General features: G+C 74.4%; 48 protein-coding genes and 1 pseudogene. 26 read left to right on the top strand and 23 right to left on the bottom strand.

The genetic code is table 11. The features are described from left to right. The 4 genes and pseudogenes from ABD249_RS15880 to ABD249_RS15865 all read right to left on the bottom strand — a co-directional run. Window positions 1-187 (bottom strand): annotated as a pseudogene (locus ABD249_RS15880) (hypothetical protein); the annotation flags it as partial. A 131-nt stretch (window positions 188-318) separates the two neighbouring features. Further along, entirely contained in the window at window positions 319-1,737 is a 1,419-nt protein-coding gene (locus ABD249_RS15875; protein ID WP_344345090.1) for a hypothetical protein, read from the bottom strand. Beyond that, on the bottom strand, window positions 1,734-2,828 hold the full coding sequence (locus ABD249_RS15870) for an NAD-dependent epimerase/dehydratase family protein (protein ID WP_344345087.1): 1,095 nt from the start codon (window positions 2,826-2,828) through the stop codon (window positions 1,734-1,736). Before ABD249_RS15870 ends, ABD249_RS15875 begins: the two co-directional genes overlap by 4 nt. Next, a complete protein-coding gene (locus tag ABD249_RS15865; protein WP_344345084.1) occupies window positions 2,825-3,661 on the bottom strand; it encodes an MTAP family purine nucleoside phosphorylase in 837 nt (278 codons plus the stop codon). Before ABD249_RS15865 ends, ABD249_RS15870 begins: the two co-directional genes overlap by 4 nt. Window positions 3,662-3,867: 206 nt before the next feature. Between ABD249_RS15865 and ABD249_RS15860 the strand changes: the two genes are divergently transcribed. From ABD249_RS15860 to ABD249_RS15850, 3 genes are read left to right on the top strand one after another with little or no spacing between them, the layout of a single operon-like run. Continuing rightward, complete coding sequence (locus tag ABD249_RS15860; protein ID WP_344345081.1) at window positions 3,868-4,584, top strand: cytochrome b/b6 domain-containing protein; 717 nt, start codon at window positions 3,868-3,870, stop codon at window positions 4,582-4,584. Further along, window positions 4,581-5,189, top strand: coding sequence for a molybdopterin-dependent oxidoreductase (locus tag ABD249_RS15855; RefSeq protein ID WP_344345078.1), 609 nt, complete (start codon window positions 4,581-4,583; stop codon window positions 5,187-5,189). The genes ABD249_RS15860 and ABD249_RS15855 overlap by 4 nt, the downstream gene beginning before the upstream one ends. After that, complete coding sequence (locus tag ABD249_RS15850; RefSeq protein ID WP_344345075.1) at window positions 5,186-5,635, top strand: hypothetical protein; 450 nt, start codon at window positions 5,186-5,188, stop codon at window positions 5,633-5,635. Before ABD249_RS15855 ends, ABD249_RS15850 begins: the two co-directional genes overlap by 4 nt. On the opposite strand, the gene ABD249_RS15845 is transcribed toward ABD249_RS15850, so the two are convergent. The 4 genes from ABD249_RS15845 to ABD249_RS15830 all read right to left on the bottom strand — a co-directional run bounded on the left by ABD249_RS15845 (window position 5,580) and on the right by ABD249_RS15830 (window position 9,572). Then, the gene (locus ABD249_RS15845) at window positions 5,580-6,242 is read right to left on the bottom strand and encodes a class I SAM-dependent methyltransferase (RefSeq protein ID WP_344345072.1); all 663 of its coding nucleotides are present in this window, start codon (window positions 6,240-6,242) and stop codon (window positions 5,580-5,582) included. The genes ABD249_RS15850 and ABD249_RS15845 overlap by 56 nt on opposite strands. Window positions 6,243-6,252: 10 nt before the next feature. Further along, window positions 6,253-6,981 (bottom strand): TIGR04282 family arsenosugar biosynthesis glycosyltransferase, encoded by a 729-nt coding sequence (locus tag ABD249_RS15840; protein WP_344345069.1) that lies wholly within the window; start codon window positions 6,979-6,981, stop codon window positions 6,253-6,255. Further along, window positions 6,978-7,655, bottom strand: a complete 678-nt coding sequence (locus ABD249_RS15835; protein WP_344345066.1) for a glycosyltransferase family 2 protein — start codon at window positions 7,653-7,655, stop codon at window positions 6,978-6,980. Before ABD249_RS15835 ends, ABD249_RS15840 begins: the two co-directional genes overlap by 4 nt. A gap of 201 nt (window positions 7,656-7,856) precedes the next feature. After that, a complete protein-coding gene (locus ABD249_RS15830; protein ID WP_425546348.1) occupies window positions 7,857-9,572 on the bottom strand; it encodes a ribonuclease J in 1,716 nt (571 codons plus the stop codon). Between the two features lie 286 nt (window positions 9,573-9,858). Here ABD249_RS15830 and ABD249_RS15825 point away from each other — a divergent pair, with 286 nt between their 5' ends. Next, window positions 9,859-10,041, top strand: a complete 183-nt coding sequence (locus ABD249_RS15825) for a hypothetical protein (RefSeq protein ID WP_344345063.1) — start codon at window positions 9,859-9,861, stop codon at window positions 10,039-10,041. An 88-nt stretch (window positions 10,042-10,129) separates the two neighbouring features. Here the strand turns inward: ABD249_RS15825 and ABD249_RS15820 are convergent, their stop codons facing one another. Continuing rightward, window positions 10,130-11,449 (bottom strand): ArgE/DapE family deacylase, encoded by a 1,320-nt coding sequence (locus ABD249_RS15820; protein WP_344345060.1) that lies wholly within the window; start codon window positions 11,447-11,449, stop codon window positions 10,130-10,132. A 74-nt stretch (window positions 11,450-11,523) separates the two neighbouring features. Between ABD249_RS15820 and ABD249_RS15815 the strand changes: the two genes are divergently transcribed. Next, window positions 11,524-12,420 (top strand): LysR family transcriptional regulator, encoded by an 897-nt coding sequence (locus ABD249_RS15815; protein WP_344345057.1) that lies wholly within the window; start codon window positions 11,524-11,526, stop codon window positions 12,418-12,420. A 46-nt stretch (window positions 12,421-12,466) separates the two neighbouring features. Here the strand turns inward: ABD249_RS15815 and ABD249_RS15810 are convergent, their stop codons facing one another. Both ABD249_RS15810 and ABD249_RS15805 read right to left on the bottom strand, forming a co-directional pair. Beyond that, window positions 12,467-13,408 (bottom strand): SRPBCC family protein, encoded by a 942-nt coding sequence (locus ABD249_RS15810; RefSeq protein ID WP_344345055.1) that lies wholly within the window; start codon window positions 13,406-13,408, stop codon window positions 12,467-12,469. Then, the gene (locus ABD249_RS15805) at window positions 13,405-13,785 is read right to left on the bottom strand and encodes an ArsR/SmtB family transcription factor (protein ID WP_344345052.1); all 381 of its coding nucleotides are present in this window, start codon (window positions 13,783-13,785) and stop codon (window positions 13,405-13,407) included. The genes ABD249_RS15810 and ABD249_RS15805 overlap by 4 nt, the downstream gene beginning before the upstream one ends. Window positions 13,786-13,893: 108 nt before the next feature. Between ABD249_RS15805 and ABD249_RS15800 the strand changes: the two genes are divergently transcribed. Continuing rightward, on the top strand, window positions 13,894-14,730 hold the full coding sequence (locus ABD249_RS15800) for a phosphatase PAP2 family protein (protein ID WP_344345049.1): 837 nt from the start codon (window positions 13,894-13,896) through the stop codon (window positions 14,728-14,730). Here ABD249_RS15800 and ABD249_RS15795 read toward each other — a convergent pair. Both ABD249_RS15795 and ABD249_RS15790 read right to left on the bottom strand, forming a co-directional pair. Next, window positions 14,720-15,226 (bottom strand): hypothetical protein, encoded by a 507-nt coding sequence (locus ABD249_RS15795; protein WP_344345046.1) that lies wholly within the window; start codon window positions 15,224-15,226, stop codon window positions 14,720-14,722. The genes ABD249_RS15800 and ABD249_RS15795 overlap by 11 nt on opposite strands. Window positions 15,227-15,329: 103 nt before the next feature. Continuing rightward, window positions 15,330-16,130, bottom strand: coding sequence for an AraC family transcriptional regulator (locus tag ABD249_RS15790; RefSeq protein ID WP_344345043.1), 801 nt, complete (start codon window positions 16,128-16,130; stop codon window positions 15,330-15,332). A 49-nt stretch (window positions 16,131-16,179) separates the two neighbouring features. Between ABD249_RS15790 and ABD249_RS15785 the strand changes: the two genes are divergently transcribed. Both ABD249_RS15785 and ABD249_RS15780 read left to right on the top strand, forming a co-directional pair. Continuing rightward, window positions 16,180-16,602: a DUF2000 family protein gene (locus tag ABD249_RS15785; protein WP_344345040.1), complete on the top strand. Its 423-nt coding sequence runs from the start codon at window positions 16,180-16,182 to the stop codon at window positions 16,600-16,602. Window positions 16,603-16,704: 102 nt separating this feature from the next. After that, window positions 16,705-17,181, top strand: coding sequence for a hypothetical protein (locus tag ABD249_RS15780; RefSeq protein ID WP_344345038.1), 477 nt, complete (start codon window positions 16,705-16,707; stop codon window positions 17,179-17,181). A gap of 22 nt (window positions 17,182-17,203) precedes the next feature. Here the strand turns inward: ABD249_RS15780 and ABD249_RS15775 are convergent, their stop codons facing one another. Continuing rightward, window positions 17,204-17,689 carry a hypothetical protein gene (locus tag ABD249_RS15775; RefSeq protein ID WP_344345036.1) on the bottom strand — a complete coding sequence of 162 codons (486 nt, stop codon included), beginning with the start codon at window positions 17,687-17,689 and terminating at the stop codon, window positions 17,204-17,206. Between the two features lie 182 nt (window positions 17,690-17,871). On the opposite strand from ABD249_RS15775, the gene ABD249_RS15770 reads away from it, so the two are divergent. The 6 genes from ABD249_RS15770 to ABD249_RS15745 all read left to right on the top strand — a co-directional run bounded on the left by ABD249_RS15770 (window position 17,872) and on the right by ABD249_RS15745 (window position 22,026). Further along, window positions 17,872-18,699 carry a DUF4397 domain-containing protein gene (locus tag ABD249_RS15770; protein ID WP_344345034.1) on the top strand — a complete coding sequence of 276 codons (828 nt, stop codon included), beginning with the start codon at window positions 17,872-17,874 and terminating at the stop codon, window positions 18,697-18,699. A gap of 80 nt (window positions 18,700-18,779) precedes the next feature. After that, window positions 18,780-19,478, top strand: a complete 699-nt coding sequence (locus ABD249_RS15765) for a class F sortase (protein ID WP_344345032.1) — start codon at window positions 18,780-18,782, stop codon at window positions 19,476-19,478. 28 nt (window positions 19,479-19,506) lie between these two features. Beyond that, window positions 19,507-20,088, top strand: a complete 582-nt coding sequence (locus tag ABD249_RS15760; RefSeq protein ID WP_344345030.1) for an RNA polymerase sigma factor — start codon at window positions 19,507-19,509, stop codon at window positions 20,086-20,088. Beyond that, the gene (locus ABD249_RS15755; protein ID WP_344345028.1) at window positions 20,069-20,899 is read left to right on the top strand and encodes an anti-sigma factor; all 831 of its coding nucleotides are present in this window, start codon (window positions 20,069-20,071) and stop codon (window positions 20,897-20,899) included. The genes ABD249_RS15760 and ABD249_RS15755 overlap by 20 nt, the downstream gene beginning before the upstream one ends. A 70-nt stretch (window positions 20,900-20,969) precedes the next feature. Continuing rightward, entirely contained in the window at window positions 20,970-21,233 is a 264-nt protein-coding gene (locus ABD249_RS15750) for a hypothetical protein (protein ID WP_344345026.1), read from the top strand. A gap of 304 nt (window positions 21,234-21,537) precedes the next feature. Continuing rightward, window positions 21,538-22,026 carry an FBP domain-containing protein gene (locus ABD249_RS15745; RefSeq protein ID WP_344345024.1) on the top strand — a complete coding sequence of 163 codons (489 nt, stop codon included), beginning with the start codon at window positions 21,538-21,540 and terminating at the stop codon, window positions 22,024-22,026. 37 nt (window positions 22,027-22,063) lie between these two features. Here ABD249_RS15745 and ABD249_RS15740 read toward each other — a convergent pair whose 3' ends face one another. From ABD249_RS15740 to ABD249_RS15730, 3 genes are read right to left on the bottom strand one after another with little or no spacing between them, the layout of a single operon-like run. Further along, the gene (locus ABD249_RS15740; protein ID WP_344345022.1) at window positions 22,064-23,353 is read right to left on the bottom strand and encodes a glycosyltransferase family 2 protein; all 1,290 of its coding nucleotides are present in this window, start codon (window positions 23,351-23,353) and stop codon (window positions 22,064-22,066) included. Further along, window positions 23,350-24,321 (bottom strand): glycosyltransferase family protein, encoded by a 972-nt coding sequence (locus tag ABD249_RS15735; protein ID WP_344345020.1) that lies wholly within the window; start codon window positions 24,319-24,321, stop codon window positions 23,350-23,352. Before ABD249_RS15735 ends, ABD249_RS15740 begins: the two co-directional genes overlap by 4 nt. Further along, window positions 24,318-25,211 carry a WcbI family polysaccharide biosynthesis putative acetyltransferase gene (locus ABD249_RS15730; protein ID WP_344345018.1) on the bottom strand — a complete coding sequence of 298 codons (894 nt, stop codon included), beginning with the start codon at window positions 25,209-25,211 and terminating at the stop codon, window positions 24,318-24,320. The genes ABD249_RS15735 and ABD249_RS15730 overlap by 4 nt, the downstream gene beginning before the upstream one ends. Window positions 25,212-25,369: 158 nt before the next feature. Between ABD249_RS15730 and ABD249_RS15725 the strand changes: the two genes are divergently transcribed. The 4 genes from ABD249_RS15725 to ABD249_RS15710 are packed head-to-tail and all read left to right on the top strand — an operon-like array spanning window position 25,370 to window position 29,359. Then, entirely contained in the window at window positions 25,370-26,446 is a 1,077-nt protein-coding gene (locus ABD249_RS15725) for a glycosyltransferase (protein WP_344345016.1), read from the top strand. Next, a complete protein-coding gene (locus tag ABD249_RS15720) occupies window positions 26,443-27,573 on the top strand; it encodes a glycosyltransferase (RefSeq protein ID WP_344345014.1) in 1,131 nt (376 codons plus the stop codon). The genes ABD249_RS15725 and ABD249_RS15720 overlap by 4 nt, the downstream gene beginning before the upstream one ends. Window positions 27,574-27,599: 26 nt before the next feature. After that, on the top strand, window positions 27,600-28,529 hold the full coding sequence (locus tag ABD249_RS15715) for a glycosyltransferase (protein ID WP_344345012.1): 930 nt from the start codon (window positions 27,600-27,602) through the stop codon (window positions 28,527-28,529). Continuing rightward, the gene (locus ABD249_RS15710) at window positions 28,526-29,359 is read left to right on the top strand and encodes a glycosyltransferase family 2 protein (protein WP_344345010.1); all 834 of its coding nucleotides are present in this window, start codon (window positions 28,526-28,528) and stop codon (window positions 29,357-29,359) included. The genes ABD249_RS15715 and ABD249_RS15710 overlap by 4 nt, the downstream gene beginning before the upstream one ends. Here the strand turns inward: ABD249_RS15710 and ABD249_RS15705 are convergent, their stop codons facing one another. Continuing rightward, on the bottom strand, window positions 29,360-29,908 hold the full coding sequence (locus tag ABD249_RS15705) for a TetR/AcrR family transcriptional regulator (protein WP_344345008.1): 549 nt from the start codon (window positions 29,906-29,908) through the stop codon (window positions 29,360-29,362). A 58-nt stretch (window positions 29,909-29,966) separates the two neighbouring features. On the opposite strand from ABD249_RS15705, the gene ABD249_RS15700 reads away from it, so the two are divergent. From ABD249_RS15700 to ABD249_RS15690, 3 genes are all read left to right on the top strand, one after another. Beyond that, complete coding sequence (locus tag ABD249_RS15700; RefSeq protein ID WP_344345006.1) at window positions 29,967-30,614, top strand: SDR family NAD(P)-dependent oxidoreductase; 648 nt, start codon at window positions 29,967-29,969, stop codon at window positions 30,612-30,614. Window positions 30,615-30,623: 9 nt separating this feature from the next. Then, entirely contained in the window at window positions 30,624-30,794 is a 171-nt protein-coding gene (locus tag ABD249_RS15695; protein ID WP_344345004.1) for a hypothetical protein, read from the top strand. A 111-nt stretch (window positions 30,795-30,905) separates the two neighbouring features. Then, complete coding sequence (locus ABD249_RS15690; RefSeq protein ID WP_344345002.1) at window positions 30,906-31,082, top strand: hypothetical protein; 177 nt, start codon at window positions 30,906-30,908, stop codon at window positions 31,080-31,082. Between the two features lie 78 nt (window positions 31,083-31,160). Here ABD249_RS15690 and ABD249_RS15685 read toward each other — a convergent pair whose 3' ends face one another. Then, on the bottom strand, window positions 31,161-31,409 hold the full coding sequence (locus tag ABD249_RS15685) for a hypothetical protein (protein WP_344345000.1): 249 nt from the start codon (window positions 31,407-31,409) through the stop codon (window positions 31,161-31,163). Window positions 31,410-31,651: 242 nt separating this feature from the next. Next, on the bottom strand, window positions 31,652-34,066 hold the full coding sequence (locus ABD249_RS15680; protein ID WP_344344998.1) for a M1 family metallopeptidase: 2,415 nt from the start codon (window positions 34,064-34,066) through the stop codon (window positions 31,652-31,654). A 313-nt stretch (window positions 34,067-34,379) separates the two neighbouring features. Here ABD249_RS15680 and ABD249_RS15675 point away from each other — a divergent pair, with 313 nt between their 5' ends. Beyond that, window positions 34,380-35,366, top strand: a complete 987-nt coding sequence (locus tag ABD249_RS15675; protein WP_344344996.1) for a LacI family DNA-binding transcriptional regulator — start codon at window positions 34,380-34,382, stop codon at window positions 35,364-35,366. Window positions 35,367-35,901: 535 nt separating this feature from the next. Beyond that, on the top strand, window positions 35,902-36,531 hold the full coding sequence (locus ABD249_RS15670) for a sigma factor-like helix-turn-helix DNA-binding protein (protein WP_344344994.1): 630 nt from the start codon (window positions 35,902-35,904) through the stop codon (window positions 36,529-36,531). A 372-nt stretch (window positions 36,532-36,903) separates the two neighbouring features. Here ABD249_RS15670 and ABD249_RS15665 read toward each other — a convergent pair whose 3' ends face one another. The 3 genes from ABD249_RS15665 to ABD249_RS15655 form a co-directional block, all read right to left on the bottom strand. Then, window positions 36,904-39,372, bottom strand: a complete 2,469-nt coding sequence (locus ABD249_RS15665; protein WP_344344992.1) for a glycoside hydrolase family 65 protein — start codon at window positions 39,370-39,372, stop codon at window positions 36,904-36,906. Between the two features lie 11 nt (window positions 39,373-39,383). Next, window positions 39,384-40,142: an HAD family hydrolase gene (locus tag ABD249_RS15660; protein WP_344344990.1), complete on the bottom strand. Its 759-nt coding sequence runs from the start codon at window positions 40,140-40,142 to the stop codon at window positions 39,384-39,386. A gap of 117 nt (window positions 40,143-40,259) precedes the next feature. Continuing rightward, entirely contained in the window at window positions 40,260-41,627 is a 1,368-nt protein-coding gene (locus ABD249_RS15655) for an aldehyde dehydrogenase family protein (RefSeq protein WP_344344988.1), read from the bottom strand. Window positions 41,628-41,734: 107 nt separating this feature from the next. Between ABD249_RS15655 and ABD249_RS15650 the strand changes: the two genes are divergently transcribed. The 3 genes from ABD249_RS15650 (at window position 41,735) to ABD249_RS15640 (ending at window position 44,752) form a co-directional block, all read left to right on the top strand. Further along, complete coding sequence (locus tag ABD249_RS15650; protein WP_425546347.1) at window positions 41,735-43,027, top strand: CaiB/BaiF CoA transferase family protein; 1,293 nt, start codon at window positions 41,735-41,737, stop codon at window positions 43,025-43,027. 26 nt (window positions 43,028-43,053) lie between these two features. Further along, on the top strand, window positions 43,054-44,181 hold the full coding sequence (locus ABD249_RS15645; RefSeq protein ID WP_344345138.1) for an acyl-CoA dehydrogenase family protein: 1,128 nt from the start codon (window positions 43,054-43,056) through the stop codon (window positions 44,179-44,181). 94 nt (window positions 44,182-44,275) lie between these two features. Continuing rightward, window positions 44,276-44,752 carry an SRPBCC family protein gene (locus ABD249_RS15640; RefSeq protein ID WP_344344984.1) on the top strand — a complete coding sequence of 159 codons (477 nt, stop codon included), beginning with the start codon at window positions 44,276-44,278 and terminating at the stop codon, window positions 44,750-44,752. Window positions 44,753-44,754: the final 2 nt, after the last annotated feature.

Below are 44,754 nucleotides of genomic sequence, written 5' to 3'. Positions count from 1 at the left end.
CCTGGTCGAGCGTGACCTGCGTGTCCACGCCACCGAGGTCGTCGATGACGGCCGTCGGGTCGGGCGTCTCGGACGAGGCGCTGGACTCCGCCGGCTCCTCGGCCGGCGTCGAGCAGGCGGCCATCGAGAGGGCGAGAGCGCCAGCGGCGAGGACGCCGATGGTGCTCTTGCCGAGCGTGCTGTTCATGATCTTCATTGCAAGTCCTTCCAGTGGCGGCGCTGGCCTCGGGGCGAGCACCGCGTCGTGCCCAAGGTTCGCAGCACCCCCGTCCGGCGGATGGGCCGGCCCTGTTCGCTCTCGCCGAACGGGCCGGATCGTCACCACTGGGAGAAGACGATGTGCTGCATGAGCAGCGCCGTGCCGAGCTGCACGGCGAACGTCGGCAGGCGCAGCCACCTCGGCAGCAGCGCCGTGCCGAGCAGCACCCACGGCACGAACGGCAGCCAGATGCGCTCGACCTCCGCCTTGCTCATCCCCGAGACGTCGGCGACGAGCACCATCGCGATGCCTGCGATGGCGAGGACGACGAGCACGCCCAGCGCGCCGCCGTCGCGGATCGCGCGCAGCCGCGACGCGGCGAGGGCGACCGCGGCGCCCGCCGCGGGCCCGGCGCTGAAGCCGAGCACGGCGAGGTTCGCCCACACCCAGTACGAGTAGGGCCGCTCGCTCGCGATGCCGGCGTAGTAGCGCTCGACGAGCACGGGATACGCCTCCCACCATGCGAAGCCGCCGACGGCGAACGCCGCGACCACCACGAGCGCGCCGCCGACCGCCCACGGCAGCGGCCGCCAGGCGCGTGCGGCGACGAGCACGCCGACGGCGAGGACGCCGAGCAGCAGCAGACCGTACGAGAGGAAGACGCACCAGCCGTAGAGCAGGCCGGATGCGACGCCGAGCGCGGCACCCGCCCACCAGCGCCGAGCCGTCGCTGCGGCGGCGAGCAGGCACGTCGCCCACGCGGCCACGGCGGCGAAGAGCGCATCGCCCGACACGGCCATCCAGATCGCAGCCGGTCCGGCGACGAGGAACGGGGCGGCGAGGCGCGCGTACCGCTCGGCGCCGAGGATGCGCAGCGTGAGCATGACGGCGACCGGGATGGAGGCTGCGAGCACCATGACGACGATGCCCGCCGCACCCCCGGTGCCGAGCCCGAGACGGACGAGCAGCACGAACGTGAGCAGGGCGCCCGGCGGATGCCCTGCGACGTGCACGGGCCATTGGCCCTCGGAGCCCGCGGGGATGCGCGACACGAACTCGCGCAGCGTCGCTCCGACGTCGTCGACCTGCCGCGCGGTCTGCAGGTACTCGATGTCGGACTCGAGGACGTCGGCGATGCCCGCCCAGCCGTCGACGAGGGCGAGGCACAGCATCCATGCGAACGCCGCGACGGCGCTCGCCACGAGCAGTCGCCGCCACGGCCACGTGCGCGCCACGCGCTCGCCGACGACGAGCAGCAGCAGCGCGGTGGCGATCGCGAACGGCGTGCCCGGGCCGGTGCGCGGCATCCACGTGGCATGGAGCGGCGGGTAGTTGCGCGAGCGCACCGTCCAGTCGAGCTCCTTCGGGAGCACGTGCGCGAGCACCATGAGCAGGATCGCGACGGCGATGCCGCCGATCGCGAGCGCCTCCGAGCGCCGGACCCACCGGATGCCGCGCCCGCGCGGTCGCGCGTCGTCGGGAGGCGACGCCTCCGGCGGCGATGCGCCCGCGGGCGTCGAGGGGGTGCTGGGCGTCATGCCCGCGATCCGTCCCGACCCGCCGGCGGTCGCTGCGGCGCGTGCGCGAACTCCTCCATGCCCTCGGCGAACCCGATGCGGGCGCGCCAGCCGAGCTCGTCGGCGGCGCGGCTCGACGAGGCGGTGACGTGACGCACGTCGCCGAGGCGGTAGTCGCCCGTCACGACGGGAGCGGGGCCGCCGAACGCGTCCGCGAGCGCCGTGGCCATCTCGCCGATGGTGTGCACCGTGCCGCTGCCGACGTTGAACGCGCGCGATGCGCCGACGGGCTGCTCGAACGTCCAGTCGGCTGCGGCGAGGTTCGCATCGGCGACGTCGCGCACGTGCACGAAGTCGCGGCGCTGGCCGCCGTCCTCGAACACCCTCGGCGCCTCGCCGCGCTCGAGCGACGAGCGGAAGATCGACGCGACGCCCGCGTACGGGGTGCCCATGGGCATGTGCGGCCCGTAGACGTTGTGGAAGCGCAGCGAGGCGGCCGAGCCGTCGCCGCCGCGCGCCCATGCCGCGGCGAGGTGCTCCTGCGCGAGCTTCGACGCCGCGTAGACGTTGCGGGGATCGCTCGGCGCCGACTCGTCGACGAGCAGCGGCTCCACGGGCTCGCCCGTGCGCGGCGACACCGGCTCGAAGCGGCCGGCCTCGAGGTCGGCGACGAGGCGCGGCGGCACGGCGAGGGGCCCCTCGGCGTCGCGGTACGCGCCCTCGCCGTACACGACCATCGACGACGCGAGCACGAGGCGGCGGACGCCCGCGACGCGCATGGCCTGCAGCAGCGTCGCGGTGCCGGTGACGTTGCTCGTCACGTAGTCGGCGGCGTCGGCGAAGTCGACCCCGAGGCCCACCTTCGCCGCGAGGTGGCAGACGACGTCGACGCCCTCGAGCGCGCCGGCGACCGCGTCCTCGTCGGCGAGGTCGGCGACGACCATCTCGAGCCCGTCCTGCGCGGGCACGCGCATCGTGCCGTCGCCGTGCACGTCGGCGCGCAGCGAGTCGAGCACGCGCACGCGCCAGCCCCGCGCGAGCGCCGCCTCCACGACGTGGCTGCCGATGAAGCCCGCACCGCCGGTGACGAGCACCGTCGTCGCGGCGCTCATGCCGTCGCCCTCGGCGCGAGGGCGAGCACGGCGTCGATGGCGTCGCGCGCGATGCCCGTCGACACGGCCACGTCGTCCGGGATCGCGGCGGCGATCGCCGCGATGGCGGCGACGATGCGCGGCTGCGCCCGGCTGAGACGCTCGAAGACCCGCGACGCATCGACGGCATCCTCGTCGACGTCGGCCGCCGCGACCCCGGCGTCGGTGTCGGTGACGAACGAGAGGTTCACGTAGCCGAGGCCGAGCTCGGCCGCGAGCGCCGACTCCGGGTACTGCGTCATGTTCACGATGTCGCCGCCGAGCGAGCGGAACCACTGCGACTCCGCGCGGGTCGAGAAGCGCGGGCCGTCGATGACGACGGTCGTCGCCGGGCTCACCGCCGTCTCGCCGATGCCCGCGAGCGCGTCGAGCGCGATGCGCACGAGGGACGGCGTGAACGGATCGGCGAAGGTCAGGTGCTCGACGACGCCCGCGCCGTAGAACGTGTCGCGACGCACGGCATCCGAGCCGCTGCGGATGCGCGTCTGGTCGATGAGCTGGTCGGGCACGACGAGGCTGCCCGGCGGCAGGTCGGGCCGCAGCCCGCCGACCGCCGTCGAGGACACGATGGCGCGCACCCCGAGGCTCGCGAGCGCCCACACGTTCGCCTTCGCCGGGATCTCGTGCGGCGCGACCGAGTGGCCGCTGCCATGCCTCGCGACGAACGCGACGGGCGTGCCCTCGAGCGTGCCGACGGTGATCGGCCCCGACGTGGGCCCGAACGGCGTCGCGACGTCGAGCTCGTCGCCCGCACCCTCCGCGAGCAGGCGCTGCAGCCCCGATCCACCGATCACGCCGATCCTCGGAACGATCCCCGTCGTGCTCACGCTGCCCACCTTCGTCGATGCCTCGATGCCGTCGCGCCCCAGTCTGCCGGTGCGCGCGGCGCCCGGTCACGCGCTTGCGCGCAGGCGCCCGATCCGCCGTCGACGAGGGTTCGCCGCGGACGCCACGCCGGATCGACGATCCGAATGGGCCCCGCGCGACGCATACTGCAGTGATGCGCATCGCCGACGAGAGGCCGCGCGTGCCCGCTGCGGCCACGCGAGCGATCGAGGCGCGCCTCGAGCAGGTCCGCGACGTGCTCGACTCGCCGGCGCGGACGACGCGCACCACCGTCGTCGTCGGTCGCCTCCTCGGCCTCGCGTTCGTCGTCTGCTTCGCGACCGGCCTGTACAGCCACGCGCTGCAGGATCCGCTGCCGTGGATGACGTTCCCGACGCGGCCGGTGCAGCTCTACCAGTGGACGCAGGGGCTGCACGTGATCGCGGGCACCGTCGCGATGCCGCTGCTGCTGGCGAAGCTGTGGGTCGTGTACCCGCGGCTGTTCTCCTGGCCGCCCGTGCGCTCGCCGCTGCACGCCCTCGAGCGCGTCTCGATCGCCGTGCTCGTGTCGACCTCCCTGGTGCAGGTCGCCATCGGCTTCCTCAACACGCTGCAGTGGTACCCGTGGGAGTTCTCGTTCCGCCGCGTGCACCTCGCGCTCGCCTGGATCGTCATCGGCTCGCTCGTCGTGCACATCGGCACGCACCTGCCGCAGATCGTCGAGCACTGGCGCGCGCGCCCCGCCGCGGACGAGCCGCCGTCGATCGCATCGGGCGCAGACGGGGCGCCGTCGCCCGCACGGGACGACGCCGAGGCGCCCACGCCCGCATCGGCCGCAGACGGGGCGCCGACGCCCGCAGCCGCCACCGAGCCGCGGCAGGAGCAGCCATGACGAGCGACGCGGATCGCAGCCGGCGCACCTTCCTCACGGGCGTGGGGATCGCGGCGCTCGCCGTCACCGCGGTGACGGCCGGGCAGACGATCGCCCCGCTCGCCCCCCTCGCCGCGTTCGCGCCGCGGCGTGCCGGAGCGGGCGAGCAGGGCGTGCCGATCAACCGCACGGCCGCGGAGGCCGGCGTGCTCGACCTCGCCACGGCATCCACCTGGGCGCTCGTCGTGCGCGGCGGGGGCTCGACCCTCGCCTTCACGCGCGACCAGCTGCTCGGCCGGTCGCAGACCGCCGCGACGCTCCCGATCGCATGCGTCGAGGGCTGGAGCACCGTCGCCGACTGGCGCGGCGTGCGCCTGCTCGAGCTCGTCGCCGCCACGGGGCAGCCGAACCGCGGCGTGCGCATCACGAGCCTGCAGCCGAACGGCAACTACCGCGTCACCGAGATGGGGCCGGAGTTCGTCGCCGACCCCACGACGCTCGTCGCGCTCGAGCTGAACGGCGAGGCGCTGTCGATGGACCACGGCTACCCCGCCCGCATCATCGCCCCCGGCAGGCCCGGCGTGCTGCAGACGAAGTGGCTCGCGCAGATCGACGTGCTCTCGTGAGGGCCGCGCGCATCGTGCTCGTCGTGCTCGGCGCGGCGGCGGCGATCTTCGGCATCGTGCTCGTGCTCGCCACGCAGCGCTTCGACCAGCTGCTGTCGCTCGCCGCCTGGCTGGCCGCCGCGATCGTCGTGCACGACGGCATCGTCGCACCGGCGACGACGCTCACGACCCGCGGGCTCGACCGGGTCGGCGGCCGCCTCACCGCACGCGCGCGCACCGTGATCCGGATGGCGTGGGGCGTCGGCGCCTGCCTGACCCTGCTCGCCGTGCCGCTCGTCGTCGCGCAGGCTCGCGGCGCACGCAACGACAGCGTGCTCGCCGGCGACTACGCTCGCGACCTCGCCCTGCTGTGGGGCGCGATCGCCGTCGTCACCGTGCTGGCGGCTGCGATCAGCCTCGGACGATCTCGACGAACGTCCGCCCGCGCAGCGTCCACTGACCGCTGACGTCGACGCCGGCCGCGCGGAGGGCGCCGACGAGGGCGTCGCAGCCCATCTCGGCCCACGGGAACGTCTCGCTGCGGCCGCCGTGCTGGTCGACGAGGACCGCGTCGAACTGCCGGCTGCGCCGACGTCGCGGGTGCGTCTCGATGACGACGACGCCGCCGACGCGCACGAGCGCGGTGGCGCGTCGCACGAGCGCCACGACGTCGCCGCCGATGCCGAGGTTGCCGTCGAGCAGCAGCGCCTGCCCCCATGCGCCCTCGTCGGGCAGCGGGTCGAAGAGCGACGCCTGCAGCACGGGCAGCCCGTCGCTGCGGGCCAGCTCGACCGCCGAGGACGACACGTCGATGCCGAGGGCGTGCCTGCCCGACGCGATCGCGGCGCGCACCATGCGCCCGGGACCGCATCCCAGGTCGATCACGGCGCCGTCGCCGCGCTCGAGGATCGCCAGGTCGACGTCGTCGGCGGAGGCCGTGAAGCGCGCGACGTCGATGAGGCTCGTCATGCCGGGGCGTGCGCCTGCGACCTCGCGCAGCTGCAGCATCGCCGAGCTTCCCGTGCTCAGCGCGCGCTCGTACGGCGCCTGACCACCCTCGCCGAAGTCGCTCACGCCATCCCCCTCATCGCACGCCGCTCGTTGCGTCGAGGTCGGGCGTGCGCCCGCTCGTCGGGCGTGGGGATGGTTCGTTCCCTGCCGACCCGCCGGATTGCCCCGAGCCGCCGATGCGCACGCCCGTCGCGCGCACGGCCGTTGCCGTGCGGCTGCTCGGGATGCGGGCGACGACGGCCGCGAGGGCATCGGCGTCGTCGACGTCCTGCAGCGACTCGAGGTCGCGCACGCCGAGCCCGGCCTCGACGAGTCGGGCGCGCTGCAGGGCGCCCGTGTCGTCACGCGACATGGGGACGCCGCGGATGAGGTCGCCGCGCGCGGGGACGTCGGCGAGCGCGAGCGTCCAGAAGCCGCCGTCGAGCGCAGGGCCGAACCAGGCGTCGACGCCCTCGGGCCACGCCTGCGCGATGGGCGCGAGCATCGCGGCGTCGAGCTGCGGCGTGTCCATGCCGACGAGCACCATGGGGCCCTCGACGGCGTCGAAGATCGCGCCGAGGCGCTCGTCGAGCCCACCGGCCACCTGCTGCACGACCTCGTAGCCCGCAGCCGAGTCGGGTGCGACGTCGCCGTCGAAGCAGAGGATGCGGCGCTGCACGGGCAGGCTCGCGAGAGCCGCGATCGTGTCGTCGAGGCTCGCGGCGGCGATCGTCGCGGCCTGCTCGAGCGAGAACGGCGGGTGCAGCCGCGTCTTCACCTTGCCGGGGATGCACTCCTTCGCGAGCACCACGAGCGTCGTCATGCGCGCACCTCCCCGACGCGGGCGATGACGCCGCGCATGTCGCGGATGGCCACGATGGTGCCGCGGGCGGTGCCCGTCACCTTGGAGCGACCGGTGCGCAGCAGGTAGCTCGCCTCGGTCTCCTCGACGCGCCAGCCCTCCTGCACCGCGCGCAGCAGCATCTCGAGCGGATAGCCGCTGCGGCGATCCTGCAGGTCGAGCGACAGCAGCATCTCGCGCCTCGCCGCGCGCATCGGCCCGAGGTCGTGCACCGGCAGGCCCGTCGCGCGGCGGATGATGCGGGCGAGCGCGAGGTTCGCGATGCGCGCGTGCGTCGGCCAGGCCGAGTAGCGCACGGGCCGCCTGCGGGCGAGCACGAGGTCGGCGCGGCCCTGCGCGACCGGGTCGATGACGCGGGTGAGCTCGGAGGTGTCGAACGAGCCGTCGGCGTCGCAGAACGCCACGATGTCCGCCGTCGCCGCGAGGAGCCCCGCATGCACCGCCGCGCCGAAGCCGCGCCGCGACTCGTGCACGACGAGCGCGCCGTGCGCCTCGGCGATCTCGGCCGAGCCGTCCGTCGAGCCGTTGTCGACGACGATCGCGCGCACGCCGGGAGGCAGGCTGCCGAGCACGCCGGGCAGCGCCCCCGCCTCGTCGAGGCAGGGCAGCACCACGTCCGCGATCGTCTCGTCCATGGTCAGACGATATGCGCGGATCCGGGTGGCGGATGACACCTTGCGTGCCGGCGCATCCTGGTCCATGGTCCGCGGGCGCCGTGCGCACGCCGGAGCGGAGGGTCGGAAGCGCATCGCGCACGACGTCCCGCTGCGACGCGGATCCGGCGTTCGGGCCGGGAGACGAGCGACGGCCGGGCCCGAGAGGGGCCCGGCCGCGTCTCACTCCTCGACGACGATCGTCGTGATGACGGGCTTGCGGCGCCTGCGGTCGAGCCAGCGGCCGAGGCTGCGGGTGATGACGCGCTCGAGGTCCTCGACGCTGCGCGTCGACGACTCGCCCTCGACGCGCAGGGCCTCCTCGATCGCGGCGCTCGCGCCCTTCTGCCAGCCGGCCTGGTCGACGAAGCCGCGCGTGAAGAACTCGATCGGGTCGCCGAGCCGCGCGGTGCGGAGGTCGGCGATGGCGAGCACCGTGATGGCACCCTCCTCGGCGAGCGCACGGCGGTCGATCATGGCGTCCTCGGCCGCGACGCCGACCGACGAGCCGTCGACGAAGATCTCGGCTGCGGGGACGCGGCCGCTGATGCTCGCGACGCCGCCGACGAGGTCGATCGAGACGCCGTCCTCGACGACGAAGACCTTGTCCTCCTCGATGCCCGTGCGCACGGCGATCGCGGCGTTCGCCGTGAGGTGACGCCACTCGCCGTGCACCGGCAGCACCGCGGTGGGCTGCAGGATGTTGTAGCAGTAGGCGAGCTCGCCGGCCGAGGCGTGACCCGAGACGTGCACCTTGGCGTTGCCCTTGTGCACGACGTTCGCACCCCAGCGCGTGAACGCGTTGATGATGCGGTAGATCGCGTTCTCGTTGCCGGGGATGAGGCTCGACGCGAGCAGCACGGTGTCGCCCTCGCCGATGTCGATGATGTGATCGCGGTTCGCCATGCGCGACAGCGCCGCCATCGGCTCGCCCTGGGATCCGGTGCAGATGAGCACCATGTCGGTCGGCGGCAGCTTCTCGAGCGTCTTCATGTCGACGACGAGTCCCTTGGGGATGGTGAGGTAGCCGAGCTCCGAGGCGATGCCCATGTTGCGCACCATCGAGCGGCCGACGAACGCGACCTTGCGTCCGTGGCGCTCGGCGGCGTCGAGCACCTGCTGGATGCGGTGCACGTGGCTCGCGAAGCTCGACACGACGATGCGGCGAGGAGCGGTGCGGAACACCTGGTCGATCGCCGGTGCGAGGTCCTCCTCCGACAGCATGAAGCCGGGCACGTCGGCGTTCGTCGAGTCGACGAGGAAGAGGTCGACGCCCTCGTCGCCGAGGCGGCCGAAGGCGGGCAGGTCGGTCGTGCGACCGTCGAGCGGGAACTGGTCCATCTTGAAGTCGCCCGTGTGCAGCACGAGGCCGGCCTCGGTGCGGATCGCGACCGCGAGGGCGTCGGGGATGGAGTGGTTCACGGCGACGAACTCGAGGTCGAACGGACCCGTCGTCATGCGGTCGCCCTCGGTGACGGTGCGCGTCACCGGGTTGATGCGGTGCTCCTGCAGCTTCGCGCCGATGAAGGCGAGCGTGAGGCGCGAGCCGATGATGGGGATGTCGGCCCGCTCCTTGAGGAGGTACGGGACGCCGCCGATGTGGTCCTCGTGGCCGTGCGTGAGCACGATGCCGACGACGTCCTTGAGACGTGACCGGATGGCCGAGAAGTCGGGCAGGATCACGTCGATGCCGGGCTGGTGCTCCTCGGGGAAGAGGACGCCGCAGTCGACGATGAGCAGCTTGCCCTTGTGCTCGAAGACGGTCATGTTGCGACCGATCTCGCCGAGGCCGCCGAGGGGCGTGATGCGCATGCCCTTCGGGTCGAGCCGCTTCGGGGTCGCGAGGTCGAGGTGGTGTCGTGCGGGTGCGTGTGCGGGTGCGTTGCGCCTGTTGGCCATGACTGCTCCGTGCGTGAGAGATGAGGGGAGAGTCCGGCCGCGCGATCTCTGGATGCGGGGCGTCGCGCACGGTCGTCCACGAACGGACGAAGGCCGGCGCACAGCGCTCTCTCCCTCCAGGGTAGCCGGGATCGGATGCTCGGGGTCCCGTGCGGCGCGCGGGCATGCGCGATCGCAGGGGAGATGCGCGTCCGTCGCCCGCTGCGAGCGGCCACGTCGGGTGTCAACGCCTCGCCGACGCCGAGGTGCGCGCGTAGCGTTCGAGGGACCGAGGGAAGGGGTCACCATGACCGACCACGACGACCAGCACGACGCCCGCGACGAGGAGGGCACCCCGAAGCAGGGCGGGCTCGGCGACGACTCGACGATCCCCGACGCGCCCGACGGCGTGGGCGTGGGACACACGGGCGAGCAGTCGACGTTCGAGCCCGAGGAGGACGAGGCGGCCCCTCCCGGCACCGAGGGCTGACCTGCCGCGGGCGACCGCGCGACCTCGCACCCCCGTCGGCATGGCCGGCGGGGGTGCCGTCGGCTCGGGCGGCTGCGATCCGGCCGGCTCAGCGCACGGACGCCCCGCACCGGCGTGCGGCGAGCACCGCGAGCGTGCGCGCGACGCGGATCGTCTCGGCGACGTCGACCCGCTCGGCGGGGCCGTGCGCGAGCCGCACGTCGCCGGGACCGTAGTGCAGGGTCGGGATGCCGCCGATGCCCGCGTAGAGCCGCAGGTCGCTGCCGTAGGGCGCGGCGCCCAGCGCGACCTCGCGGTGCTCGACGACGCCGATCGCCGTGCGCACCTCGTCGACGAGCGGGTGCGCGACGTCGAGGCGTCCGCTCGCGAACTGCCCGCCCGTCCATCGCACCTCGACGGGGTGGTCGCGCAGCCAGGCGTCGCTCGTGCTCGCGGCGGCGACCGCGTGCTCGAGCGCGGCGCGCGCATCCGCCGGCTCCTCATCCAGCTGCACGCCCAGCCGCCCCTCCGCGACGAGCAGGTCGGGCACGCTGCTCGACCAGTCGCCCGCGCGGACGGTGCCGATCGAGATCGGATAGGGCTGCGGGTTGCCGTCGAAGAGCACGTCCGCGCGGCGGTTGCGGCGGCGCTCGAGCGCGACGAGGGCTGCGTGGATGGGCAGGAACGCCTCGAACGCGCTCTGCCCGGCGAGGCGGCTGCTGCCATGCGTCGCGAGGCCGTGCACGCGCAGCTCGAACGTGAGCGCACCGGCGTTCGCCACGACGATGCGGCCGCTCGTCGGCTCGGTGATGACGGCGGCGTCGCCGCGATGGCCGCGCAGCATCGTCGCGAACGCGCCCAGCCCGCCGTCCTCCTCGCTCACGACCGCGTGGACCGCGAACGCCCGCTCGAGGCGCACGCCCGAGGTCGCGAGCGCGCGCGCGACCGCGAGGTTCACGGCGACGCCGGCCTTCATGTCGCACGCGCCACGGCCGTGGACCGCGCCGTCGTGGATGGCGCCGCTGAACGGGTCGCGGTCGCGCCAACGGTCGAGGTCGCCCGTGGGCACGACGTCGACGTGCCCCTGCAGCACGAGCGCCGGCGTGCCCTCGGGGCCGTAGGCGCCGACGACGCCGTAGCCCTCGAGCCGGGGTGCCTCGGTGCCGGGGTGGCCCGGATGCGCGGCGAGGGCGTCGAGGTCGAGTCGCCACGAGTCGACGGCGAACCCGAGCCCGGCCAGTCGCTGCGCCTGCCGGTGCTGCATGTCCGACTCCGCGTCGGTGCCCGTGATGCTCGGCATGCGCATGATGTCGACGAGATCGGCGACGAGCGCCTGCTCGTCGAGGGCGTCGAGGATGCGGGCCTCGGCGAGCGTCGTGCGGTGCGCGTCGGCGTCGGGGCGGGTGCTGGCAGCGATGATCTCGGTCACGATGCCGAACCTACGAGTCCCGCGTCGAAGAGGGAATGGCACAGTCTCGCCAGAACTCTCATACCCTGCATGTCATGATGCAACCGCAGCAGCTGCGCGTGCTCCAGGCCGTGCGGGACCACGGGTCGCTCACGCGCGCCGCGAGCGCGCTCGGCTACGGCGTGCCGACGATCGCGCACCACCTCGCGACGCTCGAGCGCACCCTCGAGGTGCGGCTCGTCGATCGCGACCGCCGCGGCGCGCGCCTCACGCCGCTCGGCGCCGTGCTCGCGGCCGAGGCCGACGAGATCCTCGCGCGCCTCGAGCAGGCCGAGCGGCTCGTGACGACGCAGCGCGACCTCGGGCTCGCGACGATCCGCGTCGGCACGTTCGCATCCATCGGCTCGCAGCTGCTGCCACGGGCCATCCGCGAGCTGCGGTCGCGGCGGCCCGTGCAGGTCGAGGTCGTGGAGGCGGAGCCGACGGAGGTCGTGGCTCGCCTGCACGCGGGCGACCTGCACGCGGGCCTCATCTACGACTCCGTCGACGAGCCGGCGTTCGCGACGCCCGACCTCGAGGCGACGCTGCTGCTCGAGGAGGACTACCGCGTGCTCGTCGTCGACGACGGATCGCAGGCCCACGACGAGCCGCTCGACCTGGCCGACCTCGCCGGCGTCGACTGGATCAGCAGTCGCGACGAGGACGAGACGTCGCACCGCGTGCTGCTGCGCGCCTGCCGCGCCGCCGGGTTCGAGCCGAGCATCCTCATGCGCACCGACGACCTCGGCATGATCCACGGCATCGTCGCCGAGGGCCTCGCCTGCACGATCGCGACGCCAGCGGCGCTCGACACCCGGTTCCCCGTCGTCGCCCGCGCGACCGTGCAGCACCTGGGCACGCGGCGCACGTCGTTCGTGCGGCGCACCGGCACCTCGCCCGCCGCGGTCGACGAGCTGCACCGCATCCTCGCCGGGGTGCTGCCCACCGCGTGACGATCGCGAGAGGGACCCGCGTGGCGCGGCGCCCCGGAGCGCACCGTCAGCGACTCGCCGTGTCTGCCGACCCAGCATTCCCGACGACCGCCGCGAGCTCGTCGAGCACGAACGTCCAGCCCTGGCGGTAGGAGGCGGCCGGCGCCTCGTCGGCCCACGGGCCGGAGTGCCGCACGATCACGCGCGTGCCGTCAGCCTCGGCTGCCAGCCGCACGTCGAAGGCCTCGTCGGCGCTCGTGCCGCCGGCGTCCGTCCACGTCCACGTCGCCGCGAGCCTCCCCTCCGCCTCGTCGACGACCAGGATCTCGCCCGTCAGCACGATGCCGGCGGCGGGCGCCATGATGCGGAGGTGCCCGCCGACGCGCAGGTCGGCCTCGATGGTCGTGTCCTCCCAGTGCCGCCACCACCAGGCTCGGAGCCCCTCGACCGTGGCGAAGGCCGCCCAGACGCGCTCGACGGGCGCGGCCACGACGCGCTCCACCTGCAGCACGCCGTCGGCCAGGCTCTGCCAGGTGCCGTGCTCGCGAAGCGCGAAGGGCGACGGCTCGAGCCCGGCGAGGTCGTCGGCGAGCGTGCCGAGATGCGCCTCCCACCCGGCGCCGTAGTCGGCGATCGGCTGCGGGGCGACGAGCTCGTGCCGCAGCCGCAGCACCGAGCCGTCGTCGCTCGGCTCGACCGTGACGTGGACGACGCTGTCGGGCTCGCCCTCCCACCGCCAGGCGATCGTGATGCTGCGCCCGGGCTCGCAGGCGAGCAGCGTGCAGTCGGCGCGATCACCCACGGCATCGCCGAGTCGCAGCCCGAAGGCGTCGCCGACCCCCGGGCGCACGTCGCCCTCGATCGTGCCGAGCCAGCGCGCGAGACGGTCGGGCTGCACGAGCGCGTCCCACACGGCGGCCGGCGACATGGGGACGCGACGCTCGACGTCGACGGTCGGGTGCTCGCGCGAGCCGGTGAGCGCGCGGACGACGCCCTCGGTGGTGGTCATGCGGATGCCTCCTCGGCGTCGGACGCGGAGCGACGGGATGCGGGTGCGGCGGGTGCGGATGCGCGTCGCCCGCGCGCGAGCTCGGTCTCGAGCGCGTCCAGCCGCTGCGGCCAGAGCGCCGCGTAGCGCTGGACCCATGCGGCGACGTCGTCGAACGCGCCGGGCGCGAGGCGGTAGATGCGGTGCGAGCCGTGCGCCTCGACCTCGACGACGCCGGCCTCGCGCAGCGCACGCAGCTGGTTCGACACCGCGGGCTGGGTGATGCCGAACGCGGGCTGCACGATGGCGCCGATCGCTCCGGCCGATCGCTCGCCGTCCGCGAGCACCTCGACGATGCGGCGTCGCACGGGATCGGCGAGGGTGGCGAACGACTGCATGCCCCGTGCATATCACGCACCGCTGATATGCGCCAGGCGCGCGCGGCGCAGCATGCAAGTCGGCGCATCCCCGTTGGCAGCGGCGCGAGGATGCAGCATCCTGAGCCGATGAGCGACGGATCCATCACCCGCCCGACCTCCGACGAGGCCGGTGTCACCGGGGAGCGCAGGCACGACACGAGCATCGGCACCGTCGACCTCACGCGCTGGCGCGGACCGCTCGGCGAGGCGACGGCCGAGGGTGCACGCACGGTCGCGCGCCGCTCGGGGCCCTACGCGGCGCTCGCGCTCGCGCTCGTCGTCGCCGTCGTGGTGCTCGTCGTCGCCGCCGCGATCGTCATCCTCATCTACGGGTCGATCACCACGAGCCGCGGCGTCGCCGGCGTCGACCGCCCGCTGCTCGACGACCTGCTCGGGCTGCGCTCCCCCGCGCTCGACGCGACCCTCACGGTCGTGACGCAGACCGCGGGCACGATCGGCATGCCGATCATCGCGCTCATCGCGATGACGACCCTCGCCCTGCGGCGCAGGTCGTGGACGCCCGTCGTCCTCATCGCCACGACGGGCGCGGTGTCCGTGCTCCTCACGATCGTCGGCAAGCGGTTCATCGATCGCGTGCGCCCGCCGCACTCCGACGCGGTGCCGCCGCTCGAGCTGTCGGAGTCGTTCCCGAGCGGGCACACCCTCAACGCGGTCGCGATCGTCGGCGTCATCGCCTACCTCGTCATGCTGCGCCGCACGAGCCAGCGCGCGCGGATCGCGATCGGCCTCGCAGCGCTCGCCTACGTCGTCGTCATCGGCTTCACGCGGGTCTTCCTCGGCCACCACTGGTTCACCGACGTGCTCGCGGGCTTCGTGCTGGGACTCGCGTGGCTCGCGCTCGTCATCACGGCGCACCGCTTCTATCTGACGGCGCGCACGAGGTCCGAGCCCGTCAGGGCGTGACGACCCAGGCGCCGTGCTCGAGCGTGTTCGCCGGCGGAGGCGCGAAGCGGAAGCCGTGCTGGCCGCGTCGTACGGGGATGCCCGCGGCGCCGGCCGCCTCCTCGACCTTCGTGGCGAAGGCCTGCCAGGGCACGAGCCCCTGCGGGAAGCCCGAGTGCTCGACGAGCGACGTGACGAGGATCTCGGAGCCGTCGGCGGTGGGTCGCACCGCGATCACGACGTCGCGCTTCGTGACGTAGTCGATGCCCCAGGTGCCGTCGCCCAGCGGCTTCGCCTTCCGCTTCGGCAGCGCCTCGACGAGCGCGGTGGCGCGCGCGGGGTCCGTGCCGAGCACGATGGATCGCCCGAACGCCTGCAGCATGTCGGGCACGGCGGTCACCCTCCGCTCCGCCGCGACCTCGCGCAGCCGACGACGGCCCCAGTACCGGAGCGCCGTCAGGGCGATGATGACGAGGAGGACGCCGATGGCGATGAGGCCGAGGAGGTTGCTGTCCATGAGGGGCTCCGTTCGATGACGCGAGGATGCGGCGAGGGGGCCTGTGCATCCTGCCGGTCGCGACGCGATGGCTCCATGGGCAGGTCTGCCCGTCGGGCGCCTCTCAGGCCCGCGTGGCCCGTGCGCCCGAGCCCGCGAAGCGGGCCGGCGTCGTGCCGAGCACCCGCCGGAAGTGCCGCGTGAGGTGCGCCTGGTCATGGAAGCCCGCGGCCGCCGCGACCTCGCCGGGCGGGTGGCCGCCGAGCAGGAGGCGCCGCGCCAGGTCGACGCGCCTGCCCGTGACGTAGCGGTGGGGAGGGATGCCGAACGCGGCCGAGAACGACCGCGACAGGTGCGCGGGATGCGCGCCGAGCAGCCGCCCCGCCTCGGCGAGCGGGACGCCGTCGACGAGCCGGTCCTCGAGCAGGTCTCGCAGTCGCAGGGCGAGCGCGGGGTCGCGCACGGAGGCGATGGCGGCACCCGGCGACGCCGCGAACCGCCCCGACAGCTCGACGAGCATCCCCTCGGCCGCGAGCTCGGCGCCCGGCGTCGCGAGCGCCCGGTGCAGCATCCGAGTCTCGGCGACGAGGTCGTCGCGGTCCGGTCGATCCACGACGGCGCCGGCGAGCGTGGCCGACAGCCACGACGCGTCGAGGTAGGCCACCCGCTTCCGGAAGCCGTCGGCCCTGGACGCGGCTCGCCCGTCGTGCGCGACGCCGGGCGGGAGCAGCGTCGCACGCGAGCGGTCGGCGATGCGTGCGCGTCCGCCGAGGTCGTACGAGACCGCACCCTCGTCGACGAGCATGAGCGCCCAGTCGGCGTGCGCGTGCGCGGGATACGCGTGGTCGGTCATGCGCGCATGGAGCACCTCGCGCACGCCCGGCACGCGGGGGCGCCACGCGCGCATCCATGTGTCGTGCGCCATGCGAGGAACGTACAAGACGGCCGACCCGCACGACGCCGACGATGGGGGCATGGTCGACGACTCCGTGCGCTTCCCCACCCGCATCGCCCTCGTGCTGCTGGACGCCCTCGAGCCCTGGCAGGCGGCGAACGTCGCGGCCTTCCTCGCGAGCGGCGTCGCATCCGACCCCGACCTGCTCGGCGAGCCGTACGTCGATGCCGACGGCGCCGCCTACCTCCCGATGCTCGGTCAGCCGATCACCGTGCTGCAGGGCGACGCCGACGCGCTGCGGCGCGTGCGGGAGCGGGCGGTCGCCCGAGCCATGCGCGTCGCCGTCTACGACCGGGGGATGTTCGCGACCGGGCACGACGCAGCGAATCGCGAGGTCGTCGCGGCCGCTGCCGGCGCGGAGCTCGACCTCGTGGGCGTCGCCGTGCACGGTGCGAGGAACCCGGTCGACCGCATGCTGAAGGGCGTGCCCAGGCATCGATGACGTCGGCGCAGCGCACGACGCTCGCCGTCGAGCGCCCTGCCAGCGTCCCGGAGCGCGCGCAAGGGCCCTGCGCGCTCGCACCGGGCGGGGGATGCTCGCACCATGCGATCCCGACGACCCTTCGCCGTGTACCTCCGCGACCACGAGCTCGGCGCCCACGCGGGCGTGCGCGCGTTCGAGCGTGCCGCGCGCAGCCACCGCAGCCGACCGTGGGGCTCGGACCTCGCGCAGCTCGCCGCCCAGGTGCGCGAGGATCTGCGCACCGAGCGGCGCATCCTCCGCAGCGCCCGCGTGCGCAGGCACCGCATCGCGCCGATCGGCGTCGCGATCGGCGAGCGCCTCGGCCGCCTCAAGGGCAACGGCGCCGTGCTGCGCCGCTCCCCCACGACCGACCTCGTCGAGCTCGAGGCGCTGCTGACCATGGTGCGCGCGAAACGAACCGGATGGCGGGCGCTGCAGGTCGCGGAGGCTGTCGACGGCATCGACCTCGAGACCCTCGTGCGCCGCGCCGAGGCGCAGGAGCGCCGCCTCGTGCGCGCGCACGAGCAGGCAGCGGCGCGGGCGATCGGGCGCCGCTGACGCCGCGCGACGCGCGGCACGCTCAGACCCCGACGACCGCGGCCAGCACGACGACGACGAGCACGAGCGCCACGGCGACGAGGTGCAGCACCGGCGGCGCGCCGGATTCGACGAAGCGAGCCCCTGCCGTCGGGGCGAGGCCGGCGAGCTCGACGCCAGTGACGCCCTGCGCCGACCATCGCAGCCGAACCCGAACGAGCCTCGTCGCCATCGCGCGCTCCGACGGCGACGGAGCGGAGGCGGCCGCGAGGATGCGCCGGCGATGGCGCCAGACCACGACCGGCGGCAGGCCGGTCCACGCACCGCACCAGGCGATCGCGGGTGCGAGGAGCGCGACGAACCCCGGGGCGTCGCCAGCCAGGACGGCCACGAGCACCGCGGCCGCCGCCGCGACGAGCGCGGCCGCCAGCGCGAGCCACGCCGCCGTCGCGATCGACGACCGGATCACGAGGCGCCGCGCGAGCGCCACGGAGGGGATCGCCCCATCGCCCGTCGCGTCGTGCTGCACGGCGGCAAGCGTAGGGCGACCGACCGCGGCACGGCGGGACTGCCTCCGGATCGACTCGCGAGACCGCGCGACACGCCCGGGATGGCGAGCGCCGCCTCCGCTGCAACCGATCCGCCCCTCTCCCCCGATATGGGGGTGAAGGTGGCGCGCGACGTGCGCCTCCCCAGAGACAGGAGACGCACATGAAGGGCAAGCTCGCGATCGGCGGAGCCGCCATCCTCGCCATGTCCGCGCTGGGCGCCGCGCCCGCGCTCGCCGCAGAGGGCGACGCGACGGTGTCGGTGCTGCACGCAGTTCCCGGCCTCACGGTCGACGTGTACGTGAACGGCGCCGAGACGGTGCCCGACTTCGTGCCCGGCACGCTCACGGACCCGCTCATGCTCGCGCCCGGCGCGTACGACATCCAGGTGTACGCCGACGGCGACGACCCTGCGACGGCGACGCCCGCGATCGAGGCCATGGACGTCCAGGTGCCCGCGAACGCGAACATCACGCTCGTCGCGCACCTCACGGCCGACGGCACGCCCACGCTGGGCGCGTTCGTCAACGACACCGAGCCCGTGGCCGCCGGTCAGGCTCGCCTGACGGTGCGACACCTCGCCGCGGCTCCCGCCGTCGACGTGCGCGCCGGTGGCACGCCCGTCGTCGAGGGCATCGTGAACCCGAACGAGGCCTCGCTCGAGACCGCAGCGGGCGCCGTGACGGCCGACGTGGTGCTCGCCGGCACCGAGGACGTCGTGATCGGCCCGGCCGACCTGAACCTCGCAGAGGGCACGAACACCATCGTGACCGCGTGGGGCAGCGCCGAGGACGGCACGCTCGCCCTCGCCGTGCAGACCGTGCAGGCGCACAGCGCACCCGCCGGCGTCCCCTCGGGACTCGGTGGCGCAGCGGATGACGCGACCGCCGGCGGCATCGCGGGCATCGTGCTCGCGATCGCCGGCCTCCTCGGCATCGCCGCCCTCGTGGCAGCGCGCCGACCGGCCGTCGCCACGGCGCAGCAGCGCTGACGCACGACCACCCGGGCTCCCGCGATCCCAGCGCGGGGGCCCGGGCTCCGCATGTCGCACGACGTCGAGAGGATGCACGCATGGCCAGGCAGGGACGACGCATCGCGGCGGTCGCCGCGGGCGCAGGAGCGCTCGTGCTCGCCGTCGTCGGCATCGTCGTCGGCGCGCAGGGCCTCTCGAATCCGCAGCCCATGCTCGACGCGGCGCCTCCCGTCGCACCGAGCGCGTCCGCCTCCCCCGCGCCGACGACGGCATCCCCCGCCCCCGCCACGCCCGCGGCACCCGTCGGTCGCTCCGATGCCGGCATCGGCGCGCAGCAGGCCGCCGCGGTCGACGCGCCCGTCTCGGTGCGCGTGCCCGACGTCGGCCTCGACCTCGTCGTCGTGCCCGTCGGCGTCCGCGACGACGGCCAGATGGACGTGCCCGAGCTCGTCTCCGAGGTCGGCTGGTACGAGTACGGCCCCGAGCCCGGCAGCGCCGCCGGATCGTCCGTGCTGTCCGGGCACGTCGACTCGAACATCGGCCCCGCGCCCATGGCGGCGCTCTTCGACGTCGAGCCCGGCGCGGTCGTCGAGGTGACGACGGCGAGCGGCGCCGTCCTCCAGTACCGCGTCGACACCGTCGAGCAGCTCGGCAAGGAGCGCCTGCCGCTCGACGACCTCTTCACGCGCGACGGGCCTCCCGTGCTGCGGCTCATCACGTGCGCAGGCGACTGGGATCCCGTGGCGGGAGCCTACGAGGACAACCTCGTGGCGACCGCCGTCCCCGTCGAGTCGTGATGGCTCGGCCGTGGGATACGGTGGCGCCGTGACGGCGCAGACGGCGACTGGGGAGGACGACGAGGCCATCGGTCTCGCGTTCGCGACCGAGTCGAGCGACGTCGGCCTGCGCCTCGCCTACGAGCGCTGGGGCGGGCTCGTGCTCGCGCTCGCATGCCGGGTCATGGACCGAGCGGATGCGGAGGACGTCGTGCAGCAGACCTTCGTCTCCGCGTGGCGCTCCCGCGATCGCTACGACCCGACCGCCGGCCCGCTCGGCGCATGGATCGTCGCGATCGCGCGCCGCCGCATCGCCGACCACTTCCGCTCGGCGGCCATCGCGCACGAGCGCGCCGTCGATCCGTCCGACGCCCTCGACCGTGCCGACGGCGCCCATGCGGACGACGTCCCGGAGCTCGTGGCGGGCAGCATCCTCGTCGAGGAGACCCTCGCGAGCATGGATGAGCCGCAACGCACGATCGTGCGACTCGCCGTGATCGAGGACCTCTCGGCATCCGCGATAGCCGACCGCCTCGAACTCCCCGTGGGGACCGTGAAGAGCCACCTGTCGCGCACGCTGCGTCGACTCCGAGACCGTTGGGAGGGAACCCATGCAGCACATCCCGCATGATGACCTCGCCTGGCGCGCGGCCTCGCGAGTCGACGGCGTCGGCCCGATCGACGAGCACCTGCGCGTCTGCCAGCAGTGCGCCGACGACCTCGCCGCGCTGCAGCGCACCGTGTCGCGCTTCCGCGTGGACTCCGTCGAGCCCGTCGTGCTCCCACCGGGGCTGTGGGATCGCATCGCGGCGGAGGTCGCGACCGTCGAGCCCGGCTCGCCCGCACCCGACGTGCCCGACCAGGTGCCCGCGGGCGACGCCGCGGGTCCGCAGGCGGCGAGGGCCGCGGATCCGGCGGACGCGTCGGGCGACGTCGTGACGGGCCGCATCGGTGGCGTGGACGGCGAGCGGACCCTCGTCCGCCCGCCGCGCCGCGGCCGTCGACGTCGCTTCTCGGGCCGCGCGCTGCTGGCCGCATGCGCCGTGACGGCGTTCGTCATCGCCGGAGGCGTCGGCATCGGCGTCTGGGCGTCGCAGCGTCCGCCGGCCGACACCGTGCTCGCGAGCGTGCCGCTCGAGCCGCTGACCGACGGCCTCGACGGCGCCTCGGCCGAGATCGTCGAGCGCGACGGCCATCGCGTGCTCGTCATCGACGCCGACGTACTGCCGACGGCCGAGGGCGGCTACCTCGACGTGTGGCTCATCGATCCCGACGTCGTCGGCATGGTCAACCTGGGCATCCTCGACGGCACCTCGGGCGAGTACGTGCTGCCCGACGACCTCGACCTCGACGAGTTCCCGATCGTCGACGTGTCGATCGAGCAGCTCGACGGCGACCCGACGCACAGCGGCGACAGCGTCTGGCGGGGCACGCTCGCGTAGCGGGAGGCGGTCGACGCGCGGTCTCGCAAGGGGCTCCACCGCGTCCGGCCGGCACGCCTAGCGTCGGCGCATGGATCTCGGATCGTACGCCGCATACCCGCTCCCGCCCGCCGTCCGCACCGCGTTCGGGGTGCACACCGCCCAGGAGCTCGCCGACGACCTCGGCGCGTCGGGCGCGCTGACCCCCGACGCCGTCCACGAGGCGGAGCGCGCCTTCCGCGCCCTCCGCACGGGCGACCCCTCGCTCGCCCGAGGCTTCCTCGTGGGCAGGGCGGGCCTGAGCGGCGACGACGCCGATGCCGCCATCGCGCGGTTCGCCGAGACGCAGGCGTAGCCTTCCGCTGCGCGCGGCGGCGACGGCTTCCCGCATCGCGCCGACGAGGCGTAGCGTGGAGGCATGCACGGTGCCAGCGCGACGCCCTCGGGGCGTGGGGAGGTCGTCGGCGGAGCATCCGCCGACCTCGGGTAGCCGCCCGATCGACCCGCCCAGGCGACGCCGGGCGGGGCGATCTCGCGACCGGCTGCGCGGCCGCATCCATCGGATGCCCCGCCGGCCGTGCCCTGGCACGCAGGATGCCATCGGCCCTGCTGCTCCCCACCCGTCCCGCGACCCGCGGGACCCGCGAACAGGAACCACCATGCATGCCCTCGACCAGGCGCGCCTTCGCGCCCTCTTCGTCAACGTCTCGCAGCGCGAGCGCGCCGCCATCCCGATGCCCGGCATCCCCGATCCCGACTGGGCGAACCTCGAGTACCTCGGCTGGCGCGACGCGAAGCGCCCGCGTGCCGGCTACCTCGTGGCCGAGGTCGACGGCGAGCCCGTCGGCATCGTGCTCGCGCAGGTCGAGCAGCCCCCGCGCGCGCGGCCGCAGTGCGCGTGGTGCGACGACGTGACGCTGCCGAACGACGTCGTCGGCTTCTCCGCGAGGCGCGCAGGCGCTGCGGGCAAGCGCGGCGACTCGGTGGGCACCCTCGCGTGCGCGCGCTTCGAGTGCTCGGTGAACGTCCGCAGGCAGCCGACGATCGCCTACGTCGGCTTCGACGTGCACGCGGCCGTCGAGCGGCGCATCCGGTCGCTCGCGGAGCACGTGGAGGCCTTCGCCCGCGCCGTGCGCGACGGGCGCTGACGGCGGGTCGGCCTGCGGCGACCGCGTTCGCGCGCGCTCACGACCTCGGCGGCCACCAGCCGCCGAGGTACGCCTCGAGGTCGGGCTCGTCGTCGAGCACGAGGACGTCGGGGACGGTCAGGCGCTCGGTGCGCCACCCCGTCGGCCGGCCCCAGCGACGGTCGCGCTCGTGGGCGCGCACCGCCGCGATCGTGATCGCCTCGCCGAGCTCGACCTCACCCACCTCGCCGTCGCCGGTCGTCTCGACCGCAGCACGCAGCGCGGCCGATGCCGCATCGCCGAGCAGCACGGGCACGGCGAGCGTCACCGTCGCCCGGTGGTCGCGCGGGACCTCGCCGACGATGCGAGCGTCGGCGGCGAGCGCCTCGTGCACGTGCCGCGGCACGACCACCCGCGCCGTCGGGAACACGGCGAGCATGCCGTCGACGCACACGATGGCGGCGGCGAGCGACGGGGCGGAGGCGAGCACGACCACGACGTCGGGCGGCGCGATCGCGAGCGCCCGCGGCGCCGAGCCCGGGACGCCGATCGTGCGCGCGAGCGTCGTCGTCTCGACGTTCTTCCTGCGTCGTCGCTCGCCCTCGTCGCGGCCCGCCCAGTCGGGTCCGTCGTGCCAGGCGATCGCGTCGGGCACGTGCGCGAGCGCGGCGCCGCGCGACCAGGCACGATGCGCCCACTCCCAGTCCTCGCCGCCGTAGGTCGCGAACGACTCGTCGAAGCCGCCGACGTCGTCGAGGAGCCAGCGCGAGCAGGCGACGACGGCGCCGATGACGAAGCGGTACGAGCGGGCATCGGCGTCGAGGAGGTCATGCGAGCGGGCGTAGGCGTCGGCGAGCCACGCCGGCTCGTCGATCGCGTGCGCCGGGCCCGCCACCTCGACGGGGGCGTCGTGGGGCACGCCGGCGAGGTCCGCATGCCGGCGGCGGCCGACCGCGACGACGTCGGGCGCCGCCGAGGGCAGCGCGGCGATGCGGGCCACGTACTCGGGCTCGGGGGTCGTGTCGGCGTCGAGGAAGCACAGCACGTCGCCGCTGCTGGCGCGGACGCCGAGGTTGCGCACCGCCGCCAGGCGGAATCCCTCGTCGGCCTGCCGCACGAGCACGACGTCGTCGGGCACGACGGGGGCGGTGGGCGAGCCGTCGTCGGCGACGACGATCTCGAGCAGGTGGCGCGGATGCGTCTGCCGCCGGAGGGCTGCGATCGTGCGGTCGAGCTCCGCCTGCTGGTCGTAGTGCGCGACGATCACCGAGACGGACCGAGGCGCGTCGTCGACGGGTGCGTCGCGCCAGTCGTTGCCGACGAGCGGCATGCCGAACGGCGCCGTCATGCGCGATCCCACAGCGCGAGCATCGCCTCCGCGACGTCGTCGATCGTCGGCGAGACGCCGGAGCCCGGCTGCAGCCACGTCGTCTCCGGCACGCGGGCCGCGAGCTCTATGGCGCCGGCGAGCCCCGACTCCTCCACGATCCACATCGTGCCGGGGCGCAGCGCCGCCATCTCGTCGAAGTACGCGTTGCGCACGACGATCGGGCGCCTGCCGGCCGCGGTCCATGCGGTGAGGGAGCCGGATGCCGACACGTGGCGGTGGGCGACGACCGGCACGAGCGCCGACCGTGCCGCGGCGCGCAGCGCGTCGTCGTCGAGGAAGCCCGTGCTCGTCACGGCGACGCCCTGCTCGGCGGCCTCGGCGACGAGCGCGGCGAGCTCGCGCTCATGGCCGGGCGCGGCGCGACCGATCGCCGTGACCGGCAACGGGTCGGCGAGCGTCGCCGACGCGACGACCGCCTCGCGGTGCCCCTTGCCCGGGTAGAAGAAGCCGAGCACGCCGATCTCGCGGCGCACGGTCGCCGGCCGCGGCGCCTCGTCGGGCTGCTCGCACGGCAGCGGCACGACGGTCGCGTCGGCCTCGGCATCCACGTGCGTGCGCAGCAGGGCGAGCTCGTGCCTGCTGTTGCAGACGACGGCCGACGCGGCCCGCACGACGCGGCGGTACGCATCCGAGCGACGCGCGAGGCTCGCCTCGCCGTCGGAGGGCTGCGGCAGATCGTGCAGCGTCACCGTCACGGGTCCGCGAGCCGCGATCCGCTCGATCGCCTCGGCGGCGTCGCCGGGCGACGAGCCCCACAGCCGATCGGTGAAGTGCACGTGCACGGCTGCACCGTCGGGCACGTCGGCCGGCAGCACGAGCCGCGCGTCGTCGCGAGCGCGGGCGACCGCGGCTGCGACCTCGCGGGCGTAGCGGTCGACGCCGTGCTGCTCGTCGCCGCGGTGCACCAGCAGCGGCACGGCCGTCATCGGGCGAGCTCCTGCAGCGTCGCCGCGTGACGCGCGAGGCCCGCGGACACCACCTCGGGATGCTCGCGGTACCAGTCGAGGTGCGCCGCCCGCACGCGCTCGACCTCGACGACGCCGCCGCCCACGATCCAGTGCTCGACGGGCTCGTCGTCGAGCCCCCACGCCTCGATGACGGATCGCTCGCGCGGCGCATGGATGGCGTCGAGCACCTGCCGCGGGAGCTGCTGCGTCGCGCCGGGGAGGCCGAGGTGCGCATGCACGCGCTCGGCGAGCGCCTCCCACACGGGATTGCCGGGATGGTTGAGCGTGCGCATGGCGGCGAACGCCGGCCGTTCGAGCGCGTCGGAGATCACCACGGCGTCGTGGTGCCGCTCGCGGCGACGCAGCTCGTCGAGCGATGCGGCCCCCACGGCGCGGATGCGCTCGGCCGACGCCGTGGGGGGCAGCGGCGATCCAGCAGCCTCGGCGAGCACGCGGAGGTCGTGGTACGGCACGACGGGCGGCACGAGCGACGGGTCGGCGGGCGGCCGCACGATCGCCTGCCACGGGTACAGGCCCGCGAAGCGGATGACCGGCACGATCGCCGTGCGCGCGGCCGCCGTGCGCGCGAGCACCTGCCGCGAGCCGAGCGGCAGGCCGTGGTAGTCGTCGCGGATGGGCTGCGCCACGAGCACCTCGACGCGACCGAGCAGCCGCTCGAGGTGCGGCAGGTCGTCCGCGACGAGCTCGTGCACCGCCGGCACGCGCACGAACCGGGCGCCGGCACCGTCGATCGCGAGCCGCAGCGACTCGGCCTGGCAGTTGCCGAGCACGACGCCGAGCGGTCCCGCATCCTCGTCGACCCCGTCGTAGAAGTCGGCGTAGTGCCGCCTGCGCGCGTCGTCGCTCACGTCCGCATCTCCCTCGTCCCCCTCGACGCTACGACGTCCGCGGCGAGGCCGGGGCGACGGGGCCCGAGGCGGTATCCTGGGAGCGAGGCTGCCGTCCCGCCTCGACCCCGGCGCCGAAGCCGCCAGACGGCCCGCTCCCGCCGCCGAAGGAGCATCCCATGCGCTCGACCCCGCCGATCCGCGTGGCCGCCATCCCCGGCGCGCACCCGTACGTGCGCGCCATCACGCAGGCCGACGGCACCGTCGTCACGCTGCCCGACCCGATCGTCGACCCCGCGCACCCCGAGCGGTGGTGGCCGCCGGCGATGCTCGACGCGGCGTGGATCCGCGCCAACGCCGACCGATTCGACGTCATGCACGTGCACTTCGGCATGGAGTCGCTGCCCACCGGCCGCCTCGAGGGCGCGGTCGATGCGCTCGACGAGCTGCGCATCCCGCTCGTGTTCACGGTGCACGACCTCGAGAACCCGCAGCTGACCGACCAGCAGGAGCACCGGCGCGACCTCGACGTGCTCGTGCCGCGCGCCACGAGGCTCCTCACCCTCACGCCGAGCGCCGCACGCCGCATCCGCGACACGTGGGGCCGCGAGGCGACCGTCATCCCGCATCCGACGCTGCTCGACGACGCTCCCCCTCCGGCGCTCGGCATGCGCGGCGCCTTCACGATCGGCGTGCACCTGCGCGACCTGCGCCCGAACATCGACGGCGTCGCGACCATCGCATCGCTGCTCGAGGCGCTCGGCGGGCTGCGCGCAGGCGGCGTGCCCGCTGCCGGGCGCGTGCTCCTCAACGCCACGACGCGCGACGCGGAGGCCGAGGCCGCGATCGAGCGGATGCTCGCCGGCCGCGTCGACTGCACGCTCGTGCGCAGGGCGCGACCCGACGACGACGCGCTGCTCGATGAGATCGACGCGCTCGACGTCGCCTGGCTGCCGTACGCGCACGGCACGCACTCCGGCTGGGTCGAGCTGTGCTTCGACCGCGGCGTGCCCGTCGTCGGACCCAGCCACCTGCCGATGGCCGAGCAGCACCCAGGCGACTACCACGGGCTCGACGCCGCGACGCCTTCCGCGGTCGTCGCGCGGCGTGCGATCGAGGCCGCGACGCGCGTCGGATCGGCCGAGCGCGTCGCCCTCGTCGCAACCCGACTGCATCATCGCCGCGACGAGCGCAAAGCCACGCAGGAGCAGCACGCGTCGCAGTACCGTGCAGTGATGAGCGAGTACCAGCGGTGATCGCGCCGCACCGAACCGAACGCCTCCGCATCCTCGTCATCGCGCCCTCGCGTCACCCCATCGCCGAACCGCACGCCGGTGGCCTCGAGGCGGCCGTGTGGGATCGCGTGCACGCGCTGCGCACCGCAGGGCACCGGGTGACGCTCGTCGCGTCGCACGGCTCCGACTTCCTCGACGAGACGCCCGTCGAGCTGCGGCTGCCATCCGTCGCCTGGACGGGTCCGGTCACCTCCGACGAGGCCTACCCGCCCGGCTACGTCGATGAGGTCGCCGCCGTGCTCGCACGGCTCGTCGACCGCCTCGAGCGCGACCCGCGCGCGTTCGACGTCATCGACAACCACAGCCTGCATCCGCTGCCCGTCGCGAGCTCGGGCTCGCACGGCATCCCGATGCTCACGACGCTGCACACGCCGCCGCTGCCCGAGCTCGTCGATGCCGCCGCGCAGGCCGGCCCCGCCCACGCCTTCCTCGCCGTCAGCAGCCACACCGCCGGTGAGTGGCGCGCGCTCGGCGTCGACGCCACGGTGCAGTCGAACGTCGTCGACCCCGACGCGTGGCCGTTCGGCCGTGGCGGCGCCGACCCGATCTGGTTCGGCCGCATCGTGCCCGAGAAGGGCCCGCACCTCGCGATCGAGGCCGCCCGCCTGCTCGGCCGGCCGCTCACGCTCGCCGGTCGGGTCGGCGACGTCGACTACTTCGAGCGCAGCATCGCGCCGCACGTCGGCCACGGCGTGCGCCACATCGGCGCGCTGCGCCGATCGCGCCTCGCGAGGCTCGTCGGCGGCAGCGGCGTCGCGCTCGTGACGCCGCGATGGGAGGAGCCGTTCGGGCTCGTGCTCGCCGAGGCGCTCATCACCGGCACGCCCGTCGCGAGCTTCGCGCGCGGCGGCGTCGTCGAGGTGCTCGACGGCCTGCCCGGCACGCGCCTCGTGCCACCCGACGACGTCGACGCGCTCGCCGCCGCCGCGCAGGAGCTGCTCGCCATCCCCCGATCGGAGCGCCGCCGCATCCGCGAGCACGCGCTCGAGCGCTTCTCGGCGACCGCCCGCCGTGCCGACCTGGATGCCATGCTCTCGCGGCACGCGTCGCTCGCGGCACGCTCGGACGCCGCCGCGGTCGCGTCGTGATCGGCTGGTACGTCCACCACCACGGCATGGGGCATCTCACCCGGATGCTCGCGGTGCGACCGCACGTGCCCGGCCCCGTCACGGTGCTGAGCTCGCTGCCGCGGCCCGTCGACCTGCCCGCCGACACCGAGTGGGTGCTGCTCGAGCGCGACGACGCCGACGAGGGCGGCGGGGATCCCGCCGGTGCGGAGCCCACGGCCTCCGGCCTGCTCCACTGGGCACCGGTCGGCCATGGCGGACACGCGCGCAGGCTCGCCGCAATCGCGGCGCTGCTGCCGTCGTTCGAGGCCATGGTCGTCGACGTCTCGGTCGAGGTCACGATGCTCGCGCGCCTGCTCGGCCGCCGCGTCGCGCTCGTCGTGCAGCCGGGCGAGCGCATCGACGAGCCCCACGTGCTCGGCCGTCGCCTCGCCGACCTCGCCATCGCGCCGTGGCCGGGCGACGACGGCCCCGGCCTCGTGCACGTCGGCGGCATCTCGCGCTTCGCCGGCCGCTCCCGAGCCTCGGAGCCGACCCCGTCGCGCGTGCTGGCCCTCGGCGGCGGCGCCCGCGACGACCTGTGGCGAGCGACGATCGAGCACGCGATGGAGGGCACGCCCGGCTGGGAGTGGGAGGTGCTCGACCACGAGCGCTGGTCGCCCGATCCGTGGGCGTCGCTGTGCGGCGCCGAGGTCGTCGTGACCGCCGCGGGGCAGAACGCGATCGCCGACGTCGCGGCCGCCGGCGCACGCGCGGTCGTGCTGCCGCGGCCGAGGCCGTTCGACGAGCAGGAGCGCACGGCGGCGGCGCTCGCGCGCCGCGGACTCGCCATCACGGCGCACGCGAGCGCCGAGCTCGACTGGACCGACCTGCTCGCCCGCGCCCGGGCGCTGCGGCCCGACTGGTCGCAGTGGCGTGTCGACGGTGCCGCCGAGCGCGCCGCCGCCGCGATCGACGGCGTCCGGAGGACCGCATGAGCACGGCGACCATCACCCTCGCCTCGTCGGCACGCGAGCTGCACGTCGCCCGCCAGCAGGCTCGCCTGCGCGCGCACGCCGCCGAGGTGCTGCGCATCGTCGTGTGGCTCGATCCCGATCCGGCACCGCACGACTTCGACGGCGCGATGCTCGTGCACGTGCCGCCGCACCCGCACGGCCTGCGGCTCGCCGCCGGACGCAACGCGGGCGTCGCCGCCGCGATCGCCGCCGGCTGCGACCGGCTGGTGCTGCTCGACGCCGACTGCGTGCCCGGCGACGCGCTCCTGCCGCGGTACGAGCAGGCGATGCGCCTGCGCGCCGACGGCCTGCACGCCGGCCCCGTCACCTACCTGCCCGAGGGCGTCGTCGTCGAGGTCGACACCGACCTCGGACCGCTCACCGCGCCGCATGCGGCGAGGCCGTCGCCGCCCGACGGCGACCTCGTCGAGGCCACCCCCGCGCAGCAGGTGCTGTTCTGGTCGCTGTCGTTCGCCGCGACCGCCGACGCGTGGTCGCGCATCGGCGGCTTCGACGAGGGCTACGTCGGCTACGGCGGCGAGGACACCGACTTCGCGATGCGCGCAGCCTCGGCCGGCGTGCCGCTCGTCTGGGTCGGCGGCGCCCACGCCTACCACCAGCACCACCCCACGAGCGCGCCGCCCTGGCAGCACCTCGACGACATCCTGCGCAACGGCCGCCGCTACGCCGAGCGCTGGGGAACCTGGCCCATGGAGGGCTGGCTGCGCGCCTTCTCGGAGGCGGGCGCGATCGTCGAGGTCGACGGCGACTGGCACCGCGTCGACGCGGCCCCGGCGTCGACGCGCCCCTGACTACGCGAGCGCGACGGCTCGCAGGACGCGTCCGACGTGCGCCGCGACCCATGCCTCGTCGAACCGTCGCGTGCGCAGCAGCCATCGGTGCAGCACGGGCCCGACCAGGAGCTCGGCTGCGTCCTCGGCGTCGGTGACGCCCGCTCGCGCGAGGCGATCCGCGATCGCCGCGAGCTGCGGCCGCAGCAGCAGCTCTCGGTGCTGCGCCGCGAGCGCCTCGTCTCCGAGGATGTCGGCCGTCACGGCGCGGAGCAGCGCCCCGTGCACGGGATCCGTCAGCTCTCCCACCATCCCTGCGATCAGCAGTCGGAGGTCCGCAGCCAGATCGCCCGAGTCAGGCACCACGACCGCGCCGGACTCGTCCAGGCTGCGGGCGAGGAGCGCGTCGAAGAGGATCGCCGACGTGGACGGCCAGGTGCGGTAGAGGGTCTGCTTGCTGACCGAGGCTCGCGCGGCGATGCCCTCCATCGTGAGCGCGGCCATCGGGCGCTCCGCCACGATGGCCAGGACCGCCTCGTGCACGATGCGTCGCGTCCTCGGTCGAGCCATGCTGCGAGCGTATCGTGCGAAACGAGACGCAGCGTCCACATTCGAGTATGGTCGTCGCATGACGACCTCGGATCGGTGGATGATCACGGGTGCCGGCAGCGGCCTCGGCCGCGCGCTCGCGCTCACGGCGCTCGACGCAGGACGCCATGTCGTCGCGACGGTCCGGAACGACCACCCGCTCCCCACGCAGGAGCGGCTGACGGTGCTCCGGCTCGACGTCCGCGATCGCGATGCCGCGCGCGCCGCCGTCGAGCGAGCGGCGCAGGCGCTGGGTGGACTCGACGTCCTCGTCAACAACGCCGGCGTCGGGCTCGTCGGCGCCGTCGAGGAGGCGACCGAGGAGGAGGCGCGGACGATCGTCGACACGAACATGCTCGGGCCGCTGTGGCTGAGCCAGGCGGCGATCCCCATCATGCGCGCGCAGGGTCGCGGCCACATCGTGCAGGTGTCGTCGGTCGGGGCCGCCGGGACGATGCCCATGCTCGGGCTCTACGCCGCCACGAAGTGGGGGCTGGAGGCGTTCGGCGAGGCGATGGCCGGGGAGGTCCGCGAGCACGGCGTCCGCGTGACGCTGGTCGAGCCCGGCGCGCTCGACACGGCATGGGGCGGTGCGAGCATGCGCTTCAGCCAGCCCGACGCCGCCTACGAGCGCCTTCGCCTGGCGACGTTCGGCACGGCCCAGGTGCCCTGGCCCTCGAGCGAGTAGCCGCTGGGCATGGCCCCGGGCGAGGCGGCCGCCGCGATCATGGCGCACGTGGACGACCCGGACGACGGCCGACTGCGCGTGCTCGTCGGCACGGACGCACCTGCCCAGGTCTTCGCGGCGCTCGAGCTGCGCCGACGGGACTACGCTCGCGATCCCCGCTACCCGGATGCCCATGCCTGACCCTCGACGGATCGGCGGCTCGCGGTCGCGCTGGCGGACGGCCGCCGCGTCGCGGTCGTCGAGGTCGTCGTGCGCCCAGCGGCCGGGCTGCTCGAGCACGGGCATGAGCCGATGACGGCCCTCGCCGGCCGCTCCGCCGTGCTCGTCACCGTCCTCGGCGGCTCGTACGGCGCCCGGCGGCACCCCCAAGGAGGGCTGGGACCACTCGACCGGCTGGCCGCCGCCGAGCAGCACGCCGCCGACGCCGGGCTGCGGCTCGCACGCTCGCTCGCATCGCGCGCGGCCTGAGCCGGCGCGCATCGGGCGCGTTCGGGCTCCGGACATGACGAAGGGGCCGCAGCGATCGCTGCGGCCCCTTCCGCCTGCCTACTCCTCGTGCTTGAGCGCGAGGCCGATGGCGAAGAACGTCGGCGCCCAGTGGCCGATGAAGATGCCCCACCGGTCCGACTGCGCCTTGCTGTCGTCCGCCTTGCCGCGCGACACGAGCCATGCGGCGAGCGAGATGCCCACCGATGCGAAGCCCGCGACGTACGCGTGGTTGCTGCGGAGTCCGAGGTCGTGGGCGACGCCGATGGGGTTGAAGCCTGCTGCCTGCTCGATCTTGGCCTTTGCCATGATGTCTCCTTCCGAGAGAACGGGGCTGTCCTCATCCTCACGGGCGCACCGGTCGCGCGGGTGGCCTGGACGGCCGCCCCCTGCGGCGCTATCGTCACCGGCTCGGCGGGGCCGCCAGGGTTCCCGGCGGACACGGTGGAGCGGCGAGCGTCGAGCGGCCGCCGAGGCGGGGGACCTGCGGACGTGAGGGGTGTCTCCCTCATGCCTCCGGCCGTCCCCCGCCTCGTTCGCCGTGCGTGGCGCTAGCCGCGCGAACCTGCCCGGCGCCGCACGGCACCGACGGCGACGACGCCGAGGCCCGCGAGCAGCATCGCGAGCGCCCACGGCAGCGCGTCCTGCGCCGCGGAGGCACCGGTCACGGGCAGCCCCGCGCTGGAGGGGGCGGTCGAGGGCGCGGGCGCGGAGGGTGCGGGTGCCGACGGCGCGGGTGCCGACGGCACCGGCTGGGACGGGACCGGCTCCGACGGCTCCGGCTCGACGGGGGCCGCTGCGATCGGGCCGACGGCCTCGCTCGTGCGCTCCTGCGGCAGGAAGCCCTCGGCGGTGCCCGTCACCGTCACCGCGACGTCGAGCCCGAGGGCCGAGGCCGGCACGACGAACGTGCTCGCCGTCGCACCCTCCACCGGCTCGCCGTCGACGAGCCACCGATAGGTGAACGTCGTGCCGGGCGTCCAGCCCTCGGTCACGGCGGTGAGCTCGGCGCCCACCTGCGGGGTGCCGGTCACGATCGGCGCCGCCGCCTCGACGGCGTACTCCTCGACCGCGAGGCTCGTGACGCAGTCGACGCACGAGCCGCCGAGGCTCGTGACCTCGGCCGACGCGTCGACCGTGCCGCCCGACGCGTCGTCGTCGATCGTGGCCGTGAACGTGGTCGTCACCGCTGCGGACGGCGGCGGCGACCCGGCGGGGGTCACCGGGATGGCCCACGTGAGCGTCGTGCCCTCGAGGGTGACGCCCTCCGGCAGCGCGTCGACGTCGATCGTGGCCCGCGCGAGGAGCGAGGAGACGTCGACGGCGACGACGGATGCCGCCAGCGGTCCGTAGCCGACGTTCGTCGCGCTCAGCGTGTACGTGACCTCGTCGCCGCGCTGCAGCGGCTCGGTCTCGGCCGTCGCGGCGAGCGTGACGTCGACCTCGTCCGGCCACGCGGGCTTGTCGGCGTCGAGGATCCAGTCCTGGTAGAACGCGTCGAGCTCGCGGCCCGAGAGCTCCTCGGCGAGCGCGAGGAGGTCGGCGCCGGTCCTGCTCGTGCCCGCGTAGCGCGTCTGCCACTCCTCGATCAGCGCGAAGAACGCCTCGTCGCGGATCGCCACGCGGAGCGCCGCCCAGAGCTGCGCGCCGCGGTCGTACGTCTGGAACTCGTAGAGCTCCGCCGAGTCGGTCTGCGCTCCCGGCGGGATGGTCCACACGGCGTCGTCCGCGGGCACGTCGTCCCACGCTCCGAAGTACGCGGCCTCGGACGAGCCGCCGGTGCCGAATCCCTCGGTCGACGCGTAGTACGTCGGGGCCCAGCTGGCCATGCCCTCGGCGATCCAGATGTCCGTCCAGGTCGTCGGCGACACGTTGTTGCCGTACCACTGGTGCACGAGCTCGTGGATGAGGGTGCTGCCGGCGACCGAGCGCGTCGAAGGGAAGAACGAGCGATCCTGCGTCTCGAGCGCGTAGCTGATGCCCGACGGCACGGTGTCCACGACGACGCCGGTGCTGTTGCCCGGGTAGGGGCCGTAGAGGGTCTCGAGGTTGCGGATGATGGTCTCGAGCTGGTCGATGCGCGCGCGGATGGTCGTCTTGTTCGTCGCCGAGAGGGCGCTGTCCATGAACGACCATGCCGGGATCACGCGTCCGTCCGTCAGCGTGACCTGCGTCTCGACGACGTCGTACCTGCCGATCGAGATGATGGCGAGCTCGGATGCCATCTGCTCGCGCTGGTCCCAGATCCAGGTCGTGCGCGTGCCGTCGGCCGAGGGCGTGCGCGAGACGAGCTCGCCGTTGCCGACCGCGGCGGCCGGAGCGGTGCCCGCGGGCGTCGTGATCGTCGACGGCACGTCGAGCGTGAAGGTGTAGGTCGCCTTGTCGGAGGGCGTGTTGTTGTGGGGGTAGCCCGTCATGGACCCGACGGGCTGCCCCAGCATGGTCGCGCCGTCGTTCGTGACGTTCCAGCCCTCGAAGGAGCCGTCGGCGTCGACGTGCCTGCTCGGCACCCCGTGATAGCGGACCGTGGTGGTGAACTCGCCCGTCACCGGCGTCGCCGGCGTGATGACGAGCTTGAAGGTGATCGTGGCGGGGTTGACGATGCGCTCCCAGGCGGCCGGCTGCCCGTTCACCGTCACCTCGTCGACCTCGAGGCCCTCGAAGTCGAGCGAGAGGCTGCTGAGCTCGCCCTCGGCGCGGGCGGTCATGGTGGACGTCGCCTCGATGGTGCTGAGCGCGAGCGTCGCGCCGGGCGTCCAGGCGATGGCCACGTCGTAGTCGAGCGCGTCGTACCCGCCGTTGCCGACGTTCGGGAACATCGCGTCGCCGGAGGTCTGCGCCCCCGCGACGGGTGCGGCGACGGCGGCGGTCGCCCCTGCCGAGACGAGGCCGCCGGCGAGCAGCAGCGGCATGGCGAGGGCGGCGAGGCGCCGCAGGGTCGGCGCGCGGCCGGGCGTGCGAGTCATGGATCCTCATCGGGTGGGTCGGACGCCGCCCGATGATCGTCGAGGGCCACGCTCAACGTAGAGGAATCCTCGTTACAGGCGTGTGTCGTCGGCGCATGGGGTCGCGAGGGTTCGGCGCTCCAGCATCCGTCGCGCGTCTGCTGCGGGCCGGGGCGGGGTCCACCGATGGGCAGGAGCTCTGCCTCGAGAGCCTCGCGCCGTGCGCGTCCAGGCGACGGGCGCGGACGCCCGGCTGCGGATCGCACCTCCTCGGGTGCGGGCGGCGCGCACGGCGCCTGCGGACGCCGAAGCCGGATCCGGGCAGGATGAGGGCATGCACCCCCGCCCGACGCGACGCGCGACGCGTGCCGACGTCGCGCGGCTCGCAGGCGTGAGCCCCGCCGTCGTGAGCTTCACGCTCAACGGAGGCCCCCGTCCCGTCGCCGACGCGACAGCGCGCCGGGTGCGGGAGGCCGTCGCCCGGCTCGGCTACACGCCCAACGCCGCCGCCCGTGCCCTGTCGATGGGGTCGAGCGGCGTGCTGGGGCTCGTCGTGCACGACATCGCCAACCCGGCCGACGGTCGCCTCGCCGCACGGGTGCAGGAGGCGGCCGACGAGCGTGGGATGGACGTGGTGGTCGCGGGCGTGCTCGAGGACCGCTCGCGCAGCCTCGGCGCGCTGCAGGCGCTCGACGCGCGTCAGGTCGACGGCATCGTCGTGACGACGCCGCTGTCGCCGGAGGCGGTCGACGGGGCGACGCGGCTGCGGGCGCGCATCGTGCAGCTCGGCTCCCACGGTGCCATCCCCGGCGTGGTGCGGCTCGAGGCCGACGTGGACGAGGGGTCGGCGGCGATCGTCGCGCACCTCGCGGCGCTCGGGCATCGACGCGTCGCGTCGGTGGGCGCTCGCGCCGGGGCCTGCTCCTCGCGGCGCGGAGCCCACGGGCGCGCCGTCGAGGACGGACCGAGCGAGCCCGACGCGGCCAGCATGCGCGCCGGCTACGAGGGCATGCGCCGCATCCTCGCGCACGAGGTGCCGACGGCGGTCGTCGCCGGCTCCGACGTCGTCGCCCTCGGCATCCTGCGCGCGATCCGGGAGGCGGGCCTGCGCGTGCCCGAGGACGTCTCCGTCGTGGGGTTCGGCGACACCGACGAGGCGCGCTTCGCCTCGCCCGCGCTCACGACCGTGCACGTGCCGGCGCAGGAGATGGCGCGCGACGCGCTGCTCGCCCTCGTCGAGCCGACGGCGCTCGAGCCCGGCGAGCACCGCTATCCGACGCGCCTCGTGGTGCGCGAGTCGACGGCGCCGCCGCGCGCGTGACCGCGGCCTCGTGCTCGGTGCCTCGACGGCCGGCGGCGCGTGACTGGTCACGATCTGCGCCGACTGGTCACGAACCGCGCCGACCGGTCACGAACCGCGTCGACCGGTCGCGAACCGCGTCGACCGGTCACGAACCGCGTCGACCGGTCACGATCCGCGCCGACGAGCCACGTCGCGCGCCGGCCGGCCGAGCTGCGTGCGTCGACCGGTCACGATCTGCGCTCACTGGTCGCATCCTGCGCCGATGGGTCACGATCTGCGCCGACCGGTCGCATCCTGTGCTGACTGGTCGCTGTTGCACCCGATCGGGGCCGATTCGGGTGCAACGGTGACCAGTCACCGCGAAACGTGACCAGTCGGCGCGAGACGTGACCAGTCACCGCGAGACGTGACAAGTCAGCGCAGAAGGTGACCAGTCAGCGAGACACGACCGGCCGCGAGTGCAAGACTGCCGCCGCGACGACGCTCGACAACCATGCAACACGGGTTGCGTCCTCGATTGCCACCACACCCATCACGAGGCACGATGGCAGACGTGCTGCATGCAATCCACGCTGATGGACGTCCTCGGCGTGCGGCGCACCATTCGGAGCAGCCCCAGCGGATCCGCGTCGCCGTCTGGTCGGAGTACCCGGTCGCAGCCGACGCCGTGCGCGACTGCCTGCGCCGCGCACCCGCCGGCCTCGACGTCGAGCGGCTCGTCGAGGGCGTCGGCGACCTCGGCACGTTCGACGTCGCGCTCGTGCTGCGGGACGAGCTCGAACCCGGTGCCCTCGCGCGGCTGCGGCGCTCGCGGGTGCCGGTGCTGCAGCTCTCCGACGACGCCGAGCACGACGGCGATTGGCTGCACGTGCTGCCGCGGCGATCGCCGCTGCCAATGATCGTCCGCTCGATCGAGCGCATCGCCCGGCGCACGCCGCGACCACGCACCATCGAGCTCGAGCTCAGCCGTCGTGAGGCCGAGGCGGTCATCCTCTACGCGAGCGGCCTGCAGGTCGTCGCCGTCGCCGACGAGCTCGGCGTCGGCGTCGAGACCGTGCGGACCTACCTGCGCCGCGCACGCATCAAGCTGCGCGCCCGCGGGCACGACGGCTCGACGCGCGACCGCCTCGCCGAGCTGCACGCGTTCGGCGAGCTGCGGCGACAGGCCGCACCGGCCCGCTGACCCGAGCCCGTGCTGCGGGCGCACCGTCGGCCTCCGGATCCCGCCGCATCCAGGCCTCAGCGCACCGCCGACCGCACATCCCACTCGGCCCGCCGCTCACGCGCGGATCCGGCGACGACACCGTCGAGAGCCCCGACGGTCGACGCCGCCCGCGCAGGGCCAGACCGCCGCATCCACGCCCCAGCGCACCGCCGACCGCACATTCCACTCGGCCCGCCGCTCACGCGCGGATCCGGCGACGACACCGTCGAGAGCCCCGACGGTCGACGCCGCCCGCGCGGGGCCAGACCGCCGCATCCACGCCCCAGCGCACCGCCGGCCGCGCACACCGCACGACGCACCGCTCAGGCGTGGATCCGGCGGCCGAGCGCCTCAGCGGTGGTCGTCGTCGTGCGCGAAGGTCGGCAGCGACGCCGTGATGAGCGTGCCGTCGGCGCGGCGGAAGCCCTCGAGGTCGTCGGTCGACGGCGCCTCCTCGTCGACGAGCGGACCCTGGCCGTCGAGGTCGATCGTCTGCGGCCTGCCGTCGCGCACGAGCACCCGCTGGCCGCGCACGTGCACGATGGCGTCCGAGCCCTCCTCGACCGTGAACGTGATGGCGTCCTGCTGCACGTGGATTCGCAGGCGCGTGCCGCGCAGCGTCATGCGGAAGGCGATGCCCTCCCAGCCCTCGGGCAGGCGCGGGTCGAACGAGATCTCGCCGTCGTGGTCGCGCATGCCGCCGAAGCCGGCGGCGTACGCGAGCCAGATGCCGCCCGTCGACGCCACGTGCACGCCGTCGGGGGTGTTGCCGTGGAGGTTCGCGAGGTCGACGTAGAGCGCGTCGAGGTGGTATTCGAGCGCGAGCTCGCGGTAGCCGACCTCCGCCGCGATGATCGACTGCACGACCGCCGAGAGCGTCGAGTCGCCCGTCGTGAGCGCGTCGTAGTACTCGAAGTCGCGCCGCTTCTCCTCCGGCGTGAAGTGCTGCCCCTGCAGCAGCAGCGCCAGCACGACGTCGGCCTGCTTGAGCACCTGGAAGCGGTAGATGACCAGCGGGTGGAAGTGCAGCAGCAGCGGCCGGTGCTCGGCGGGCGTGTTCGCGAGGTCCCACACCTCGCGCTCGAGGAACTGCGCATCCTGCGGGTGCACGCGCAGCTCCTCGTCGAACGGGATGTGCATGCCGTCGGCGGCGCGCGTCCACTCGAGCACCTCGGCGTCGGTGACGCGCAGTCGCGACACCATGCGCTCGTAGGCCGCAGGGTCCTCCTCGCGGAGCCGCCCGACCGCGCTGGCCGCCGCACGGAGGTTCGCCCGCGCCATGACGTTCGTGTACAGGTTGTCGTTCACGACGGTCGTGTACTCGTCGGGGCCCGTGACGCCGTGGATGTGGAAGACGTCGTGGTGGTTCGACCGCCAGAACCCGAGGTCCTCCCACATGCGCGCGGTCTCGACGAGGACGTCGACCGCGCCGCGGGCGAGCAGCTCGGCGTCGCCCGTGGCGGCGACGTACTGCGTGAGGGCATGGGCGATGTCGGCGTCGATGTGGTACTGCGCCGTCGAGGCCGCGTAGTAGGCGCTCGACTCCTGCCCGTTGATCGTGCGCCACGGGTAGAGCGCGCCGAGCTGGTTCATCTCGGCCGCACGGTCGCGCGCGGCGTCGAGCATGCCCTCGCGGAATCGCAGCACGTTGCGGGCGACGCCGGGCGACGTGTACGTCAGGAAGGGCATGACGTAGATCTCGGTGTCCCAGAAGTAGTGGCCGCCGTAGCCGGAGCCCGACACGCCCTTCGCGGCGATGCCGCCGCCGTCGGTGCGCGCCGACGCCTGCGCGAGCGCGAAGAGGTTCCAGCGCACCGCCTGCTGGATGGCGGCCTGGCCCTCGACCTCGACGTCGGAGCTCGCCCAGAAGTCGGCGAGCCAGTCGCGCTGCTGCGTCTTGACCGCCTCGGTGCCGAGGCCCTTCGCGCGGTCGAGCGTGCGCTTGCACCGGTCGACGAGCTCGCGCACGGGCACGACGCGGGCCGTGTGGTAGCTGGCCCACTTCGTGAGGCGGATGCGGTTGCCGGCCTTCGCCTCGATGCGGAAGACGTGCTTGGCGACGTCTGCCTCGACGTGGCGCGAGCACGACACCTCGTCGACCGTCTCGATGGCGTGCTCGATGCCGACGGCGACGGTCATGCCCGAGTTCACGGCGCGGAAGCCGAGGATGACGCGCGTCTCGCGATCGTGCTGGTGCACGGGCTCGAGCACGCGACCCTCGACGGTCTCGGCCTTGCGCGGGTCGAAGTCCTCCTCGGCGGGCCGCGCGTGGAGGTCGTCGCGCATGTCCTGCCGGTTCATCAGCTGGCTCGAGATGATGATCGACGCGTCGTCGAGCGGCGTGACCTCGTACTCGAGCAGCGCGAGGTGGCGCTCGGTGAACGACACGAGCCGCGAGGTGCGGATGTGGATGCGCTTGCCGCTCGGCATGCGCCACTCGCACTCGCGCTCGAGCACGCCGCGCTGGAAGTCGAGGCGGCGGGAGTAGGCGGTGAGGTCGGCGTCGGCGAGCACGAACGGCTCGTCGTCGACGTAGAGGCGGATGATCTTCGCGTCGGGCGCGTCGATGATCGTCTGGCCGACGCGTGCGAAGCCGAAGGCCTCCTCCGCGTGCCGGATGGGCCACGTCTCGTGGAAGCCGTTCACGAACGTGCCGAAGGCGTGGCCGTGCCGTGCCTCCTCGACGTTGCCGCGCATGCCGAGGTAGCCGTTGCCGGTGGCGAAGAGCGTCTCGGCCGTGCCCTGCTGCTGGGCGTCGAACTCGGTCTCGACGAGCGCCCACTCGTCGATGGGGAAGCGCTGCCGGTCGAGGGGATCCATGGCGTCGCGCCTCATGCGGCACCTCCGGTGGGGAGCGAGGGGATGAGCTCGGCGAGGTCGTCGACGACGAGGTCGGCACCCGACTCGAGGAGGGACTCGGCACCTGCGCCGCGATCGACGCCCACGGTGAGCAGGAAGCCGCCCGCACGGCCGGCGGCGACGCCCGAGTGGGCGTCCTCCACGACGACGCACTGCTGCGGCTCGAGCCCGAGGAGGTGCGCGCCCTCGACGTAGGTGGCGGGCGACGGCTTGCCGGCGAGGCCGTGCGCGGCCGAGTGGATGCCGTCGACGACGACCTCGAAGCGGTCGCGCAAGCCTGCGGCGGTCAGCACGCGCTGGCCGTTGCGCGAGCTCGTGACGACGGCGACCGCGAGCCCTGCGGCCTCGACGGCGGCGAGGAACGCGACGGAGCCGTCGTAGGGGCGCACGCCGTGCTCGTCGACCTCGGCGGTGAAGGCGACGTCCTTGCGGTTGCCGAGCCCGTGGACGGTGTCGACGTCGGGTCCGTCGGTCGTCTCGCCCTCGGGCAGCACGATGCCGCGCGCGGCGAGCATGCTGCGCACGCCGTCGTAGCGCGGCTTGCCGTCGACGTACGCGAAGTAGTCGGCGTCGGTGTACGGCTCGGCGCCGTGGGCGGCGAGGACGGGCGCGAAGAGCCGTGCCCACGCGCGCATGTGCACCTCGGCCGTCGGCGTGAGGACGCCGTCGAGGTCGAACAGGATGCCGCGTGCGCTCGCGAGCGCGCTCGCGTCACGGGAGCCGTGGATCATGCGTCTGCGACCTCTCGGAGCTGGTGTCGATGGTGCATGGCGACCCGATGGCGTCCCCTGCGTGCTCGCGTGAGGATATCGCAGCCCCGCGGGTCGCGCCCATTCGACCGGCGGCGCTCAGGCGGGCTGGGTGACGAGCCTCCGGTTGGCGAACTCGAGCACGGCGTCCGGGCCGAGCTCGCGCCCGAAGCCCGAGCGCTTGACGCCGCCGAACGGCAGCTCGGGTCGCGAGACGCCGAACGCGCCGATCGACACCATGCCCGCCTCGAGCCGCTCGGCCACCCACGCGGCGCGCTCGGGGTCGGCGTCGTCGAAGACGTTGGCGCCGAGCCCGAACGGCGAGTCGTTGGCGACGCGCACGGCCTCCTCGGCATTCGCGACGGGCACGACCATCGCGACCGGCCCGAAGAGCTCCTCGTGCCACACGCGCATGCTCGGCGTGACGCCCGTGAGGATGCCGGGCTCGACGAAGGCGCCGGCGCCCGGGATGCGGATGCCGCCGGTCACGAGCGTCGCACCCTCGGCGACGGCGGAGGCGACCTGCGCCACGAGGTCGGCGGCGGCGGCCTCGCTCGACATGGGGCCGAGGTCGACGCCCTCGTCGAGCGGCGAGCCGATGCGCAGCGCGCGCATGCCTGCGGCGAGCCGCTCGACGAACGCGTCGTGCAGCGACTCGTGCACGATGAAGCGCTTCGCCGACGTGCAGGCCTGGCCGCAGTTGCGCGTGCGCGCCGCGATCGCGACGTCGACGAGGCGGTCGAGGTCGTCGGTCGACAGCACGATGAAGGGGTCGGAGCCGCCGAGCTCGAGCACGCAGCGCGTGAGCGAGCGGCCCGCGACCTCGGCGACGGCGGCGCCGGCGCGCTCGGAGCCGGTGAGCGAGACGCCCTGCACGCGCGGGTCGGCGATCATCGTCGCGATCTGCGCGTTCGACGCGAGCACCGTCTGGTAGACGCCGGCGGGCAGGCCCGCGGCATCCGCCATCGCCTGCATCGCGAGCGCCGCACCCGTGCACGTCCCGGCGTGCTTGATGACGACGGGGTTGCCGAGCAGCATGCTCGGGGCAGCGAGCCGCGCCACCTGGTAGTAGGGGAAGTTCCACGGCATGACGCCGACGACGGGGCCGGTGGGACGCAGCTCGACGCGGGCGGCGCGGCCGCGCCAGCCCGTCTCGAGGGCGCGGTCGGCGAGCAGCTCGGGCCGGTCGGCGTACCAGTCCCAGATCGACGCGACGAGCCGCACCTCGCCGATGCCCTGCGGCAGCGGCTTGCCCATCTCGCGGGCGATCGTCGTGGCGAGCTCGACCTCGTTCGCGCGGAAGGCCGCGCCGATCGCGCGCATGGCGGCGATGCGCTCGTCGAGCGACGGCATCGCGGCGTACGCGCCGGCGGCGGCGGCGAGCGTCGCCTCGATCTCGGCGTCGGTCGCCTCGGCGTGGTCGGCGAGCACCTCGCCGGTCGTGGGATCGACGGATCGGTAGGCCATGCGCGTCCCCTCCACGTCGCTCGATGCGACGTCGACACGGGCACCCTACTCGCGCAGCGCGAGCGAGACGGGGCGATCCGCCATGCTGGGTCGAGGACGACGACGGGATGGGCGCGGTGGGGCACGAGGGAGTGCGCGGCACGGAGGCACCGCTGGCGGGCATCCTCGTCGCCGACCTGTCGCGCGTGCTCGCCGGGCCGCTCGTGGGCCAGACGCTCGCCGACCTCGGCGCCCGCGTCGTCAAGGTCGAGCGGCCGGGCGCCGGCGACGACACGCGGTCGTGGGCGCCGCCGGTCTCCGCGACGGGCTCGACGTACTTCGACGCCGCCAACCGCGGCAAGGAGTCCGTGACCCTCGACCTCGCCGATCCCGCCGATCAGGCGCTCGTCGTCGAGCTCGTCGCCCGCGCCGACGTCGTGATCGAGAACTTCCGACCCGGCACGACCGCACGCCTCGGGCTCGACCGCGATGCCCTGCTCGCGGCGCATCCGCGGCTCGTGTGGTGCTCGATCAGCGGCTACGGCTCGGCGCCCGGCGGTGCCGAGCGCGCCGGCTACGACTTCGTCGTCCAGGCGACGAGCGGACTCATGCACGTGACGGGGCAGCCGGACGGCCCGCCCACGAAGGCGGGCGTCGCCCTCGTCGACGTCCTCACGGGCAAGGATGCGACCGCGGGCATCCTCGCCGCGTTGCTGCGCCGCGAGCGCACGGGCGTCGGTGGCGTCGTCGAGGTCGCGCTCCTGTCGAGCGCCCAGGCGGCGCTCGTGAACCAGCTGCAGGCCGTGCTCGGCGCCCCCGGGTCGCAGGGCGAGGGCGCCTGGATGCCGGCGGCGGAGCCCGGGCGGTCCGGCAGCGCGCATCCGTCGATCGCGCCGTACCAGCTGCTCGCGACCGCGGACGCGCCGCTCGCGGTCGCGGTCGGCACCGACGCGCAGTTCCGCACGCTGTGCAGGGCGGTCGGTCGCGACGACCTCGCGCTCGACGCCCGCTTCGCGACGAACGCCGAGCGCGTCGCGCACCGCGAGGACCTCGTGGCGCTGCTCGAGGAGGCGCTCGCCGCCGACACGGCGCAGGCGTGGGAGGCCCGGCTGCTCGCCACGGGGCTCGCCGCCGGTCGGGTCCGCACGATCTCGGAGGGGCTGCGGCTCGCCGAGGAGGTCGGGCTCGATCCCGTGCGCGCGGTGCGCGGACCCGCGGGCGCCGGCGCGACCCTCGCCTCCCCCATCCGCATCGACGGCGACGCGGCGACGTCGCCGATGCCTCCCCCGCTGCTGGGCGAGCACGACGCCGACGTGCGAGCCTGGCTCTCGACGCCCGCGACGCCGCGTGCCGCCGATCGCCCCGGATCGTCGGTCGCCGCGACCGATCCCGACGCAGACCGACACCGAGGAGCACCGTGACCACCGACCTGCTCGACATCGAAGGGATGCTCTCCGACGAGGAGCGCGCCACCCGCGTCCGCGTGCGCGCGCTCGTCGACCGCGAGATCCGCCCGCACATCGCCGGCTGGTACGACGCGGCGCACTTCCCCCGCGAGATCGTGCCCGCCCTCGCCGCCGAGGGCCTGCTGGGCATGCACCTCGTCGGACACGGCTGCGCCGGTCGCTCGAGCGTCGAGTACGGCATCGCGATGCAGGAGCTCGAGGCCGGAGACAGCGGCATCCGCACCTTCGTCTCGGTGCAGGGCTCGCTCGCGATGAGCGCGATCGCGAAGCACGGCAGCGCCGAGCAGCAGGAGGCATGGCTGCCGCGCATGGCCCGCGGCGAGGCCATCGGCTGCTTCGGCCTCACCGAGGCGAACGCCGGCAGCGACCCCGGCAGCATGCAGACCTTCGCGCGCCGCGACGGCGACGACTGGATCCTCGACGGGGCGAAGCGATGGATCGGCCTCGCGTCGATCGCCGACGTCGCCGTCGTCTGGGCGCAGACCGACGACGGCGTGCGGGGCTTCCTCGTCGAGACGACGAGCCCCGGCTTCACGGCGACGCCCATCCCGCAGAAGCTCTCGATGCGCGCGAGCATCCAGTGCGACGTCGTGCTCGACGGCGTCCGCGTGCCCGAGTCGATGCGTCTGCCCGGCGCCCGCGGCCTGCGCGCGCCGTTCGAGTGCCTCAACGAGGCGCGCTTCGGCATCGCATGGGGTGCGCTCGGCGCCGCGCGCGACTCGCTCGAGGTGGCCCTCGCCTACGCGGGCGAGCGGCAGGTGTTCGGCCGCCCGCTCTCGGCGATGCAGCTCACGCAGCAGCGGCTGGCGGAGATGGCGCTCGAGCTGCAGCAGTGCCAGCTGCTCGCGCTCCACCTCGGACGTCGCAAGGACGCGGGCGTGCTCGAGCCGCACCAGATCTCCATGGGCAAGCTCGCCTCGTGCCGCGCCGCCCTGCGCATCAGCCGCGAGGCGCGTGCGATCCTCGGCGGCAACGGCATCACGCTCGACCTCTCGCCCATGCGCCATGCGGCGAACCTCGAGAGCGTGCGCACCTACGAGGGCACGGACGAGGTCCACACGCTCGTCATCGGCCAGGCGCTCACGGGCATCCCGGCCTTCCGCGGCTAGGCGGCACCCTGCCGCCGCCGACGGCCCTCCGCAACCCCAGGACAGCCTCCCTCGACGCCGCCTACCGTGGCAGCACGACGAGAGGAGCAGCATCATGGCAACCATCACCGAGCAGATCGACGTCCAGGCGCCCATCTCGGCCGTCTACGGCCAGTGGACCCAGTTCGAGACCTTCCCGCGCTTCATGGAGCACGTGCAGAAGATCGAGCAGCTCGCCGACGACCGGCTGCGATGGAGCGTCGAGATCGGCGGCCAGCGCCGCGACTTCGATGCCCGCATCACCGAGCAGCACCCCGACGAGCGCATCGCGTGGGCGTCCGACGGCGACGTCACGCACGCCGGCGTCGTGACGTTCCACCGCATCGACGACGACACGACGCGCGTCGCGCTGCAGCTCGACTGGGAGCCCGAGGGCTTCCTCGAGAAGGTCGGCGCAGCGGTCGGCATCGACGACGCGAGCGTGCGCGGCGACCTCAAGCGCTTCAAGAGCCTCATCGAGGGCAAGGACGGCGACGCGGACGGACGCTGGGACGGCGACATCGACCGCGAGGCCGACGCCACCGGGCACTGACG

It is taken from the genome of Agrococcus versicolor, assembly GCF_039531815.1.
Classification (GTDB): domain Bacteria; phylum Actinomycetota; class Actinomycetes; order Actinomycetales; family Microbacteriaceae; genus Agrococcus; species Agrococcus versicolor.
This window is presented reverse-complemented; position numbering and strand designations above follow the sequence as displayed.

What these genes read in the sequence shown, in the direction of transcription:
- ABD249_RS15675 (WP_344344996.1), top strand. Translation starts at nt 34,380, where the DNA reads ATGCACCCCCGCCCGACGCGACGCGCGACGCGTGCCGACGTCGCGCGG.
- ABD249_RS15780 (WP_344345038.1), top strand. Translation starts at nt 16,705, where the DNA reads ATGCGATCCCGACGACCCTTCGCCGTGTACCTCCGCGACCACGAGCTC.
- ABD249_RS15770 (WP_344345034.1), top strand. Translation starts at nt 17,872, where the DNA reads ATGAAGGGCAAGCTCGCGATCGGCGGAGCCGCCATCCTCGCCATGTCC.
- ABD249_RS15735 (WP_344345020.1), bottom strand. Translation starts at nt 24,321, where the DNA reads ATGACGGCCGTGCCGCTGCTGGTGCACCGCGGCGACGAGCAGCACGGC.
- ABD249_RS15685 (WP_344345000.1), bottom strand. Translation starts at nt 31,409, where the DNA reads ATGGCAAAGGCCAAGATCGAGCAGGCAGCAGGCTTCAACCCCATCGGC.
- ABD249_RS15695 (WP_344345004.1), top strand. Translation starts at nt 30,624, where the DNA reads ATGGCCCCGGGCGAGGCGGCCGCCGCGATCATGGCGCACGTGGACGAC.
- ABD249_RS15660 (WP_344344990.1), bottom strand. Translation starts at nt 40,142, where the DNA reads ATGATCCACGGCTCCCGTGACGCGAGCGCGCTCGCGAGCGCACGCGGC.
- ABD249_RS15755 (WP_344345028.1), top strand. Translation starts at nt 20,069, where the DNA reads ATGCAGCACATCCCGCATGATGACCTCGCCTGGCGCGCGGCCTCGCGA.
- ABD249_RS15640 (WP_344344984.1), top strand. Translation starts at nt 44,276, where the DNA reads ATGGCAACCATCACCGAGCAGATCGACGTCCAGGCGCCCATCTCGGCC.
- ABD249_RS15840 (WP_344345069.1), bottom strand. Translation starts at nt 6,981, where the DNA reads ATGACGACGCTCGTGGTGCTCGCGAAGGAGTGCATCCCCGGCAAGGTG.
- ABD249_RS15745 (WP_344345024.1), top strand. Translation starts at nt 21,538, where the DNA reads ATGCATGCCCTCGACCAGGCGCGCCTTCGCGCCCTCTTCGTCAACGTC.
- ABD249_RS15805 (WP_344345052.1), bottom strand. Translation starts at nt 13,785, where the DNA reads ATGCAGTCGTTCGCCACCCTCGCCGATCCCGTGCGACGCCGCATCGTC.
- ABD249_RS15860 (WP_344345081.1), top strand. Translation starts at nt 3,868, where the DNA reads ATGCGCATCGCCGACGAGAGGCCGCGCGTGCCCGCTGCGGCCACGCGA.
- ABD249_RS15835 (WP_344345066.1), bottom strand. Translation starts at nt 7,655, where the DNA reads ATGGACGAGACGATCGCGGACGTGGTGCTGCCCTGCCTCGACGAGGCG.
- ABD249_RS15705 (WP_344345008.1), bottom strand. Translation starts at nt 29,908, where the DNA reads ATGGCTCGACCGAGGACGCGACGCATCGTGCACGAGGCGGTCCTGGCC.
- ABD249_RS15700 (WP_344345006.1), top strand. Translation starts at nt 29,967, where the DNA reads ATGACGACCTCGGATCGGTGGATGATCACGGGTGCCGGCAGCGGCCTC.
- ABD249_RS15665 (WP_344344992.1), bottom strand. Translation starts at nt 39,372, where the DNA reads ATGGATCCCCTCGACCGGCAGCGCTTCCCCATCGACGAGTGGGCGCTC.
- ABD249_RS15710 (WP_344345010.1), top strand. Translation starts at nt 28,526, where the DNA reads ATGAGCACGGCGACCATCACCCTCGCCTCGTCGGCACGCGAGCTGCAC.
- ABD249_RS15645 (WP_344345138.1), top strand. Translation starts at nt 43,054, where the DNA reads ATGCTCTCCGACGAGGAGCGCGCCACCCGCGTCCGCGTGCGCGCGCTC.
- ABD249_RS15655 (WP_344344988.1), bottom strand. Translation starts at nt 41,627, where the DNA reads ATGGCCTACCGATCCGTCGATCCCACGACCGGCGAGGTGCTCGCCGAC.
- ABD249_RS15650 (WP_425546347.1), top strand. Translation starts at nt 41,735, where the DNA reads ATGGGCGCGGTGGGGCACGAGGGAGTGCGCGGCACGGAGGCACCGCTG.
- ABD249_RS15790 (WP_344345043.1), bottom strand. Translation starts at nt 16,130, where the DNA reads ATGGCGCACGACACATGGATGCGCGCGTGGCGCCCCCGCGTGCCGGGC.
- ABD249_RS15740 (WP_344345022.1), bottom strand. Translation starts at nt 23,353, where the DNA reads ATGACGGCGCCGTTCGGCATGCCGCTCGTCGGCAACGACTGGCGCGAC.
- ABD249_RS15810 (WP_344345055.1), bottom strand. Translation starts at nt 13,408, where the DNA reads ATGACCACCACCGAGGGCGTCGTCCGCGCGCTCACCGGCTCGCGCGAG.
- ABD249_RS15795 (WP_344345046.1), bottom strand. Translation starts at nt 15,226, where the DNA reads ATGGACAGCAACCTCCTCGGCCTCATCGCCATCGGCGTCCTCCTCGTC.
- ABD249_RS15815 (WP_344345057.1), top strand. Translation starts at nt 11,524, where the DNA reads ATGATGCAACCGCAGCAGCTGCGCGTGCTCCAGGCCGTGCGGGACCAC.
- ABD249_RS15725 (WP_344345016.1), top strand. Translation starts at nt 25,370, where the DNA reads ATGCGCTCGACCCCGCCGATCCGCGTGGCCGCCATCCCCGGCGCGCAC.
- ABD249_RS15875 (WP_344345090.1), bottom strand. Translation starts at nt 1,737, where the DNA reads ATGACGCCCAGCACCCCCTCGACGCCCGCGGGCGCATCGCCGCCGGAG.
- ABD249_RS15715 (WP_344345012.1), top strand. Translation starts at nt 27,600, where the DNA reads ATGGGGCATCTCACCCGGATGCTCGCGGTGCGACCGCACGTGCCCGGC.
- ABD249_RS15680 (WP_344344998.1), bottom strand. Translation starts at nt 34,066, where the DNA reads ATGACTCGCACGCCCGGCCGCGCGCCGACCCTGCGGCGCCTCGCCGCC.
- ABD249_RS15785 (WP_344345040.1), top strand. Translation starts at nt 16,180, where the DNA reads ATGGTCGACGACTCCGTGCGCTTCCCCACCCGCATCGCCCTCGTGCTG.
- ABD249_RS15690 (WP_344345002.1), top strand. Translation starts at nt 30,906, where the DNA reads ATGACGGCCCTCGCCGGCCGCTCCGCCGTGCTCGTCACCGTCCTCGGC.
- ABD249_RS15800 (WP_344345049.1), top strand. Translation starts at nt 13,894, where the DNA reads ATGAGCGACGGATCCATCACCCGCCCGACCTCCGACGAGGCCGGTGTC.
- ABD249_RS15765 (WP_344345032.1), top strand. Translation starts at nt 18,780, where the DNA reads ATGGCCAGGCAGGGACGACGCATCGCGGCGGTCGCCGCGGGCGCAGGA.
- ABD249_RS15870 (WP_344345087.1), bottom strand. Translation starts at nt 2,828, where the DNA reads ATGAGCGCCGCGACGACGGTGCTCGTCACCGGCGGTGCGGGCTTCATC.
- ABD249_RS15750 (WP_344345026.1), top strand. Translation starts at nt 20,970, where the DNA reads ATGGATCTCGGATCGTACGCCGCATACCCGCTCCCGCCCGCCGTCCGC.
- ABD249_RS15830 (WP_425546348.1), bottom strand. Translation starts at nt 9,572, where the DNA reads ATGGCCAACAGGCGCAACGCACCCGCACACGCACCCGCACGACACCAC.
- ABD249_RS15825 (WP_344345063.1), top strand. Translation starts at nt 9,859, where the DNA reads ATGACCGACCACGACGACCAGCACGACGCCCGCGACGAGGAGGGCACC.
- ABD249_RS15855 (WP_344345078.1), top strand. Translation starts at nt 4,581, where the DNA reads ATGACGAGCGACGCGGATCGCAGCCGGCGCACCTTCCTCACGGGCGTG.